The following is a 57,671-nucleotide window of genomic DNA, read 5'->3' on the forward strand; positions in this document are numbered from 1 at the left end:
ATGATCAAACTCTTCAATTAAAGTTTTGTTGTTACCGAAGTAACGGCTCAATGAATACTGATTGTTCTAACTAAGTTAGAACGAATTGACTGTGCCAAATAATAAGTAAACTTAGTATTTGTATTGGTCACCCAGTTCATTGATATAATCTTTTTTGACTATTCATTTCACGAGTGCCCACACAGATTGCATGGTCAAATTGTTAAAGAACAAACTGACTGGTTAGCGGCTTAAGTTGCCGTGTTCCGTGTCAGTGGGGTCGCATTATAGAGACTTCGATCACATTGGCAAGGGGCTTTTTGAAAAAAAACAGCACTAATTGACAGTTCGAACAAAAAACACCCGAAAGCATCAAAAAAGCCACTTAAAACTGGCTAAAACGGCCTGCAAACTCTTCCACTTTATGCCAATCCGTGTATTCAACCTCTTTTGAGGTATCCGTTTCACCCCCGGTGATACGCATAATGAACTGGATCATAACGCGGTCAAACCAGCCATAACGGGGATAACGCAATGCGCCAGCAAATACAGCCTGTAATTTCGGCTGCCAAGGTGACTTTTTCAGGAATGTCTTCATATAGGCGCTGGTCTCTGGTGTGTTCTTACCTTCCTTCCTCGCGGTCAGGTTTACACAGAAAAAACCAACCTTATACTTCTCCAGTGCAGCCTGATTGGCTGCAATAAAGCGATAGAGCTGCTTATTTAAATGGCCGTAACGAATAGATGCACCGATCAACACCCTATTATAAGAAGAGAAATCAACCGTCGGCAGTCCATTCAAGTCCATTAGCTCACACTGGTACCCTTCGCCTAAAGCAGATTCAATATGACGAAGGATCTTAATCGTCTGTCCATCACTGCTCGAGTGAAGCAATAATACCTTTTCCACGTTTTCTCCTTTTATATAGAGATTAATTCCGCCAGAACGTCGGGGTGAACAGTACTAACAAAGTGAACACTTCCAGACGACCAAATAACATAGAGATCACCAGTACCCATTTTGCCGGGTCGTTGATTTCACCGAAGTGTACGGCCACCTCACCCAGCCCCGGGCCAAGGTTGTTCAATGTCGCCGCTACCGCAGAAAAAGCCGTTAATTCATCAAGCCCAGTTGCAATTAGCCCCAACATACAAATCACAAAAACAAGCGCATAGGCCGAGAAAAAGCCCCATACCGCATCAACAACCCGCTGCGGCAATGCCTTGTTACCCACTTTAATGGTGTAAACTGCTCTCGGGTGGACTAGACGCTTGAGTTCACGCACACCTTGTAACAATAGAAGCAGCATCCGGATCACTTTTATCCCACCGCCTGTCGAGCCAGCACAACCACCGACAAAGGAAGAGAAAAGTAATAACACTGGCAGAAATAACGGCCATTCCGAGAAACTGGTAGTCGTAAAGCCAGCAGTCGTTGAGATAGAGACGGTCTGGAACAACGCCTGATCAAAAGCATCATACAGTGAGTCATACGAATGGTGCTTAAGCAGCAGACCAAAACAGATAAGCAGCAGGATAAACTGTGTCGCCAGAAACGCTCTAAATTCAGGGTCTCTCCAATAGGTACGCAGGTGAATGCCGCCATTGGCAAAGGCTGCAAAGTGAAGCGAGAAATTACAGGCTGATATCAACAGGAAGACAACCGTGATCATATTGATTGTCGGGCTATCAAAATACCCCATGCTGGCATCATGGGTAGAGAAACCACCAATCGCAACCGTCGAGAAGCTATGGGATATGGCGTCAAAAACGCTCATTCCTGCCATCCAGAACGCGACTGCACAGCTAATCGTCAGAGCCAGATAGATATACCATAACGTTTTGGCTGTCTCGGCTATCCGAGGGGTCATTTTGCTATCTTTCACCGGGCCGGGAATTTCTGCCCGGTATAGCTGCATACCACCGATCCCCAGGACAGGAAGAATGGCGACGGCCAAGACAATGATCCCCATACCGCCAAACCACTGCAGTAGCTGGCGATAAAAAAGAATCGCCTTTGGCAACTCGTCCAAGCCGACAATAACTGTCGCACCGGTTGTTGTGAGCGCCGAGAAAGCCTCAAAAAAGGAATCGGTTACGGATAAGTCAGGGTTTTCGGCCAATATAAAAGGCACCGCACCGGCACTGCCGATAACAGTCCAGAACAAGACCACAATCAAGAAACCATCTCTGGCTTTAAGTTCACGGCGATAATGGCGGTTCGGCAGCCACAGCATGGCACCGCCCGCAAAAAGAAGAAAGAAGGTGACCACAAAGGGAAGCCCTGCACCGTCACGGTAAATAAACGCAACCAGTGCGGGTGCCAGCATCGTGACACTAAATAGCGCGAGCAAAAGCCCGACAATTCTGATGATGGAACGAAATTGCATGCCTTAGCCGGCTCTCATCCTGTAGTTATGATTATTCGTGCGATTAGTTGGAATCAGATAATGGGACAATACGACCTCCACTGCGGTTGGTGAGCTTGGCAACAAACTCATCCACCACTCGGCTGTCAATCTCCACGGTCATTTGAACCTGGTTTCCATAATCAGCATGAAGCTGAATCCCTGCATATTCGGCAAGCAACGACTCGACTAGTGACACCTGATTATACTCACAGCGCAGTCTAAGTTCCGAAGTTATTACTTTTTCTTTGGTTTGCAACACAGTTAATGCCTGCTGAACACCTCCACCGTATGCTTTAACCAGACCACCAGTACCTAGCTTGATACCACCGGAGTAACGGGTAACCACTGCGGTGATTTCTCCCACCCCCGAGCCAGTCAATTGCGCCAGTATTGGTTTGCCTGCGGTACCTGAAGGCTCTCCGTCATCACTGAAGCCCCACTTCATTGAATCTGAAGGGCGACCCGCAACAAAAGCCCAGCAGTTATGGCGAGCGTCGCTGTGCTTGCTCTTTATATGCTGAACAAACGCTTTTGCCGCCTCGATACTCGGCGTATGGGCAAGATAAGTAATGAAGCGACTCTTTTTTATCTCTTCTTCAAAGCAGGCTTCATTTGCTGGCACAAAATAGGGTTCTGTTGCTGTCATCAAAAAGCCACAAACAAAATCAGGAAAATAAGAGCGAAGGATACCACAACAGGCGCGATAACGAGTTGTTATCTATAACCTGTTACGATTTCGGAGCTAGAGACCATCGACGATGCGATCACAAACAAACTTACCGACTGGTGCCACACTTTCCCTTTCGGCTTAGTTCAAACCTCGGTCAAAGACAACAAAATAGCAACAAAAACCTTTTTTCTCCCGCAACACCCCATAAACCACAAACAATTGTTTGATATAGGAAAACCTCACATAACTGGAAAAAACCTCAATCAACACGCAGCAAAAAGTTAAACATTTGTTTAAAATAGGTGTTGTAATCGTTGCATAACAGGTTCAGACTAGATTTAACCTGGCAACAGGTCAAACCAGTTAAATCAAATTCGGCAAAGAACCGGAATTCACGGAGATAGAACATGATTTACCAAGGTGAAACCCTATCCGTCAGCTATCTGGACGATGGCATTGCGGAGCTTAACCTCAACGCCCCAGGCCCAATCAACAAGTTTGATTTGAAAACCCTGGAAAGCTTCAATGAAGCCCTGAATGCCCTTTATCAGCAAAGCGACCTCAAAGGCCTGGTGCTGACATCGGATAAAGATGCATTTGTTGTCGGTGCTGATATCAAAGAGTTTCTTGGCCTATTCGCCAAACCTGCCGAAGAGCTGTCACAATGGCTTGCCCATGCCAATGACATCTTCAATAAATTAGAAGATCTACCCGTACCTACGCTTTCCGCTATTAACGGCCACGCCCTGGGCGGCGGCTGTGAATGTGTTCTCGCCACAGACTTCCGTCTTGCAGACAGTACTGCCCGCATCGGTTTACCAGAAACCAAACTGGGGATCATGCCCGGTTTTGGCGGCACAGTTCGCCTTCCCCGCCTTATCGGTGCCGACTCAGCAATGGAAATCATTACTGCCGGCAAAGACAAAAAAGCCAAAGATGCACTGAAACTTGGCCTGGTCGATGCAGTTGTTGCCCCAGAAAGTCTCAAACAAGCAGCCGTGACCATGCTCAAGGATGCTATTGCCGGCAAGCTTGATTGGCAGAGCCGTCGCGCACAGAAAAAAGCCCCACTAGCACTCAACAAGATTGAAGCCACCATGAGCTTCACGATGGCCAAAGGCATGGTTAGCCAAGTTGCCGGCCCGCACTACCCGGCTCCGATAACATCAGTAATTGCCATCGAAGAGGCAGCCCGCTTATCGAGAGACGAAGCGCTCACCATCGAGAACAAACATTTTATCAAATTGGCCAAAACAGATGTTGCCCAGGCACTAGTCGGTATCTTCCTCAATGATCAGCTGATCAAAGGAAAAGCCAAGCAAGCGGCCAAGGAAGGAAAAGCCACCAGCAAAGGTGCCGTCCTGGGTGCCGGAATCATGGGTGGTGGGATCGCCTACCAGTCAGCCCTGAAAGGGGTGCCTGTTATGATGAAAGATATTGCCGAGCCGTCATTAGAGCTCGGAATGTCAGAAGCCGCCAAGCTGCTTAACAAGCAACTGGAGCGCGGCCGCATCGACGGCCTGAAAATGGCCAAGGTGCTATCGGCTATTCAGCCAAGCCTGCACTATACCGGTATCGAAGACAGCGACGTTATCGTCGAGGCCGTAGTCGAGAATCCGAAAATCAAATCAGCGGTTTTGGCCGAGGTTGAAAACAAAGTGAATGACGAGACGGTCATCACGTCGAATACCTCCACCATCCCAATCAACCAGCTGGCCAAGTCGCTCAAGCGCCCCGAAAACTTCTGTGGTATGCACTTCTTTAATCCTGTGCACCGTATGCCGCTGGTAGAGATCATCCGCGGCGAAAAGACATCGGAAGAGACCATTTCCCGCGTCGTTGCCTACGCAGCCAAGATGGGCAAATCACCCATCGTCGTCAACGACTGCCCGGGCTTTTTCGTCAACCGTGTTCTTTTCCCATACTTTGCCGGCTTTAGCATGCTGCTGCGCGACGGTGCCGATTTCACCAAGGTCGACAAGATAATGGAGAAACAGTTCGGCTGGCCAATGGGACCTGCCTATCTGCTGGATGTTGTCGGTATTGATACCGCCCACCATGCCCAAGCCGTCATGGCAGAAGGCTTCCCTGAGCGCATGGGCAAAGACTACAAGGATGCCGTCGACGCCATGTTCGAGGCCAAGCGCTTCGGCCAGAAAAACGGCAAGGGGTTCTTCGCCTACTCGATCGACCGCAAAGGCAAGCCGAAGAAGACCCTGGATCCAGAGGTTGCCGAACTGCTAGCACCTGTTGCAGGTAAAGCCACCGAGTACAGCAGCGAAGAAGTCATCGCCCGTATCATGATTCCGATGATTAACGAAGTCGTCCGCTGTCTGGAAGAAGGCATCATTGCCAGCCCGGCAGAAGCCGATATGGCATTGGTATATGGCCTTGGCTTCCCACCATTCCGTGGCGGTGTTTTCCGTTACCTTGATACGCTTGGTCTGGCTGAATATGTAGCGATGGCTGATCACTATGCTCACCTTGGCGCGGTTTATCAGGTGCCGGAAGGTCTACGTGAAAAAGCTAGCCAGGGCGAAACCTACTACAACGCACAGCAAGATGCTTAAGACGGCTTAAGGATGAGGAACAGAAAATGAATAATGTCGTAATTGTTGATTGTATCCGTACCCCGATGGGGCGATCTAAAGGCGGTGCGTTCAGAAATGTCAGGGCGGAAGATCTCTCCGCCCACCTGATGCAAGGTCTACTGGCCCGTAACCCGCAGGTCGATCCGGCATCGATTGAGGATATCTACTGGGGCTGTGTTCAGCAAACCCTTGAACAGGGTTTTAACGTCGCCCGCAATGCGGCTCTGCTGGCTGGTATCCCGCACACCGTGGGGGCAACCACGGTCAACCGCCTATGCGGCTCATCAATGCAGGCCTTGCACGATGCCGCACGCACTATCATGGTAGGTGATGCCGATACCTGTCTGATTGGCGGTGTCGAACATATGGGTCATGTGCCGATGAACCACGGCGTTGATTTCCACCCAGGGCTATCAAAATCAGTCGCCAAGGCGGCTGGCATGATGGGGCTGACCGCTGAAATGCTGGGCCGGATGCATGGTATCAGCCGAGAGATGCAAGATGAGTTTGCCGCCCGCTCCCACCAGCGAGCCCAGGCCGCCACCGTGGAAGGTCGCTTCAACAATGAAATTCTGGCTACCGAGGGCCATGACGAAGCAGGCGCATTGAAGCTTTTTGACTACGATGAAGTTATTCGCCCGGAAACAACAGTCGAGACACTGGCTGGTCTGCGCCCGGTCTTTGACCCGGCCAACGGCACGGTCACTGCCGGTACCTCATCAGCCCTGTCTGACGGTGCCTCTGCCATGCTGGTGATGAGCGAGGGTAAAGCCAAAGCACTCGGTCTGACAATTCGTGCCCGAGTTAAATCCATGGCCATTGCAGGCTGCGATCCGTCCATCATGGGTTACGGCCCGGTACCGGCTACCCAGAAAGCGCTCAAGCGTGCCGGGTTGACCATGGATGATATCGGTATGGTTGAACTTAATGAAGCCTTTGCCGCCCAGTCACTGCCGTGTGCCAAAGACCTCGGTCTTCTGGACAAAGTCGACGAGAAAGTGAACCTTAACGGCGGTGCTATCGCACTGGGGCACCCGCTGGGCTGCTCAGGCTCTCGCATTTCTACTACGTTAATCAACCTGATGGAACATCAGGATGTCCAGTTTGGCCTGGCGACCATGTGTATCGGCCTCGGTCAGGGTATTGCGACTGTCTTTGAGCGTGTCGAGTAACCACCACTCAACCAGAGCCCGCTCCTGCGGGCTCTTCATTCTTTCAGCCCCGCCTCTGAACAGCCCTCACAAATGAATGCACAACAAGCATAGATTAAATGACAAAGTTTCATTTTATTCATAACACCAACCGGACTACACTCGTAATCCAGCAACGCCCCTTTCATAAACTCGGAGCATACCTATGTTTAAGGCACTGGTTCTAAACCAAGAAGAGAAAAAAACAATCGCTGGTATTCAGCAAGTCGACGAATCACAACTCCCGGAAGGTGATGTGCTTATCGATGTAGATTACTCTTCCCTGAACTATAAAGATGGCTTGGCCATCACAGGTAAAGGCAAAATTGTCCGCCAGTTTCCAATGGTTCCTGGCATTGATCTGACCGGTACCGTGTCTGAGTCAAGCGACAGCCGCTATCAGACAGGCGATAAAGTGGTTTTGACTGGCTGGGGCGTTGGCGAAGGCCACTGGGGCGGCATGGCAGAAAAAGCGCGCCTGAAAGCCGACTGGCTGGTTCCGCTACCATCCGGCCTCAATGGCAAGCAGGCCATGATGGTCGGTACCGCCGGCCTGACTGCCATGCTTTGTGTCCAGGCTCTGGTTGATGCCGGTGTGAAACCAGAAGCGGGAGAAATTCTGGTAACAGGCGCTAGCGGCGGTGTTGGCTCTGTTGCCGTCACGCTTCTGGCACAAATGGGTTACCAAGTAGCCGCTGTTACTGGCCGAGTTGAAGAAAATGGCGAGCTGCTAAAACAGCTTGGCGCAGCACGCGTTATTGAACGCCGTGTATTTGAAGAGCCGGCTCGTCCTTTGGAAAAACAGGTATGGGCAGGTGCCGTAGATACCGTCGGTAGCAAGGTCCTAGCAAAAGTATTGGCACAAATGGATTACAACAGCGCCGTTGCTGCTTGCGGCCTGGCCGGTGGCTTTGATCTGCCGACCACTGTTATGCCTTTCATCCTGCGCAATGTCAGACTGCAAGGTGTTGACTCTGTTGCCTGTCCGTTTGAGAAACGCCAGCAGGCATGGCAACGTCTGACTGAACTGCTTCCTGCTAGTTACTACGAGCAGGCATGCCGTGAAGTGAACCTTGAAGGCGTCGCGGAATGTGCAGAAGCTATCACCAACGGCCAGATCACTGGTCGCGTCGTGATTAAGCTATAAGCTCGAGAACATAACAATAGAAACAGATGACTACCTTGGCCAGCCTAGTGCTGGCCTTTTTTATTTCACTTTCATTCCATCCGGTAAGCAACTCGAACTACAGCAATCCCATATCGTAAATCCGCTTATCTATAAGCTTGCCACATTCTTCCTGAAGCAGATTTCGCAACCAAATCTGAGATGCCGAGTGTTCACAGCGGGGGTGCCAGATCAGGGAATAGTCAAACGGTTTGAACTCAAACGGTAACGACTTGATCACCAGATTATGCTTATCTGCCACCAGGTAGGCCAAGTCTGCAGGAACTGTTATCAGCAAGGGCATCTTGTCGACAATGGCAAGGGCCGCCTCGAGGTGATAGGCCCTCAGTACCATCTTGCGCTGACGATATCCGCGTAGCGCTTCATCAATCAAGGATTTCACCCCGTCACTGATCGCAATAATGGCATGGGGGAAATTCAGGTAGTCCTCTAACGTGAGCTCCTTATCTGCCAAGGGGTGGTTCTTTGACAGCATGCAGAACACACTCACCAGCCCCAAATGATCGCGGCATAAGGGCTCGATTGGACCTATTGGCCGGCAGATTGCCATGTCACAGCCGTCCGTTGTTAGCTGCTCCAGCAAGTGATCATGCTGCAGCGGGGGAAACTCCAATGAAATATTCGGCGCTTCTTCGTAGATACGCGGCAAGGCAAACGGCAAAATCGTCTGCATAGCATAGTCGGTCGTTGCGATAACAAAGTGCTGTTCGCACTGCGCTGGCTTGAAGTCACTCGGCGTGAGCAGAATGCGCATCGCCTCCAAAGGCTCATTTAGCGAGTCATTGAGCTCCAGCGCTCTCTGGGTTGGCAATAGGCGCTGCCCCTGGCGGGTAAAAAGCGGATCGCCCAGCAACTCCCGCAAACGTCCCAACACCCGGCTCATTGCAGACTGGCTCAGGTTCAACCTTACCGCCGCCCGGCTGACACTGCCTTCTTCCAGCAGCACTTTCAGTGCCACCAGTAAATTTAAATCACGGCGATAGACTTCTTCCAGCTCCATAACAGGCCTTATTATTAGGTAATCACGCTATAGGGAGAGACATTATGGAACGACAGACAAAAAAAATCCCGCTATAAAAGCGGGGAAGCCCAAGAAAACTGGGGGAGTGTAGTAGATGTGCAATGTTAGTGTTCTTCCTCTTCGAGCTCTGGCGAGTTGGTGAGTTCAAACCAGAGGCCGAGCGCGGCGGCAATTAAACCACCAAGCGCGAAAATACTTGTATTGTCAGGGCTGCGCAGAACCAGAGAGCAAAAGGTAATAAAGCACAGCACACAGTAAATGGTTAAGCGATCCATCTGAGTCAACATAGTTCCTCCTAATCCTTCAGAAGATAAACGTTAATGACTTGTTAAATACGTTACACGTTTTATTTTGATTTGCCAAGCCTTATTGATTAATTCTTACTCATAAGTATGATCAGAGTCTTCGAAACCACACGTACATGTTATGACAGCGATTTTTGAAAACCCGACTCACAGCCTGGAAGCCCAGGGACTGCGCTGCCCTGAGCCGGTAATGATGGTACGCAAAACCGTCCGCAAAATGGCCGAGGGAGACACGCTTCTGGTCACGGCCGATGATCCGTCAACCACCCGGGATATTCCCAGCTTTTGCCGCTTTATGGACCATACCCTGCTGGCCGCCGACACCGAGCAGCTTCCCTATCGGTATCTAATCCAAAAAGGCACCAATTAAAAAAGGCAGCTCACCGAGCTGCCTTTTGCTTATTCTGTTATTGCGGGCTGTCTGCTGTTACGCACAAGCCTATTGGTAATTATCACGCATTGTCTTTTGCGCTTTTTCTAACTCGTGTCGTAGCTCCCGGATCTCCTTTTTCATCGGGATCACATAGCGTAGACGTACCAAGGCGTCGACGGACAAGTAGGTAGTTACGATGGCACCGACCACCATTGGCAGCCACATATCCGTGAGAACCATTCCCAGAATATTAAGGGCTAACGCCACGTTGAACAGCCAAAACTGGCTTTGCGGAGAAATAGCAACAAAACGGTTCATACTCCCTCCTGCTTACAGCTTATCGTCACTGGTTTCACCTTAGCATGGCATCCAGTTGCACACTGTAAACAAAGTCACAGTTCATCAAGCTGTCATCGCTTTGTCATCTAGATGGTCCGGCTAAATGTTCCATGTGAAACATGGCGTTCATTATTCTTACAGCCCGAATACTGCAGCAACGGCCAGACCGGCGAACATCGCAGCGGTCACCTTTCGGATGATCCCCAGTGGCATACGCTCCGCCGACAACTTACCAATCAATACAACAGGAACATTGGCCAGTAGCATCCCGATAGTCGTGCCCAGCACCACCAAAATTAGCGCATCGTGATACTTTGCCCCAAGCATGGTTGTAGCGACCTGTGTTTTATCGCCAATCTCCGCCACAAAGAAAGCAATAAAACTTGCCACGAACGGGCCACGGTTAGAGATCTTTTCGTCATCTTCAAGCTTGTCGGGGATCAGGATCCACCCTGCCATCAGCACAAAACTGATAACCAGCACCCACTTCAACACATCCGGCGTCAGATAATCAGCCACAACGACACCGAGCCAGGCTGCCAGGGCATGGTTGGCAATGGTAGCCAGAAAGATAGCCAAGATGATAGGTAAAGGCTTGCGATATCGGCTCGCCAGCAACAGCGATAGTAATTGAGTTTTATCACCAATTTCGGCTAGGGCAACAGTAGTAATTGAAACAGCTAAAACACTCACGGCATGCTCATTGGGGCGAGGATTATAGTTAGCAACCACGGACAAACGCACATGCCCCACCCCGGTTCATGCTGGTTTGCCAATGGTCTCGCCAAACTCACTAGTAGGATTAGTGTGAGTCATAACCGCCATGAAGATTTTGCTTCAATTATGTTGACGATTATCTCGATAGATCGAGAGGCTACTCCCCAAAGGAGCGGGAATAATAACCACTAAAATAGGTCGGATCAAGTGTTGTCGGAAGAAGTGCGGGAAGAACAAGAATGCTGCTGGCGAGTATGCGCCAGCAACATGGAGGTAGGCGAAATTACGATGCCGGTGTCAGCACAATTTCAACACGGCGGTTTTCTGCACGGCCTTGCTTGGTGCTGTTAGACGCAATCGGATGGGACTCACCCATCCCCTTGGTCACCACTCGGTTAGCCACAACACCCTCGCGGATCAGGTAATTGCTCACTTCACTGGCGCGTACCTGCGACAAACGCAAGTTATACGACTCTTTACCGCTGCTGTCGGTGAACCCGTATACGTTAAGGATGGTCTTGTCGTATTCCTTGGCAACCAGCGCTACATTATATAGGGCTTTCTTGGCCCGGGAGCTGAGATCTGTCTGATCAACACCGAACGTAACCTCGTTCGGCATATTCAGAACAATGTTGTCACCGTCACGCGTCACGCTGATACCGGTAGATTGCAGCTGCTGGCGAAGCTCAGCTTCCTGAACATCCATATAGTAACCAATACCACCACCCAGTGCGGCACCGGACGCGGCACCAATCAGGGCACCTTTCCCACGGTCACTTTTACCGGAAGAAGCCACACCAATTGCCGCACCGGCAACGGCACCGATCAGCGCACCACTCGTCGCCTTGGCTGTCTGCTCTTCCCCTGTGTAAGGGTTCACTGTCGAACAACCGGAAGCAACCATAGCTGTCGCAGTGGCAAAAATTACATGTCGCATCCATTTACCGGATGCTAGCGAAAAATTGAAGTCCATTGTTTTGTCCATTTATTCTCGATTTCGTATCGATGTGATTGTATCGGCCATAAACTGTAACTGTATAGCATACGGCACAGACAGGAGCCTGAATATTGTATAGAGAGAAAAAACCAGTACATCAGGACAATGTCAAATTCATCATCCCGCAACGACCTTACCGGATTTCCCAACTATTTTAAGCAAATTAATCAAAGATGAGCAAAAAGCATGCAATGGCCCTACTCGGCAAATGCCATGCGAGGTATACTGGATTGTTACTCAAATGACTTTTTAATCCACTAATCTCGCGAAGCTGACAATGCAGAAATACGATATTAAAACCTTTCAGGGCATGATCCTCGCGCTGCAGGATTACTGGGGCCAGCAAGGTTGTACCATTGTGCAACCTTTAGACATGGAAGTTGGTGCAGGTACCTCTCACCCAATGACATGTCTACGAGCTCTGGGTCCAGAACCTATTGCAGCAGCGTATGTACAACCATCTCGCCGCCCGACAGACGGCCGTTACGGTGAAAACCCGAACCGCCTGCAGCACTACTATCAGTTCCAGGTGATCATCAAACCATCACCGGATAACATCCAGGAACTGTACCTAGGCTCACTAGAAGTACTCGGTGTCGACACCAAAGTACATGACATCCGTTTTGTTGAAGACAACTGGGAAAACCCGACATTGGGTGCCTGGGGTCTTGGTTGGGAAGTCTGGCTAAATGGTATGGAAGTGACCCAGTTCACTTACTTCCAGCAGGTTGGTGGCCTTGAATGTAAGCCGGTTACCGGTGAAATCACTTACGGTATCGAGCGTCTGGCAATGTATATCCAGGGCGTCGATTCTGTTTACGATCTTGTATGGACCGATGGTCCACTGGGTAAAGTCACTTACGGTGACATTTTCCACCAGAACGAAGTCGAGCAGTCAACCTACAACTTTGAACACGCAGACGTAGATTTCCTATTCACCTTCTTCGACCAGTGCGAAAAAGAGTGTCAGGATCTTCTGGCACTGGAGCAGCCGCTGCCATTGCCTGCCTACGAGCGAATTCTGAAAGCAGGTCATGCCTTTAACCTACTCGATGCACGCAAAGCTATCTCGGTGACCGAGCGTCAGCGCTATATCCTGCGTATCCGTAACCTGACCAAACAGGTTGCCGAAGCTTACTATGCATCTCGCGAAGCCCTTGGCTTCCCTATGTGCAAAAAAAACAAATAAGGGTATCGCATGACCGACAAGAATTTCCTTATTGAGCTAGGTACCGAAGAGCTACCACCAAAAGCACTGCGTACCCTTGCCGAAGCATTTGCGGCAAACTTTGAAGCCGAACTAAAAGGCGCCGATCTGGCGCATCAAGGCATTGAGTGGTTTGCCGCCCCTCGCCGTCTGGCATTGAAAGTGACAGCACTGGCTGCAGGTCAGGCCGATAAAATCGTTGAGAAACGAGGCCCGGCTATTAGCTCTGCGTTTGATGCCGAAGGCAACCCGACCAAAGCGGCACAAGGCTGGGCACGTGGCAATGGCATCAGCGTCGATCAGGCAGAGCGCCTGAAAACAGACAAAGGCGAATGGCTGCTGTACAAGCAGGAAGTCAAAGGCCAGCCAGCTCAGGCATTGCTATGTGGCCTTGCGGCTGCGGCACTTGCCAAACTACCTATCCCTAAGCCAATGCGCTGGGGTGACAACGACACCCAGTTTATCCGTCCGGTAAAAACTCTGACGATGCTGCTAGGCGAAGAGCTGATTGAAGGTACGATCCTGGGTGCTCAGTCTGCCCGTGTGATCCGCGGTCACCGCTTTATGGGCGAAGCTGAGTTTACCATCGACAACGCCGATCAATACCCTGCGATTCTCGAAGAGCGCGGAAAGGTCATGGCAGATTACGAAGCGCGTAAAGCCATTATCCTTGCCGATGCCAAGAAAGCGGCTGAGGAAGTTGGCGGAATTGCCGACCTTGAAGACGAGCTGGTTGAAGAAGTGACTTCATTGGTCGAGTGGCCGGTTGTACTGACAGCCTCTTTCGAGGAAGACTTCCTTAACGTTCCTTCTGAAGCCCTGGTTTACACCATGAAAGGCGATCAGAAGTACTTCCCAGTCTATGATGCCGAAGGCAACCTGGTTCCTAAGTTTATCTTTGTTTCTAACATTGAGTCGAAAGACCCACGTCAGATCATCGAAGGTAACGAGAAGGTTGTACGCCCTCGCCTGGCAGATGCCGAGTTCTTCTTCAACACTGACCGCAAGCGTCCGCTGATTGAACGCCTGCCAGAGTTAGAAACCGTACTGTTCCAGAAACAGCTGGGTACCCTGCGCGACAAAACTGATCGCATCACGGCCATGGCCGGCTTCATCGCCAACCTGATTGGTGCAGATGTCGAGCACGCAGAACGTGCAGGCCTGCTGTCCAAGTGCGACCTGATGACCTCTATGGTATTCGAATTTACCGATACGCAGGGTGTGATGGGCATGCACTATGCGCGCCTTGACGGTGAGCATGAAGATGTTGCTGTGGCACTGAACGAGCAGTACATGCCTCGTTTCGCCGGTGACGAACTTCCGCAGTCTGCTGTTGCTGCTGCAGTAGCCCTGGCAGACAAGATGGATACCCTGGTTGGTATCTTCGGTATCGGTCAGCACCCGAAAGGTGCCAACGACCCGTTTGCACTTCGCCGTGCTGCGCTTGGTGCACTACGCATCATGGTAGAGAAAGGCTACAACCTTGATCTGGTAGCGCTGATCACTAAGGCCAAAGAGCTGTTCGGTGCCAAGATCACCAACCACAACGTTGAAGCTGATGTTATCGACTTCATGCTAGGTCGTTTCCGTGCATGGTACCAAGATGAAGGCCATAGTGTGGATGCGATTCAGGCCGTTTTGGCTCGTCGCCCTACTCAACCATCTGACTTCGACAAGCGTGTCAAAGCGGTTACCCACTTCCGTTCACTGGAAGCTGCCGAGTCACTTGCTGCAGCTAACAAGCGTGTAGGTAATATCCTTGCGAAATTCGATGGTGAACTACCAGCCGCGATTGATAGCAGCCTGTTGGTTGAAGACGCCGAAAAAGCACTGGCGGAAAAAGTCGAGGCCAAGCTAACAGCGCTTGCGCCAGTCTTTGCCGAAGGCAACTACCAGCAAGCTCTGTCTGAGTTGGCAACGCTGCGTGAAGCCGTCGATGCCTTCTTCGATAACGTAATGGTAATGGCAGATGACGAGAAGCTAAAAGTGAACCGTCTGACTATGCTAAGCCTGCTGCGTAACGAATTCCTGAAGGTTGCGGATATTTCTCTTCTGCAGAAATAGCCTGGTTCGAAATACGCAAACCCCATGCACATGCGTGGGGTTTTTTTATACCTGTTATTCGCCCCTACTTTGTCATTCCCAGCCCATTTCGTTTCACGTGAAACACCGTCTGAACGGCACTAACCCTCACCTATTCGTTCTACGACACTAAAGCTAGCCCATAAGACATAAAGCAATTGGCTTAGTCTTTCCCTTATCAGCACAATGAGGTATGTTGAAAACTGTACATAAGCTATACAGTAGCAATATCACCAAAGATAAGAACAATAGACTGAGGTCGGAAGTAAACATGGAGTTTTCTACATTCGGAGACAAGTTTGCCCGTTATTCTGGGATCACCCAGCTAATGGATGATTTAAACGACGGCTTGCGTAACCCTGACGCCATCATGCTCGGTGGCGGTAACCCAGCTCAAATCCCAGAAATGGTCGAGTACTTTAACCAGCTGAGCGGAGAGATGGTCACAACCGGCGAGCTGGCAGCGGCACTGACCAACTATGATGGCCCGCAAGGCAAGAATACCTTTATCAGTGCTCTCGCCGACCTGCTGCGTGACACCTATGGCTGGGATATCAGTGCCAAAAACATCTCGCTGACCAATGGCAGCCAAAGTGCTTTCTTTAACTTATTCAATTTACTCGCCGGTGAATTTGGTGACGGTAGCCGGAAGAAAATACTGCTTCCTTTAGCCCCGGAATATATTGGCTATGGTGACTCAGGGCTCAGTGAAGACATGTTCGTCTCCTATCACCCGGAAATCACCCTGCTCGAGAACGGTTTGTTCAAATACCACATCGACTTCAAAGAGCTGAAAGTCGACAACAGCATCGGTGCTATTTGCGCCTCTCGTCCTACCAACCCAACCGGGAATGTACTGACGGATGAAGAGATCAAGCACCTTGATGAGCTAGCGCGTGAACATAACATTCCGCTGATCATTGATAACGCCTACGGCATGCCGTTCCCCGACATCATTTTCGAGGACGTCACACCATTTTGGAATGACAACACCATTCTCTGTATGAGCCTGTCCAAGCTTGGCCTGCCCGGCGTACGTTGCGGTATTGTGGTTGCCAGCGAGGAAATCACCACGGCTATTACCAATATGAATGGTGTACTCAGCCTGGCACCTGGCAGCGTCGGTCCGGCCATTGTTAATAAGATGATAGAAAAGCATGACCTTCTCCGCCTCAGTGAACAGGTTATCAAGCCGTTCTATCTTCGCAAATCGCAGCATGCCGTCGAACTGTTGCAGTCAGCCATTACAGACAAGCGCTTCAGGATCCATAAACCCGAAGGGGCAATGTTTCTCTGGCTGTGGTTCAAAGACCTCCCTATCACAACCATGGAGCTTTACCGCCGTCTGAAAGCCCGCGGCATACTCATTGTGCCGGGCGAGTATTTCTTTATCGGGCTCGACGATGACTGGAGCCATGGTCATGAATGCCTGAGAATGAACTATGTCCAAAACGACGAGGACATGGAGAGAGGTATTGCCGTCATCGCCGAAGAAGTGACCAAAGCCTACCAAGGTCAATAAGCCAGCTTAAGTATACTTTGCACCTAGCGCCCGACCTACTCTAGCTGGCAAGAAAACAGAATAACATTAGGAGATTTAGCGCTGCCACCTGGCAGCGCTTATCATTTCATGCTCACTCCGCCGGATAGGTCGTTATACTCAAGGTACCGTTCAGCCTGGCAATACGTTCAAGGTGTTTAGCGGAGACTCTCATGTTGTGGCCGTGACAGTCTCCTGTTTCGACGCCGATATTGAAATCGACTTCGCTTGCCGATCGCCAAAGAGCGCTTAGTTCACCGGGCAACTGCTCAACAGCCGATAACAGGCTTTCCAAATCTTCCCCGAGTTTATTCTCGCTATCGGAATTAGGCTCAAGACATAAATGAAAGACATCATCACTACGCCATCCGCAATGAAGGATGCAGGTTACGTCCTGAAAGAATGCTGCTAGCTCAGACAAATCCCGGTTCGAAAAAATATCCAAATCCGTGGTGATATAACGCGTCTTTCCGACCATAGCGATCTCGACTGAACAAATAGGAATATGAAAGCGTTTCACGTGAAACAACTCTTGTAATCATAGCGCGTAAAGCCAGCAAACAGGATCCCCATACAGGTCAGCAGAACGAATCCCCACACACCAACCCGTAGTAAAATAATAAATTGCAGTTGATTACAGCGCGCAAACAATAATGGTGTAAAGGTGAGAGGCAAACATCAAAAAGGCCAGCACTTGGCTGACCTTCACTCCTGTTGCGCCACTATGTCCGTGACAAGATGGACATAGGAACGATATTACTCGTTTTCTAGCAAACGATGACCGTTGATCGCGATCTTGCGCGGCTTCTGCTCTTCCGGGATCTCGCGCTCGAGATCAATGTGCAGTAAACCGTTTTCCATTCCGGCACCAATTACTTTGACGTAGTCAGCCAGCTGGAATTTACGTTCGAAATCGCGTTCGGCAATACCCTGATACAAGTATTGACGCTCATCCTTTTCGGCTTCACGGGTACCACGAACAATCAGCTTGTTCTGTTGCTGGGTGATATCCAACTGCTCTTCGGCGAAGCCGGCCACAGCCATGGTGATACGGTAGTGATTCTCATCCTGCTGCTCGATATTGTACGGAGGATAACCCGTATTGGCATTACTGACATTCTTCTCCATCTGGTTAAACAGACGATCGAAACCAATAGCAGAACGGTATAGAGGAGTGAAATCTAGATTACGCATATTAACTATCCTTCTTTAGAAGCAATAAAATAACGATATGTTGTCGTTGAAGTAGCTTTCCCTCTGAGGGACAAACCGGTTGCAGGCCCAATCTTTGGCACCATGCGCTTCATTATTAGATATAGGGATAGCTAATTTACTTTCCAAGTGTTCAATCCAATTATTTTGAATATATTTTTCAGCACCCTCAACCGAGGAAGATAACTGCCCTGTTCAACCCATGGTTGCCGAGAACAAAACAGACCTCACCGTGAACAAGAAGGAAGTGGGCGGTATCGCGGCATATTCTCCAGCCTCCTATACCAAACTACAGGTATAAAAAAACGCCGCATTGCGCGGCGTTTTTAACAAAGCTAACAACAACTCAGACTACACATCCAAGTTCGCGTTCAGTGCATTCTCTTCGATGAAGTGGCGACGAGGCTCAACCTGATCACCCATCAACGTCGTGAACAGCTCGTCAGCCGCAACAGCATCGTTGATAGTCACCTGCATCATACGGCGAGATTCAGGATCCATGGTGGTTTCCCATAGCTGCTCTGGGTTCATCTCACCCAGACCTTTGTATCGCTGTAATGACAGACCACGGCGTGACTCTTTAATCAGCCAGTCCAGTGCTTCCTTGAAGCTGCTCACTGGCTGCTTACGCTCACCACGTTGAACATATGCCGTATCATCTAGCAGATTGTGCAGAGCCTCGGACAGATCTGCCAGCTTGCTATACTCTTTTGAGTTCAGCAAATCAAAACTCAATACATATTCATGATCAACACCGTGGGTACGAACAACCACTTTAGGTAACCACACATTGTTCTCTTCGTCGCGAATCACTTCGAAGTTGTACTTGCTTTCACCAGACTGCTTGTCGTTCAGCGCTGCAACTAACGGCTGAGTCCAGGCTTCAACATCAGCTTGCTCGCTCAAGGCATCGACGCTCAAGCGAGGCTGGTAGATAAACTCGTTCAGCAACAATGTCGGGTAGCGGCGGCTCATGCGATCCACCAGTTTGTTGGCACTGTTAAACTGCTTCACCAACTCTTCAAGTGCCAGACCAGAAACCGCTGGCGCACCTTCGGCGGCAAACAGCGCGGCATTATCCAGTGCCAGGGCAACCTGATACTGGTTCATGTCTTCATCGTCTTTGATGTACTGCTCTTGCTTGCCCTTCTTCACTTTATACAGTGGTGGCTGAGCAATGTAGATGTGGCCGCGCTCGATCAGCTCCGGCATCTGACGGTAGAAGAAGGTCAATAGCAGGGTACGGATGTGCGAGCCATCGACATCGGCATCGGTCATGATAATAATGTTGTGGTAACGCAGTTTGTCCGGGTTGTACTCATCGCGACCGATACCACAGCCCATGGCGGTGATCAGCGTGGCGACTTCCTGCGAAGACAGCATCTTGTCAAAGCGTGCCTTCTCAACGTTAAGAATTTTACCTTTAAGGGGCAATATTGCCTGGTTCTTACGGTTACGGCCCTGCTTGGCGGAACCGCCCGCAGAGTCACCCTCCACTATGTAGAGTTCAGAAAGCGCGGGATCTTTCTCCTGGCAATCTGCCAGTTTACCCGGCAGACCCGCTAGGTCCAACGCACCTTTGCGGCGTGTCATCTCACGTGCTTTACGGGCGGCTTCACGGGCACGGGAGGCATCGATAATCTTGGTACAAACCGTCTTTGCATCACTTGGATTTTCCAACAAAAACTCGCCAAGCTTCTCACCCATCGCCGATTCGACAGCAGGCTTCACTTCGCTCGATACCAGCTTGTCTTTGGTCTGGCTTGAGAATTTTGGATCCGGCACTTTAACCGATACCACAGCCGTCAAACCTTCACGGGCATCATCACCAGACGTCGCCGTCTTGGCTTTCTTCGAATAGCCTTCCTTGTCCATGAAGTTATTCAACGTACGCGTCAGTGCGCCACGGAAACCTGCAAGGTGAGTACCGCCATCACGCTGCGGGATATTATTGGTAAAGCAGTAGATATTTTCCTGGAAACCATCGTTCCACTGCATCGCTACTTCTACCGAAATGCCGTCTTCACGCTCGAAGTCGAAATGGAAAACCTTCGGATGGATTGGCGTTTTATTACGGTTCAGGTGCTCGACAAACGCCTGGATACCACCTTCATACATAAAGTGGTCTTGTTTGCCTTCCTCGCGCTCGTCACTAAGCTTGATGGATACGCCTGAGTTCAGGAAAGACAGTTCGCGCAGGCGCTTAGCCAGGATCTCATATTGAAATTCAATATTAGTAAACGTCTCATCGCTTGGCCAGAAACGGATGCGGGTACCGGTTTTCTCGGTATCACCGATAACAGCCAACGGCGCTTCCGGTTCACCATGGCGGTAAACCTGCTGGTGAATAGAGCCCTTACGGTGGATAGTCAGTTCAACTTTCTCAGACAGTGCATTCACCACCGAGACACCTACCCCGTGCAGACCGCCCGAGACTTTATAAGAGTTGTCATCAAACTTACCGCCTGCGTGCAGGACGGTCATGATAACTTCTGCTGCTGAAACCCCTTCCTCGGGGTGCATGTCTGTCGGAATACCACGACCATCATCACTCACTGAAACAGAGCCGTCTTCATGGATGGTGACAATGATATCTTCACAGTGGCCAGCAAGAGCTTCATCGATTGAGTTATCGACGACCTCAAACACCATATGGTGCAAGCCAGTACCGTCATCGGTATCGCCAATGTACATCCCTGGGCGCTTACGTACCGCATCAAGGCCTTTAAGTACCTTAATACTTGATGAATCGTAGTTGTTGGACATTGAGTTACTCTCGCTTAAATTATCCTGCGGTTATTTTACCGTGTTCCACATGAAACATCTTGCCATTTTCATCATGCATTTCCGCAATTTGGTCGCGACTAATTGCACTAATGAAAACCTGGGCGTTGGTTTCCTTTAACCGTTGCGCAAGAAGCGCACGCCTATGGCTATCCAGCTCGGAAGCAAAATCATCAATTAAATATATACACTGCTTGCCGGTTGCTTCAGCGAGGTGCAGCCCCTGCGCCAGGCGCAAGGCACATACCATCAGCTTCAGCTGCCCGCGGGACAGAACATCCTCGACGGGAGTACCGGCAACTTTGATCCGCAAGTCAGCCTTGTGCGGTCCGCTTGCGGTATAGCCCAGCTGGCAATCACGCTCAAAATTACGTGTTAGCAGCTCGGCATACGGGGTGTCTTTTTCCCAGCCGCGGTAATACCCCAGCTGGATATCAAATTCGGGCAAAAAGCCCTGACATATCTCAGCGGCCTTTCGCTTCACCGCCTTGAGATACTGGCTGCGCCACTCGCTGATCTCTTCAGCCAGTACCGCCAGTTCCTGATCCCAGTAGCTCAGTTCGCGATAGCTACGAGCTGTCTTTAGCAGCGCATTGCGCTGCTTGGTCAATCGCTTGACCCGGCTCCAGGCATGATAAAACTGGGGCTCGACATGAAAAACGCCCCAGTCGATAAATGAGCGGCGGTATTTGGGGCCACCAATCAGCAATTCAAACCCTTCTGGCGTGATCAGCTGCAGCGGCAGCACCTGCGCCAGCTGCGCCAGTTTCTGTCCACCTTCGCCACCGATCTTGACCTCGGTAGTGCCGTCGCGCTTTTTATTGATCCCGAGCGGCAGCTCCAGCTCACCATCGGTTTGCAAACGTCCATGGACAAACAGCTCCTGCTGTTCATGGCGGATCACCCTCCCCGTCAGGTGGCTGCGAAACGAGCGACCGTGTCCGAGGTAATGTAACGCTTCTAGCACACTAGTTTTGCCACTGCCGTTGGCACCGACCAGAAAATTAAAGCTTGCCGACAAGGATAAGTCGCAAGCTTCAATATTGCGGAAGTCTTTTACAATAAGACGAGTAAGTGCCATGCCTTAGAGTCTGATTGGCATCACGACATACATGGCTTCATCACTGGCGCTGTCTTCAACCAGCGCACTGGCATTGGCATCGGTCAGCGACCAACGCACCTGCTCGCACTTAAGGGTATTAAGCACGTCGAGTACATAGCTGACGTTGAAGCCGATCTCCAGATCCTCGCCCTGGTAGTCGACATCAAGGAACTCTTCGGCTTCTTCCTGCTCAGGGTTATTGGCGGTAATACGCATCTCGCCGTTGGACAGGTTAACGCGAACCCCGCGGAATTTTTCGTTCGACAAGATAGCCGCACGGGAGAACGCTTTTTTCAGCTCGTCACAGCTCGCCTCGACAAACTTGGTACTGTTTTGCGGCATGACGCGGCGATAGTCAGGAAAACGTCCGTCGACCAGCTTGGAGGTAAAGACAAAGTTATTCACCACCGCGCGCAGGTTCGAGTTGCCAATCTGGATATCGACCATGGCATCCGGTGTATCCAGCAGGCGAACCAGCTCCAGTACCCCTTTGCGCGGCACAATGATCTGCTTGGCTGGCTGCTCCTGATCCAGTTCAATGGCACATACCGCCATACGGTGGCCATCGGTCGCGACCGAACGCAGGTTCTTGCCCTCGGTTTCAAACAGCATGCCGTTAAGGTAATAACGAACATCCTGATGCGCCATTGAGAACTGGGTGCTGTCGATCAGCTGGCGCATCCGCCCTTGCGGTAGCGTCAGCTCAACCTCGCTCTGCCAGTCATCAATATTCGGGAAATCCGCGGCAGGCAGCGTCGACAGGGAATAACGGCTGCGGCCGGAGCGAATGATCACCCGATCGCCTTCCAGGGCAACAACGATATTGGCGCTATCAGGCAGGCCGCGACAAATGTCGAGAAACTTACGCGACGGGACAGTTACCGCCCCAGGCTCAAAATCAGCTTCCAGTGCCAGCTTGGCAACCAGCTCGACTTCCAAATCGGTGCCTGTCATCGACAGGCAGCCTTCTTCGACCTGAAGCAGAATATTGCCCAGGATCGGTAATGAAGGACGGCCGCCAAGTGCACCAGACACCTGCTGCAACGGCTTTAATAAATGTTCGCGTTCGACGGTAAATTTCATATCAAGACGACAATGTTCTAATTAGGTTTGAATAATCTTCTTTTATATCGTGGCTTTCTTCACGCAGCTGCTCGATTTTGCGGCAGGCATGGAGCACCGTAGTATGGTCACGACCACCAAAGGCATCGCCGATTTCCGGCAGGCTATGGTTGGTCAGCTCCTTGGCCAGTGCCATCGCCATCTGGCGCGGACGGGCCACAGAGCGGGAACGGCGCTTAGACAGCATATCAGCCATCTTTATTTTATAGTATTCGGCCACGGTCTTCTGGATATTATCGATCGTTACCAGTTTTTCCTGCAGCGCCAGCAAATCGCGCAGCGCCTCACGGACAAAGTCAATGGTAATGGCACGGCCGGTAAAGTTGGCGTTGGCTATCACCCGGTTCAGGGCCCCTTCCAGCTCACGGACATTGGAGCGCAGACGCTTGGCAATAAAGAAGGCCACTTCGTCGGCCAGGCGAATATGGTGATCCTCGGCCTTTTTCATCAAAATGGCCACGCGCGTTTCCAGCTCCGGCGGCTCAATCGCTACCGTCAGTCCCCAGCCAAAGCGGGACTTCAGACGATCCTCAACACCGTTGATCTCGCGCGGATAGCGGTCAGAGGTTAGGATGATCTGCTGGTTGCCTTCAAGCAGGGCATTAAAGGTATGGAAAAACTCCTCCTGCGATCGCTCTTTGTTAGCAAAGAACTGAATATCATCGATCAGCAGGGCATCGACGCTACGGTAATAGCGCTTGAACTCTTCAATCGCATTGTTCTGCAGGGCCTTGACCATATCCTGGACAAAACGCTCGGAATGCATATAGACAACCCGGGCATTGGGTTTGCGATCCGCAATGGCATTGCCAACCGCATGTAAAAGGTGCGTTTTACCCAGACCGGTTCCGCCATATAAAAACAGCGGATTATAGGCGGCGCCCGGGTTATCCGCCACCTGGCGGCAGGCGGCCAAACCCAGCTGGTTCGATTTACCCTCAACAAAGTTGTTGAAGTTATGCTTGGGGTTCACGTTCGACCGGTAACCGGACTGAGACTCGGGCTGGACCGGTGACGGTGCAGGCTCCCAAGTACGCGGCGGCGTATCATCCACCATCTGCGGGGCTGCCGGCTCGACAACCGGCACCGAGGCCACAGGCTGTGGTGGTGGCACAGTAACCGGACGGCTACCGACCTCGAATCGCAGGATCGGTACATCGTTGCCGCAAAATTCATTCAGCAGCCGGTTAATATTGTTGAGGTACTTATCCCGTACCCAATCAAGCACAAAACGGTTAGGCGCAAACAAAGTCAGCGTATTATCGTTCAACTCGGCCTGAAGCGGTCGAACCCACATACTGAATTCTGTTGCAGGGAGTTCTTCCTGAAGGCGTTGAAGGCACTGCAACCAAAGCGAAGATGACAAGCTCGACTCCACACTGAATAACAAAACACGAAAAGGGATGCAATTTTATACCTGCTGGCTCAGGATCGCCAGCAAAGAGATCGCAGATCCGGTGAATAAGATCAGACTTATTCACATAGATCGCACAATAAAACCCGAGATCAGCACAATTTTACCAGCCCTTACCCACAAAGCTATTAACAGCATGTAACCGTTACCTACGAACAATTGGTTATTTGAAATAACTCCAAGTTATTTAAATAAAGCAGATATCAGCATATAGGATGTGAAAAACAGAGCATCATCACAGCCATCTGAGGAGTAAACAGGATGAAAAGCTGGATAAAAACAACATTCACAGCTGTCGCACTGACTTTGACAGCAAGCCAGGCTGCCATGGCCGCCACAGACGTGAAAGTCGGCATGTCAGGACGCTACTTCCCGTTTACCTTTGTAAAACAAGATCAGCTTCAGGGCTTTGAGGTCGACCTGTGGAACGAAATCGGTAAACGCAACGACTATAACGTTGAATTTGTGACCGCCAGTTTCTCGGGCCTGTTCGGTCTGCTGGAAACCGGCCGTATCGATACCATCTCCAACCAAATCACCATGACCGACGAGCGCAAGGCCAAGTACCTGTTTGCCGATCCGTATGTGGTCGATGGTGCCCAGCTGGTCGTGCGCAAGGGTAACGACAGCATAAAAAGCACCGATGATCTCAACGGCAAGACTGTCGGGGTCAACCTGGGTTCCAACTACGAGCAGCTGCTGCGCGAGCTGGATAAAGACGGCAAGATCAATATCAAGACCTACGATACCGGTATCGAGCACGATGTTGCCCTTGGCCGTACCGATGCCTTTGTGATGGACCGCCTGTCATCTGTCGAGCTGATCAAAAAGGCCAACCTGCCGCTGCAGCTGGCCGGCGAACCGTTCGAGCGTATCGAGAATGCCTGGCCGTTCATTAAGGGCGAAAAAGGCGAAAAGCTACGTGGCGAAGTGAACAAGGCCCTCAAGGCCATGCGCGAAGACGGTACCCTGGCAGAAATTTCAGTGAAATGGTTTGATGCCGATATCACCCAGTAATATCGCTGACGGCGTTTCCCTCTAAATATCCATATACTTAAAGGCTCACCGCAAGGTGGGTCTTTGTCGCTTATTCACCCCTCAATAACGGAACTCTTATCCACATGGGCTTTGATTTTGACTACATGTTATCGCTGCTGCCTATTCTCCTGAAGTACCTGGGTACGACGTTGAATATGGCTGTCTGGGGTTTGCTTTTTGCCTTGGTCATTGCTGTGACGCTGGCGCTGGTCAGAGTGTACAAGCTGCCGGTACTGGATCAGCTCAGCCAGCTCTACATCAGCTTCTTCCGCGGCACCCCGCTGCTGGTTCAGCTTTTTTTGCTCTACTATGGCCTGCCGCAGGTGTTCCCTGTTTTTGTCGGCCTTGACGCCTTCAGCGCCGCAGTCATCGGCCTGAGCCTGCATTTTGCCGCGTACAAGGCGGAGAGTATCCGTGCAGCCATCATCGGGATTGACCGCAGCCAGATGGAGGCAAGCCTGTCGATCGGGATGACCGGCCTGCAGGCCATGAGACGGATCATTCTGCCGCAGGCAACCCGGGTCGCCCTGCCCTCGCTGATGAACTACTTCATCGACATGATTAAATCAACGTCACTGGCCTTTACACTGGGTGTGGCGGAAATTATGGCCAAGGCCCAGATGGAAGCCTCCTCAAGCTTCAAGTTCTTCGAGGCTTTTCTGGCCGTCGCCCTCATTTACTGGGGGATGGTACTGGTACTGACCCGGATCCAGAACTGGGCGGAAGCAAAACTCAACAAGGCATACACACGATGATCAAGCTTAACAATCTCACCAAGCGCTTTGGCGACGCCACCATCTTTTCCGGCATTGACCTGACCATAGAGAAAGGCGAAATCGTCGTAGTGATCGGCCCGTCGGGTACGGGAAAATCCACCCTGCTGCGCTGTATCAACTTTCTTGAAACAGCCAACCGCGGCCACATTACTATCGGGGATGTCACCATTGACAGCCAGCAGGCAGCCAAGAGCGATATCATTGCCCTGCGCCGCAAAACAGGGTTTGTGTTCCAGAACTATGCCTTGTTTGCGCACCTGACGGCGAAGCAGAATATCGCCGAAGGGTTGATCACGGTAAAAGGCTGGAAAAAAGACGACGCCTTTCAGCGCGCGCAGCAGATTCTTGATGATATAGGCCTCGGCGACAAGGGAGAGCACTATCCCGCCGCCCTGTCCGGCGGCCAGCAGCAACGGGTCGGCATCGGTCGTGCCATGGCCCTGGAGGCCGATTTGCTGCTGTTTGACGAGCCGACATCGGCGCTGGATCCGGAATGGGTCGGTGAAGTACTGACCTTGATGCAGAAACTGGCGACCCGCCACCAGACCATGCTGGTGGTCACTCACGAGATGCAATTTGCCCGCGAAGTCGCTGATCGGGTGATCTTTATGGCCGACGGAGGGTTCGTCGAGCAGGGAACGCCAGAGCAGATCTTCACCAACCCGCAGGATCCTCGACTACAAAAGTTCCTGAATAAGGTTGGGATCCGCGAAGGATCCTTGCACTCGGCGCCACAAGAAGTATAATTCAGCGCCCGTTGCTAACAACGGGTATAATTATTGACTATTTAGAGGTCAGTGATTACAATTCCGCCTCTTTGTTTAGAGGTACCGGTTGTTCGCAGTCGGAAACTCAGTAACAAACTTAAAAACTGATCAGTTAATTTAAGGTAAAACCATGAAACGCACTTTTCAACCTTCAGTTCTAAAGCGCAAGCGTAGCCACGGTTTCCGTGCACGCATGGCTACTAAGAACGGTCGCGCTGTAATCAACGCACGTCGCGCTAAAGGCCGTAAGCGTCTTTCTAAGTAATCTTTGATTATTTTGAATAAGCTCGCTTTCGCTCGGGAGTTACGTTTGTTAACTCCCGAACATTATAAAAAAGTCTTCCAGCAAGCTCACCGTGCTGGCTCTCCCCACTTAACTATTCTTGCCCGTAACAACGACCTTAATCATCCCCGTCTCGGCTTGGCTGTTCCCAAAAAACAGATCAAAACTGCTGTTGGCAGAAATAAGTTCAAGCGCATCGTGCGTGAAAGCTTCCGCCTCAAGCAAGCCGATCTGCCAGCCAAAGATTTTGTCGTTATCGCCAGGAAAAGCGCCAGTGAGCTGAGCAACGAAGAGCTCTTTAAATTGCTAGATAAACTATGGCATCGCCTGTCTCGCCCTTCGCGTGGCTAGTCGTTGGACTAGTCCGCTTTTACCAACTGGCAATAAGTCCGCTTATTGGACCACGCTGTCGCTATACCCCAACATGTTCCCAATACGCAATTGAAGCAATAAAAGCGCATGGAGCGATAAAAGGTTGTTGGTTCGCAGCGAAACGTCTATTAAGATGTCATCCTTTAACCGACGGTGGTTATGACCCCGTTCCGCCAACCAAGCATAACGACAGAGATAAGTAACGATGGATTCCCAACGCAATATTCTGTTAATTGCCCTACTGTTCGTCTCGTTCCTGCTGTATCAGCAGTGGAACATGGACAACACCCCTCAACCACAAGGACAGGGTGTAGCGCAACAAGTCAACACAAGTGGTGATGTTCCTTCACATTCAACTGACGGCCAGCCGATCACTGAACAAAGCACATCCGACAATCTAATCACCATCAATACAGATGTACTGGCGCTTACTGTCGATACGCTTGGTGGCGATGTGATCGAAGCCCAATTGCTGGCTTACGACAACGAACTCAATTCAGAAGACCCGTTTGTTCTTCTGAAAAACGAGCAGGGCCACAGCTATACCGCACAGTCAGGCCTTATCGGTGCCAACGGTATCGATACCACCGCCGGCCGTGCCCAGCTAGTGGTTGATGCCGACAGCTTTACCCTTGCCGACGACCAGGACGAGCTGCGCGTACCAATGACGTATGAAAAAGACGGCATCCAGTACACCAAGACTTTCGTACTTAAACGCGGCAGCTATGCGGTCGATGTTGAATACAGCATCAACAACCAGTCAGCAGCACCGGCAAGCGTTCAGATGTATGCCCAGCTGAAGCAGAACCTGATGGATGACGGCGGCAGCCTGACGATGCCGACCTACCGCGGTGGTGCTTACTCGGCTGACGATACCAAATACAAGAAGTACAGCTTTGAAGATATGCAGGACAAGAACCTGAACCTGACTATCGCCAACCAGGGCTGGGCGGCAATGATGCAGCACTACTTCGTTTCGGCGTGGATCCCGCGTACCGACGAAGCCACTAACCTGTACACCCGTACCGGCAACGGCCAGGGTTACATTGGTGTACGTATGCCTGCAACCACGGTTCCTGCAGGTAGCGAGCAGACACTAACTGCCACCCTGTGGGTCGGTCCTAAACTGCAGGATCAGATGGAAGCCACCGCGCCTAACCTGAACCTGACCGTCGACTACGGCTGGCTATGGTTTATCGCCAGCCCGCTTCACATGCTACTGTCGTTCATCCAGGGCATCGTTGTGAACTGGGGTGTGGCGATCATGATGCTGACCTTTATTGTCCGTGGTGCGATGTACCCACTGACCAAGGCTCAGTACACCTCAATGGCCAAAATGCGTATGCTGCAGCCTAAACTGCAAGCAATGCGCGAGCGCCTGGGCGACGATCGCCAGCGTATGAGCCAGGAAATGATGGAACTGTACAAGAAAGAGAAAGTGAACCCACTGGGTGGCTGTCTGCCAATCTTGCTACAGATGCCTATCTTCATTGCCCTGTACTGGTCACTGATGGAATCTGTCGAACTGCGTCATTCACCTTTCTTTGGCTGGATCCACGACCTGTCTGCACAGGACCCGTACTACATCCTGCCGATCCTGATGGGTGCGTCGATGTTTATGATCCAGAAGATGAGCCCGACCACGGTGACCGATCCGATGCAGCAGAAGATCATGACCTTCATGCCGGTAATGTTCACGTTCTTCTTCCTGTTCTTCCCGTCAGGTCTGGTCCTTTACTGGCTGGTATCTAACGTCGTGACCCTGATCCAGCAGACGCTGATCTACCGTTCACTCGAGAAGAAAGGGCTGCATTCGAAGTAATGTAACCCCATGAACTCCCCAAAGGCGGCCAATGGCCGCCTTTTTCCGTTATGGCACGGGTGTCGCAGCAAAGGAAATCTGCCTCACAGCCAACCATCTAAGCTATTACTAGGTTTTCCCACCTACTCTGTTTACAATTGCAGCGAATTTACAAAGCAAAGCCAAAATTATGATCGAACATACTGATACCATTGTTGCGCAAGCTACCCCTCCGGGCCGTGGCGGCGTCGGCATTATTCGCGTCTCGGGCCCAAAAGCCAACGAGGTCGCACTCGCGGTAGCCGGCCGTGAACTCAAAACCCGTTATGCCGAATACCTACCGTTCAAAAACGAGGACGGTAACGCACTGGATCAGGGCATCGCTTTATTCTTCAAGGGACCGAACTCCTTTACCGGTGAGGATGTGCTGGAGCTACAGGGCCACGGCGGCCCGGTACTGATGGATATGATGATCAAGCGTATCCTGAAAATTGACGGTATCCGCCCGGCGCGTCCGGGGGAATTTTCCGAACGGGCTTTTATGAACGACAAGCTCGACCTGGCGCAGGCAGAGGCGATTGCCGATCTGATTGACGCCAGCTCGGAGGAAGCCGCCAAAAGTGCCTTCCAGTCGCTCCAGGGCGCCTTTTCGGGCCGGGTCAACGAGCTGGTGGAGGCACTCATCCACCTGAGAATCTATGTCGAAGCCGCTATCGACTTTCCGGAAGAAGAAATCGACTTCCTGTCTGACGGCAAGGTCAGCGGCGATCTCAACGGTATCATCGAACGCCTCGATGCCGTGCGCCGCGAAGCCAATCAGGGAGCGATAATGCGCGAAGGGATGAAGGTTGTTATCGCCGGGCGCCCTAACGCCGGCAAATCCAGCCTGCTCAACGCCCTGTCCGGCAAAGATTCTGCCATTGTCACCGATATCGCCGGCACCACCCGTGACGTACTTCGCGAGCATATCCATATTGATGGCATGCCACTGCATATCATTGATACCGCCGGCCTGCGCGAAGCCACCGACGAAGTCGAGCGTATCGGTATCGAGCGCGCGTGGGAGGAAATCCAGCAGGCCGACCGCGTACTGTTCATGGTTGACGGCACCACCACCGATGCCACCGATCCCAAAGAGATTTGGCCGGATTTCATCGAACGCCTGCCAGACAGCATGGGCCTGACGGTGATCCGCAACAAAGTCGAGCTGACGCACGAGGAAGCCGGGATCTGCCATGTCAACAACCCGACCCTAGTCCGCCTGTCGGCACGCACCGGCGCCGGGGTCGACAGCCTGCGCGAGCACCTGAAGGAATGTATGGGCTTTGCCGGCACCACCGAAGGCGGCTTCATGGCCCGGCGTCGCCACCTGGAGGCCCTGGAGCGCGCGGCAGAACACCTCGAGACCGGCAGAGACCAACTAGAGGGCTTCATGGCCGGAGAGATACTGGCCGAGGAGTTGCGCCTCGCCCAGCAGCACCTGAGCGAGATCACCGGCGAATTCACCTCTGACGATCTTCTCGGCCGGATCTTTACCTCGTTCTGTATCGGTAAATAACAGATCCCGCAACGCGATCACACCCGTAGCCTGTTCCGGATCTCCGGAACAGGCTGTGCATAACCCTTCTATAAAGATCCCCACTCCAGTAAGATCATGCTTTCCTCCCTGCTCTGAAGCAGTACAATGCTGTGTATAGATTTGTTGTGAATATCTAAACGGACAGAGAGACCATGCGCTATATCACCTTGATCACCGGCAGTACCCTCGGCGGTGCTGAATATGTTGCCGACCATCTCAGCGAATTGCTGGAACAACACGGCCACAGCACAGAAATCATCAATCAAGCCGACTTCGAACAGCTTTCCACCGACCATATCTGGCTACTCGTCTGCTCGACCCATGGTGCCGGTGAGTTTCCGGACAACATCCAGCCGTTTATTAAGCAGCTCACCAGCCAGAAACCCGATTTGTCGACATTGCAGTACGGGATCGTCGGGCTTGGCGACAGCAGCTATGACACTTTCTGCGCCGCGGCCAAAAATCTCGATCAGCAGCTAGCATCGCTCGGTGCAACCCGCCTCGGAGAGCGGCTTGATATCGATGTTTCCCAGGATCCCGTCCCTGAAGATCCTGCCGAACTGTGGCTGGAAACCTGGAAAAACACCCTCTGTGAATAAAATTCCAGCGAAAATTACTCAATATTTTCGCCTTTTTTAAACTTTTTTCTGTGGATAACTATAGATCTAAACGGTGATCAACCCATAGTTATCCATTGAATAAGTTTATACTCCTCACAGCCCTGTTGATAAGTAGCCATTTTGATCCCAGCTAATCCTTGTAGAGATCCAAGCTGCTCCACAGCAAATGATCCTTCCTAACACTATGATCATTAGGATCATTTATCGGTTATCCACATGATCGGGGGATCTATATAATAGATCTAACAGAAGATCTCTTTAAAAGATCTTATATATATTTAAAGAAGCCTTTCTTCTTGATCAAATGATCTTCACTAAAGATTCTCTCTTCCTCGGAAAAAGGATAGAATGATCCACCTTTGCTCGCAGATACGTACTGGCAATTTCGAATACCTGAGGTAGTTTCATGTTTTACCAGGAAAATTTTGATGTCATCGTGGTTGGTGGCGGCCATGCCGGCACTGAGGCCGCGTTGGCAGCAGCCCGAATGGGACAAAAAACCTTACTTTTGACGCATAACATCGATACGTTGGGACAGATGTCTTGCAACCCAGCCATTGGCGGGATCGGGAAAGGACACCTGGTTAAAGAAGTTGATGCCCTCGGCGGCCTGATGGCTCAGGCGATTGACAAGGGCGGGATCCAGTTCAGAACCCTGAACTCCTCCAAAGGGCCGGCAGTCCGGGCGACGCGTGCCCAGGCAGACCGTGCCCTGTACAAGGCTGCCGTACGTGAAAAACTGGAAAACCAGCCGAACCTGATGCTGTTCCAGCAGTCCGTAGATGATCTGATCGTTGAAAACGATCGTGTTGTCGGTGTGATCACCGAAATGGGACTGAAATTCCGCGGCAAGGCGGTGGTGCTGACTGTCGGCACTTTCCTGGGCGGCAAGATCCACATCGGGCTGGAAAACTACAGCGGTGGCCGTGCCGGGGATCCTCCGTCGATCGCCCTCGCATCTCGCCTGCGTGAGCTACCGTTCCGTGTTGACCGCCTGAAAACCGGTACACCACCCCGGATTGACGCCCGCACCGTTGATTTTGGCCAGCTACAGGCCCAGCACGGTGACAACCCGACGCCGTTGTTCTCGTTCATGGGCAAGGCATCGGATCATCCGCGCCAGATCCCGTGTTACATCACCCATACCAACGAGCAGACCCATGAGGTGATCCGCAATAACCTCGATCGCAGCCCGATGTATTCAGGGGTGATTGAAGGTATCGGCCCGCGCTACTGTCCGTCGATTGAAGACAAGGTAATGCGGTTTGCCGACAAGAATAGCCACCAGATTTTTATCGAGCCGGAAGGCCTGACAACACACGAGCTGTACCCGAACGGCATCTCGACCAGCCTGCCGTTTGATGTCCAGATGCAAATCGTCCGCTCGATGAAGGGCTTCGAGAATGCGGCGATTGTCCGCCCGGGCTATGCGATTGAATATGATTTCTTCGATCCGCGTGATTTGAAACAGACATTTGAAACCAAGTTTATCCAGGGCCTGTTCTTTGCCGGACAAATCAACGGTACAACAGGCTATGAAGAAGCCGCCGCGCAGGGCTTGCTGGCCGGTATGAATGCCGCATTGCTGGCACAGGACAAAGAAGGTTGGAGCCCGCGTCGTGATCAGGCCTATATGGGCGTCCTGATCGATGATCTCTCGACCATGGGTACCAAAGAGCCGTACCGCATGTTTACCTCACGTGCCGAATACCGTCTGCTGTTGCGCGAAGACAATGCCGACTTGCGCCTGACCGAAATTGGCCGTGAGTTTGGTCTGGTCGACGACGAGCGCTGGGCTCGCTTCAACCAGAAGATCGAGAATATGGCGCAGGAGCGCCAGCGTCTGAAAGATATCTGGATCAACCCGGCATCGGAACATGCCGAGGCGCTGAACATGATCCTCAAGACTCCGATCGCCCGCGAGGCCAGCGGTGAGGATCTGCTGCGCCGTCCCGAGGTGACCTATGAGCAGCTGACGGCCATCGAGGCCTTTGCCCCGGCTCATGATGATGCACAGGCGAGCGAGCAAGTTGAAATCCAGGTGAAATACCAGGGTTATATCGATCGCCAGAAAGACGAGGTCGAAAAATCCCTGCGCCATGAAAACACCAAGCTACCGTTTGAGCTGGATTACAGCGTGGTGAAGGGCCTGTCTAACGAGGTCATTGCAAAACTCAATGATGCCAAGCCGGAAACCATCGGCCAGGCGTCACGGATCTCGGGCGTTACGCCAGCGGCAATTTCCCTGCTGTTGGTTTACCTGAAAAAACAAGGCATGCTTAAGAAAGGCGAATAGGAGTCACCGGTGAAACAACGTTTGGCGCAACTGATCGCGCAAACTGACCTCGAGGTCACAGATCAGCAAGTGGAGCAACTGGTCGGTTATGTTGCCCTGCTGCATAAGTGGAACAAAGCGTATAATCTGACCTCTGTTCGCGATCCCCAGGATATGTTGGTGAAACATATTATGGATAGTATTGTGGTAAGCACTCACCTTGACGGTGAGCGCTTTATCGATGTCGGTACGGGACCGGGCTTGCCGGGGATCCCGCTGGCGATTATGAATCCGGACAAGGACTTTACCCTGCTCGATAGCCTGGGCAAGCGAATTCGCTTTATTCGCCAGGTGATCCATGAGCTGGGCATCGAGAATGTGACGCCGGTGCAGAGCCGGGTTGAGGAGTTTCAGCCCGAAGTCGGTTTTGATGCCGTCTTGAGCCGTGCATTTGCGTCGATGAATGATATGGTGTCCTGGTGCCATCACCTGCCGAACCCGAATGGGTGCTTTATGGCGCTGAAAGGACAGTTTAATCAACAAGAGGTCGTAGAGCTGCCGGAGTGGTGTTCTGTGACTGAGGTCAAATCTTTGCAAGTCCCTGAGCTAGAAGGTGAGCGCCATCTAGTAATCTTGACGGCAAAGGATTAATTGATGAGGTTTTTTCGTGGGAAGAGTCATAGCGGTTGCCAACCAGAAGGGAGGCGTGGGTAAAACCACCACTTGCGTTAATCTAGCGGCGTCACTGGCCGCAACACAGCGTAAAGTTCTAGTCATTGATCTGGATCCGCAGGGAAATGCCACCATGGCAAGCGGTGTCGATAAATATCAGGTTGATGCAACAGCCTATGATCTTCTGGTCGAAGAAACCCCGTTTAGCGAAGTGGCGATCACTGACACGACCGGCGGCTATCACCTGATTGCCGCCAACGGCGATGTGACGGCCGCCGAAATCAAGCTGATGGAAGTGTTTGCCCGCGAAGTTCGCCTGCGTAACGCTTTGGAGGTAGTTCGTGATAACTATGATTTCATCTTTATCGATTGTCCTCCGGCATTAAACCTTCTTACAATCAACGCTATGACAGCAGCTGATTCTGTGCTTGTCCCTATGCAGTGTGAGTATTTTGCGCTGGAAGGCCTGACCGCATTGATGGATACCATCAGCAAATTGACCGCCGTGGTAAATGCCGACCTGAAGATTGAAGGGTTGCTTCGTACCATGTATGACCCGCGTAACCGGTTGGCAAATGAAGTCTCCCAACAGCTGAAAAAGCACTTTGGCGAGAAAGTCTACCGTACCGTGATCCCACGAAATGTCCGTTTGGCAGAAGCGCCTAGCCACGGGCGTCCGGCAATGTACTACGATAAGTATTCCAGCGGCGCCAAGGCATATCTGGCCCTGGCCGGTGAAATTATTCGTCGTGACGAAGTCGAGCGCAATGCCGGCGCTGTGGATGCATAAGGGTAAACAATGAACATGAATAAGCGAGGTCTTGGAAAAGGCCTTGATGCGCTACTGGCTACCAGCTCGGTCGCCCAGGCGAAACAAAAAAGTGCCGAGCAGGCACAATCGCTCTCTGAGGAAGGAACGCTGAAAGATCTTCCGGTCCAGGCGCTGCAGGCCGGTAAGTTTCAGCCTCGTAAAGATATGTCGGATGAGGCGCTGGCTGAACTGTCAGACTCGATTCGGGCCCAGGGGGTGATTCAACCGATTGTGGTGCGCGAAGTCGCGCCGCAGCAGTTTGAGATTATTGCCGGTGAGCGACGCTGGCGCGCGGCCCGTCAAGCTGGGCTTCAGAAAGTCCCTTGTATTATTAAGGATGTTAATGATCGGGCGACGGTCGCCATTGCGCTAATAGAGAATATCCAGCGGGAAGATCTCAATGCGATGGAAGAGGCGCAGGCGCTGGAACGGCTGCAGAATGAATTTTCGCTGACCCACCAGCAGGTTGCCGAAGCCGTGGGTAAATCGCGCGCTGCCGTATCAAACCTGTTGCGTTTGAATCAGCTCTCGGAGCCGGTTAAGCGGATGGTCGAGCAGAGACTGCTCGAAATGGGCCATGCCCGTGCCCTGCTCGCGCTTGAGTCCGAGCAACAGTTGGAAGCGGCCCAAATGGTTGTTGCTAAGCTGTTAACGGTTCGTGACACCGAGAAGCTGGTGAAGAAACTTTTACAACCTGTTGCCGAGCCAAAAGTGAAAGCTGTGAATGCCCAGCTCGAAGCGGCAGAAAATCACCTAAGTGAACACTTTGGCACCCAGGTGGCGATTAATCAGCAGAAAAACGGTAAAGGAAAAATCGTTTTCAGCTTTGATGAAGCCCACAAACTGAAGCAATTCATTGCAATGTTTGGTCACGAAATGTGACATAAAACGTGCATATTTTGTTGCAAAATTTACAACGACGTGATCAGGTTATTGTGTTGTAAAATCTAACACTTTTTTTTGCTGCGATTAGATTGCATTCAATCTAATGAGCCGTATAATTTTCGCAGTTTTCCCAGCACGACGTTTGTGTAGTGGAATGGACTCGAGGAACGAATACATGGTATCGGCGCTAGTTAGACCGGGCCGCCAACTGGCGAAACGGTTGCTCTTGCTACAATCTGGCGTCGTTTTGACAACGGCATTACTGGCAGTATTTGCTGTCAGTGTTGACTGGGGAATCTCCGCATTAATTGGTGGCGGCATTTTTGTAATTGCCAATGCTGTCTTTGCTAAATGCGCCTTTCTGTTCAGCGGTGCCCGCCGGGCCCGGTTGATCATGGCGTCATTTTACGGTGGAGAAGTGCTGAAAATCCTCATCACGGTCATCCTGTTTGCCATTGTTTACCTGTATGTCGAGGTGGAACTTGTTCCCCTCAAACTGACCTATTTGCTGGCTCTTGGTATTAATATCTTTGGGCCGGTTTTATTCATTAACAACAACAAATAGGATGAGTTATGGCTGCGCCAGGTGAAGCGCTAACGCCGTCAGGCTACATTACTCACCACTTGACTAACTTGTCGGTGGGTGAGGGTTTCTGGACGGTTCATATAGATAGCCTGTTTTTCTCCGCTTTCACAGGACTGCTCTTTCTAGGGCTATTCTACAAGGCAGCGAAAACAGCGACATCAGGAGTTCCAGGAAAACTACAGTGTTTTGTGGAGATAATGGTCGAATTCGTTGATAGCAGCGTTAAAGAGACCTTCCATGGCCGCAATAAACTGATAGCTCCTTTGGCTCTGACCATATTCTGTTGGATCATGCTGATGAACATCATGGACTTAGTGCCAATTGATTTTCTTCCGTATCCGGCGGAGCATTGGTTAGGTATTCCTTATCTTAAGGTAGTACCGAGTGCTGATGTCAACATCACCATGGCAATGGCGTTGGGTGTGTTTGCTTTGATGCTCTACTACAGCATCAAAATCAAAGGCCTTGGCGGTTTTGCAAAAGAACTGGCACTTCACCCGTTCAATCACCCGGTAATGATCCCGTTCAACTTGCTGCTTGAAGTAGTGTCGTTGCTAGCGAAGCCTATTTCGCTTGGTATGCGTCTGTTCGGTAACATGTTTGCCGGTGAGGTGGTGTTTATCCTAATTGCGGCATTAATGCCGTGGTGGGCACAATGGCTGGGCTCGGTCCCGTGGGCAATTTTCCACATCCTGGTCATTACAATTCAATCATTCGTGTTTATGATGTTGACTATTGTGTACCTGTCTCAGGCGCATGAAGACAATCATTAACGATTATTTGTAAATTTTTAATTTTTTACTGGCACTTTAGCCGACAACTATAAACTGGAGATAGTGATGGAAACTTTACTAAGCTTTTCTGCAATTGCCGTGGGCATCATTGTAGGTCTTGCTGCACTGGGTACAGCGATCGGCTTCGCACTTCTAGGTGGTAAATTCCTTGAAGGTGCAGCTCGTCAACCTGAAATGGCACCTATGCTGCAAGTTAAGATGTTCATCATTGCAGGTCTGCTTGATGCGGTTCCAATGATCGGTATCGTAATCGCTCTACTATTCACATTCGCAAACCCATTCGTTGGCCAACTAGCTGGTTAATAAATAAAAACGAACGGACCCATAGCAACCCTTTTTAAGGAGATGCGTTGTGAATATGAATGCAACTTTGCTGGGTCAGGCAATCGCCTTCTTCCTATTCGTGGTTTTCTGCATGAAATATGTATGGCCACCAATTATGGAAGCGATTGAAGATCGTCAGAAGAAAATTGCTGACGGTTTGGCAGCCGCTGATCGTGCTGCCAAAGACCTGAACCTAGCGCAGGCAAATGCTTCTGAGCAATTAAAGGAAGCAAAACACACTGCAACTGAACTTGTTGAGCAAGCGAATAAACGCAAAGCTCAAATCATCGACGAAGCGAAGGCTGAAGCCCTTGCTGAGCGTGACAAAATTCTGGCTCAAGGTCTTGCTGAGATCGAAGCAGAACGTAACCGCGCGCGCGATGATCTGCGCAAACAAGTTGCAACTCTAGCTGTGATTGGTGCTGAGAAAATCATTGAGCGTTCTATCGATAAGGATGCCCATGCTGATCTTCTTAACAAAGTCACTGCAGAACTGTAATTAAAGGGGCAAGCACATGTCTGATATGACTACTATCGCACGCCCCTACGCTAAAGCAGCCTTTGATTTTGCGGTTGAGAAAGGTGAGCTGGCCCAATGGGCTGAAATGCTCACCTTTACTGCTGAGGTGGCAACGAATGACACTATTCAGGATGTCCTGGATAGTGGTTATGCTGCCGAGAAGCTGACTGAAATCTTTATTTCGGTTTGCGGCGAGCAACTCAACGAATTCGGTCAGAACTTGATTAAAGTGATGGCCGAGAACGGACGCCTGAAAGCGCTACCTGATGTCTGCGACGAGTTCCTGTTCCTGAAAAATGAACATGAAAAGACTATCGATGCGGAAGTAACCTCGGCGGTTACCCTCGACGATAGCCAACTTGCCGCGATCAGCGCGAAACTGGAAGAGCGTCTGGAACGTAAGGTTAAGCTGAATTGCAGTGTAGACGAGACCCTGATTGCCGGGGTTGTGATTAGAGCTGGAGACTTAGTCATCGATAACTCAGTACGCGGAAAACTAAACCGCCTGAGCGATACTTTGCAGTCTTGATTTGGGGAATTGGAGCATGCAACTTAATTCCACGGAAATTAGCGCACTGATCAAGCAGCGTATTGAAAAATTCAACGTTGTAAGTGAAGCGCGTAACGAAGGTACTATCATTTCCGTAAGTGACGGTATCATTCGTATCCATGGCCTTGCTGACGTAATGCAAGGTGAAATGATTGAATTACCTGGTGGCCGTTTTGCACTGGCACTTAACCTTGAGCGTGACTCGGTTGGTGCGGTTGTAATGGGCCCATATGCCGACCTACAGGAAGGCATGAAAGTAACGGGTACTGGTCGTATTCTTGAAGTACCAGTAGGCCCGGCGCTACTTGGCCGTGTTGTTAACACGCTGGGTGAGCCTATCGATGGTAAAGGTCCAATTGAAACCGAGACATTCTCTCCGGTTGAAGTAATTGCACCAGGTGTTATCGACCGTAAATCAGTCGACCAGCCAGTTCAGACTGGTTATAAAGCGGTTGACTCAATGATCCCAATCGGCCGTGGCCAGCGTGAGCTAGTTATCGGTGACCGCCAGACTGGTAAAACAGCGATGGCGATCGATGCGATCATCAACCAGAAAAACTCTGGTATTTACTCTGTTTATGTTGCTATCGGCCAGAAAGCGTCAACTATCGCTAACGTAGTGCGCAAACTGGAAGAGCACGGTGCACTGGCAAACACTATTGTGGTTGTGGCATCGGCGTCTGAAGCAGCTGCATTGCAGTACCTTGCGCCATACGCAGGTTGTGCAATGGGTGAATACTTCCGTGACCGCGGTGAAGATGCGCTGATCGTATATGATGACCTGTCTAAGCAGGCTGTTGCGTACCGTCAGATTTCACTTCTTCTTCGTCGTCCACCAGGTCGTGAAGCATTCCCTGGTGACGTTTTCTACTTACACTCTCGTCTACTAGAGCGTGCTGCTCGTGTAAACGAAAACTACGTAGAAAAATTCACTAACGGTGAAGTGAAAGGTCAAACTGGTTCCCTAACTGCGCTGCCGATCATCGAAACGCAGGCAGGTGACGTATCAGCATTCGTACCGACCAACGTTATCTCGATCACTGATGGTCAGATCTTCCTACAGACAGAGCTGTTCAACGCCGGTATTCGCCCAGCGGTTGACCCAGGTATCTCTGTATCGCGTGTAGGTGGTTCTGCTCAGACCAAGATCATCAAGAAGCTATCTGGCGGTATCCGTACTGCACTGGCACAGTACCGTGAACTAGCGGCGTTTGCCCAGTTCTCGTCTGATCTTGATGAAGCAACCAAGAAGCAGCTTGACCACGGTCAGAAAGTAACAGAGCTGATGAAGCAGAAGCAGTACGCGCCAATGTCTGTCTTCGAGCAAGCGCTTGTTATCTTTGCTGCGGAAAAAGGCTATCTGAACGATGTTGAGCTGACTAAGCTTGCTGACTTCGAAGCTGCGTTGCTTTCATATGCCAAAGCTCACTATGTAGAGCTTGTATCTCAGGTAGATGAAACGGGTGCTTGGAACGGCGAAATCGAAGAGCAGTTTGTAAAACTGGTTGAAGATTTCAAAGCGACCCAGACTTGGTAATTGGTTGGTGATCGCTTGCGATCACCTACTAACGGAGAGTAACGATGGCCAGCGCAAAAGAGATTCGTAACAAGATCGGCAGTGTGCAAAACACACAGAAGATCACAAAAGCGATGGAAATGGTGGCCGCGTCTAAAATGCGTAAAACGCAAGACGCGATGGAATCATCACGTCCATACGCACAAACTATGCGCAAAGTGATCGGTCATATCGCCCTTGGTAGCCTCGAGTATAAGCACCCTTATCTCGAAGAGCGTGAAGCCAAGCGCGTGGGTTACATCATTGTTTCTACTGACCGCGGTCTGTGTGGCGGTTTGAACATTAACCTGTTCAAACAAGTCATGACAGACGTTCAAGGCTGGTCAGAAAAAGGTGCAGACGTTGACTTGGCGCTTGTTGGTGCAAAGGCAACTGCATTCTTTAACAGCTACGGCGGTAACGTGGTCGCTCAGGTGTCAGGTCTGGGAGATTCCCCGACGGTTGACGAGCTGATCGGTACCGTTGGCGTAATGCTGAAGAAATATGATGAAGGCCAATTGGATCGCCTGTACCTGGTTTACAACAAATTTGTAAACACCATGGTTCAGGAACCAGTGATTGATCAATTGCTACCTTTGCCTAAGTCAGAAGACGAAGAAATGCAGCGCAACCACTCTTGGGATTATATCTATGAGCCCGAGCCGAAAGCCCTGCTGGATACCCTACTGATTCGCTATGCCGAATCACAGGTATACCAGGGCGTGGTCGAGAACCTTGCCAGTGAGCAAGCGGCTCGAATGGTTGCGATGAAAGCAGCGACAGACAATGCTGGAAACTTGATTGACGAACTACAGCTTGTGTACAACAAAGCCCGTCAGGCGGCGATTACACAAGAACTGTCAGAAATCGTTTCTGGTGCATCGGCTGTTTAAGGCAAAGAATTAATAAGTTTAGAGGATTAACGATGGCTACAGGTAAGATCGTACAGATCATCGGTGCGGTAGTCGACGTAGAGTTTCCGCAGGACTCTGTACCACAGGTATATGACGCCCTTCACGTTGATGCAAAAGAGAACGGTACGCTAGTTCTTGAAGTTCAGCAGCAGCTTGGTGGCGGTGTTGTACGTGGTATCGCAATGGGTACTTCTGATGGCTTACGTCGTGGTTTGTCTGTTGAAAACACAGGCCGCCCAATTGAAGTTCCAGTTGGTACAGCTACTCTAGGACGTATCATGAACGTTCTGGGTCAGCCAATCGACGAGTGTGGTGATATCGGTGAAGAAGAGCGTTACGCGATTCACCGTGAAGCACCAAGCTACGAAGAGCAGTCAAACGCAACTGAGTTGCTTGAGACTGGTGTGAAAGTTATCGACCTGATTTGCCCATTCGCCAAGGGTGGTAAAATCGGTCTATTCGGTGGTGCCGGTGTAGGTAAAACCGTAAACATGATGGAACTTATCAACAACATCGCCCTGCAGCACTCAGGTCTGTCGGTATTTGCTGGTGTTGGTGAGCGTACTCGTGAAGGTAACGATTTCTACTACGAGATGCAGGAAGCGGGCGTTGTTAACGTCGAGAATCCTGAAGAGTCTAAAGTAGCAATGGTTTACGGCCAGATGAACGAGCCACCGGGTAACCGTCTACGTGTTGCACTGACTGGTCTGACAATGGCTGAACGTTTCCGTGACGAAGGTCGTGACGTACTGCTGTTCATCGATAACATCTACCGTTATACCCTTGCGGGTACAGAGGTATCGGCACTTCTGGGTCGTATGCCATCTGCGGTAGGTTACCAGCCAACTCTTGCAGAAGAGATGGGTGTACTTCAGGAGCGTATCACGTCAACGAAGACTGGTTCTATCACATCGGTTCAGGCGGTATACGTACCTGCGGATGACTTGACGGATCCATCGCCGGCAACAACGTTTGCCCACTTGGATGCAACAGTTGTACTTTCTCGTCAGATCGCTTCTCTGGGTCTATACCCAGCGATTGACCCACTAGATTCAACATCTCGTATGCTTGATCCGCTAGTGGTTGGTCAGGAGCACTACGAGATCGCTCGTGGCGTGCAGAGCCTTCTGCAGCGTTATAAAGAGCTGAAAGACATCATTGCAATCCTAGGTATGGACGAGCTATCTGAAGAAGACAAGCAAGCCGTATCTCGTGCACGTAAGATTGAGCGTTTCCTAACTCAGCCTTACCACGTTGCTGAAGTCTTCACAGGTGACCCAGGTATCTACGTAGCGCTGAAAGACACGCTGCGTAGCTTTAAAGGTCTTCTTGGTGGCGAATACGATGACATCCCAGAGCAGGCATTCATGTACTGCGGCGCGATCGAAGACGTATTGGAAAACGCGAAGAAGCTTTAAGCTGAGTAGGAGGCGACATGGCAGCGATAACCTTCCATCTAGACGTAGTCAGCGCAGAGAAGAAACTGTTTTCTGGCCGTGCTGAAAATGTTCAGGTGACCGGTAGCGAAGGTGAACTGGGTATTCACGCAGGACACACACCGCTGCTGACCGCTATCACGCCGGGCATGGTTCGAATCACTAAACAGCACGGCGAGGAAGAGATCATCTACCTTTCCGGCGGTATGCTGGAAGTCCAGCCGAGCTCCGTTACGGTGCTGGCTGACACTGCAATCCGTGGTGAAGATTTGGATGCTGCGAAGGCGGAAGAAGCGAAACGTCAGGCTGAGGAGCATATCCACAACCAGCATGGCGATATCGACTTTGCTCAAGCGGCCAGTGACCTGGCTAAAGCAATCGCTCAGCTACGAGTTATCGAGCTGACGCGAAAAGCGCGTTAATCAGGCGCATGACGCAAAAAAGCGACCCTAGGGTCGCTTTTTTTATGCCTGCTGCCTGGCGGTGCTGGTCGTTTATGAATACCTGATAGTATTGTCATTGTTTGCTGCACGCCGTGTGTTTTGTTGCATTTGCAGGCGATATCCGGTTATTACTCGCAAAAAAAAATCTATTTTTCTTAAACCTTCCTGGGTGAACCGATACAATGCGGGAAGTTTAAAATTGAATATGCATCAAGAAGGATTATCTATCATGAGCTTCAGTGCTGTGATCCTGGCGGCGGGTAAAGGAACCCGCATGTACTCGAATTTACCTAAGGTGCTGCATAAGTTGGCCGGCAAGCCGATGGCCAAGCATGTTATCGATACCTGTGGCGGCCTGGGGGCAGAGAATATTCACCTGGTCTATGGTCACGGCGGTGAGCAAATGCAGGAAGCCCTGGCTGAAGAGCCGGTGAACTGGGTACTCCAGGCAGAGCAGCTGGGGACGGGCCATGCGGTTAACCAGGCCTGCCCGGATCTTGCCGACGACGAGAAAGTGCTGATCCTGTACGGTGATGTGCCGCTGATCAGTGGCCAGACATTGGAAAACCTTCTTGATGCCCAGCCTGAGGGCGGTATTGCCCTGCTGACGGTGGTACTTGACGATCCGACTGGCTATGGCCGCATCGTCCGTCGTAATGGCCCGGTGGTGGCGATTGTCGAGCAGAAAGATGCTTCTGAAGAGCAGAAGCTGATCAAAGAGATCAATACCGGGGTGATGGTCGCCAACGGTGGCGATCTTAAGCGCTGGCTGGCCGCACTTAAAAACGATAACGCCCAGGGCGAGTACTACCTGACTGATATTATTGCGACGGCCCACAATGAAGGCCGTGCCGTTGAAGCTGTCCACCCGGTAAAGGCGATTGAAGTTGAAGGGGTGAACAACCGTATTCAGCTGGCAAGACTGGAGCGGGCTTATCAGGCGATGCAGGCAGAGCGCTTGCTTGAACAAGGTGTGATGCTGCTCGATCCGGCTCGTTTTGACTTACGCGGTGAGCTGCAGTGCGGCACGGACGTTGAGATCGACGTCAATGTTATTATCGAGGGCTCCGTGTCCCTGGGGGATAACGTGGTGATCGGCGCAGGCTGTGTGCTGAAAGACTGTGAGATTGATGACAACACGATTGTACGGCCGTATAGCGTGATTGAAGGTGCGACGGTCGGTGAAGACTGTACGGTTGGGCCGTTTACTCGCTTGCGCCCGGGGGCCGAGCTGGTGGGTGACTCGCACGTCGGTAACTTTGTCGAAATGAAGAAGGCGCGTCTGGGCAAGGGCTCGAAAGCTAACCACCTGACCTATCTGGGCGATGCCGAGATCGGCGATCGGGTTAATATCGGTGCCGGTACGATTACCTGTAACTACGACGGTGCCAACAAGTTCAAGACCGAAATAGAAGATGATGTCTTTATTGGTTCTGATACCCAGCTGATCGCCCCGGTAAAAGTGGCCAAGGGTGCGACCATTGGTGCCGGCGCGACAATCAACCGTGATATCGGTGAAGGTGAGTTAGTCATTACTCGCGCCCCAGCCCGTACCATCAAAGGCTGGAAACGCCCGGTGAAACAAAAGTAATAACCGCTTTTGGGTAATAAAAGGCAAGGGCTCTCCTTGCCTTTTTTGTATCCGAGCGACCACATTGATTCTCTTTCCTTCCCTCTCCTTTCTTCACTATATCTTCTTTTTTATGAAAAATTAATTGCATAATCTTGATCGAGAAAGTTTTGATCTGCTACCATTTCTTTCAAATCGAAACTTTAAACTATCAGTTCGTAATTTATGTCGAAGCGAAATACCCAGCAGCGCCGTCATGCCATTGTCTCCAAGGTCAATGAAGCCGGTGAAGTCAGCGTTGATCAGCTGGCGAAGTTTTTTGCCACCTCGGAAGTCACCATTCGAAAAGACCTTGCTGCTCTGGAAAAGAACGGTTTATTGCTGCGCCGTTATGGCGGTGCGATTGCGATGCCGACCGAAATGGTCAGTGAGGTAGAAGAAAATGTTTCGGTTCGTAAGTTAGCGATTGCCAAGGCGGCGGCTGAGCGGATCCGTGACCATAACCGGGTCATCATCGACAGCGGCAGTACCACGGCGGGCCTGATTGGCTTGCTGGGTGGCAAGCAGGGGCTGATAGTGATGACTAACTCACTGAGCGTTGCCAATGCTTTAAATGAGCTGGAGGACGAGCCTACTTTGCTGATGACCGGCGGTACCTGGGATCCGCATTCGGAAGCGTTTCAGGGCCAGGTAGCAGAGTCTGTGCTGCGCTCCTATGACTTTGACCAGCTGTTTATCGGGGCTGACGGCATTGATATTGCACGCGGTACCACGACGTTTAATGAACTGATCGGGCTGAGCCGGGTGATGGCCGAGGTGTCTCGTGAGGTGGTGGTGATGGTCGAATCGAGCAAGGTTGGACGCAAGATCCCCAACCTTGAACTTCCCTGGTCGAATATCAGTACCCTGATCACCGACGATGGCTTGAGTGACGAAGCGAAACAACAGATTGAACAGCATGGTGTACAGGTGATCTGTACGGCATCGGAATAAACTTTGAGAGAGAAACGATTATGTGTGGGATTGTTGGTGCAGTAGCACAGCGTGATGTAGCTGAAATTCTTGTCGAAGGCCTGCGCCGTCTGGAATATCGTGGCTATGACTCTGCCGGTGTGGCGGTGGTTGATAGCGAGAGTAACCTAAGCCGCGTCCGCCGCCTTGGTAAAGTGCAGGAGCTGGCCGATGCTGTCGAGCAGTCACCGCTTGTCGGTGGAACCGGTATTGCCCATACGCGCTGGGCGACGCATGGCGAGCCGTCTGAGGCTAATGCCCATCCGCATATGTCCGGTGACAACATTGCGCTGGTCCATAACGGGATCATTGAGAATCATGAAGAACTGCGCGAGTTGCTGACAGAGCGCGGCTACGCATTTGTCTCGCAGACTGACACCGAAGTGATTGCTCACTTGGTTGAGTGGGAGCTGCGCACAGCTGCTACTTTGCTTGAGGCGGTACAGAAAACTGCGGCTCAGCTTGAAGGTGCCTACGGGACGGTTGTAATGGATCGCCGCGACCCTGAGCGTGTTGTGGTTGCGCGTTCCGGCAGTCCGCTGGTGATTGGTCTGGGTGTTGGTGAGAACTTCCTGGCCTCGGATCAGCTGGCACTGCTGAATGTGACCCGTCGCTTTATGTTCCTTGAAGAAGGCGATGTGGCTGAAATCACCCGCCGCGAAGTGAATATCTTTGATGCTGACGGTCAGCCGGCTACTCGCGAGGTGCACGAATCTAACCTGCAGCAGGATGCCGCTGACAAGGGTCAGTACCGTCACTACATGCAGAAAGAAATCTACGAGCAGCCTAGTGCGCTGATTAACACCATGGAAGGCCGTATCGGCAGTGATTCTGTGATTGTTGAAAGCATCGGCAACGGTGCGACCGATATTCTGGAGAATGTCGAGCATGTGCAGATTGTCGCCTGTGGTACTTCCTACAATGCGGGTATGGTTGCCCGCTACTGGTTCGAGGCAATGGCCGGTGTTAGCTGTGATGTCGAGATCGCCTCGGAGTTCCGCTACCGCAAGTTTGTTACCCGTCCAAATAGCCTGCTGATCACCCTGTCCCAGTCGGGCGAGACTGCCGATACACTTGCAGCCCTCCGTTTGGCCAAAGAAAAAGGCTATATGGCTGCAATGACCATCTGTAACGTTGCTGGCTCATCATTGGTTCGTGAATCCGATCTGGCCTTCATGACCCGCGCCGGTACCGAAATTGGTGTGGCATCCACCAAGGCATTTACCACCCAGCTGGTAACGCTGCTGATGTTTGTGACCGCTCTGGGTAAAGAGAAAGGCCTGATTGATACGGCCAAAGAGAAAGCGATCGTCGATTCTCTGCATTCGCTACCGACTCAGGTTGAGAAAGCTCTGGCATTCGACAAGCCAATCGAGCAGCTGGCCGAAGATTTTGCCGACAAGCACCATGCCCTGTTCCTTGGTCGCGGTGAGTTTTACCCGATTGCCATGGAAGCGTCACTGAAGCTGAAAGAGATCTCTTACATTCACGCCGAGGCCTATGCGGCAGGTGAGCTAAAACATGGCCCGTTGGCACTGATTGATGCTGACATGCCGGTTATCGTCGTGGCACCAACCAATGACTTGCTTGAGAAACTGAAGTCGAATATCGAGGAAGTACGTGCCCGCGGCGGCTTGCTGTATGTCTTCGCTGACAGCGAGGCAGGCTTCGAAGAGGTTGACGGGATGAAGATCATTACTATGCCTCGTGTTGATGAAGTGATTGCCCCTATTTTCTACACAGTACCAATGCAGCTGCTGTCGTACCATGTCGCGCTGATCAAGGGAACCGATGTGGATCAGCCTCGTAACCTGGCGAAAGCTGTGACGGTTGAATAACTGACTTTTTGAGAGTCTCAATAATGAGAAAAGGTGCCAACTTTGGCGCCTTTTCTCGTTTTTGAGCATGGGAGAAGCTACTCTCTAGACAAGATTGACTAGTTTTATTGCGAAATAGGAAAAAAGATCTGCATTGTGACGAACTGCAACTCATAATAAGAATCTCATCAATAATAATATTTTTAAGTTATTGATTTTTAGTCTTTTTATTTCTTTCTGTAAAGTTGGCTTATGTTATGCACCCCTAGGATTGAAAGCTGGGCAGTATTCATTTAATTCTGTATTGGAGGTTAGACATGACAGATCCCAAAGCGAAAATCGCGGCGCGAATTAAGGAAGCGCGTGAGTGGAAAGGGCTTACCCAGGTCCATATGGCGCAGCAGTTGCGTGTCGCTCGCCAGACCTATCTCGATTTGGAAACCGGAAAAACCGAACCCAAAGTCAGGCTGCTGTCTGAGATTTCGGAAATCACCGAGCGTCCCCTGACCTGGTTTGTCTACGGTGACGAAGGGATAGAAATCTTGGAAAGTGAGTACAAAGAGGAAATTGATCGTCTATTGCAATACTTTAGCCGCCTCCCCCACTCGGCCAGAAATGTTATTTTGCAGCAGAGTATTAACCTGGCCGGCTTTATGGCGGAATACACCCGGGCACTGACCCAGAAAGACAAATAAATCTCATATCAATACGCATTTAATTACTATGCTTTTTGTATGTATACAATGTTTTACATTAGTGATTTAAGTTGTCTGCTTTGCTCGACATTAAACGTATAGGCTCACAGTTTCGCTAGCTCTGTAGTGAACTTATGCAATTCTGTTAGATAATTTCCCGTTCTTTGACACTTTTTCCTGCAATTACAACTTGTTGTCTTTGTCTGAGAGAAAGGTTAGTTAGGGACATAATTAACAGATGGTGGCTAAATGCAAAGCTCAAAACCACACATTGCGGCGCGAGTTCGAGATGCCAGAGAGTGGAAAGAGATTTCGCAAGTTGCAATGGCAAAGCGCCTTGATATTGCAAGGCAAACATACCTTGACCTTGAGTCGGGGAAAACCGAGCCAAGGATAACAACCCTGATGAAGATTGCGGAGATCACCGGGCGACCATTGACCTGGTTTATTGATGAGGGGACGATCCCGCAGTCTGTACACCAGCATGCTCAGAGCCAACAGCTGATCGAATTGTTAGATAAGGTGCCGGAGCCGCTGAAAACCAAGCTCATTGCCCACCAGATAGGCATGATAAGCAGCTATATAGAGCACTTGGATTCTGTGAAATAGCTCATCAGTACCGAGTAAAAAGCAGCCCGGAGGCTGCTATTTTAGTGGGTCATACATGGCGTTACTGCGCCAGGAAGAACTTATAGGCAGGGTTATCTGTTTCATCCTTCCACTGGTACCCCAGCTCACGGAGATGGCTGGTGAATGACAGCAAATCATGGTCTTCCAGTTCGAACCCGCATAACACCCGGCCGTAGTCGGCACCATGGTTGCGGTAGTTGAACAAACTGATGTTCCAGTGTGTGCCAAGAGTATTTAAAAATTTCAGCAACGCCCCCGGGTATTCCGGAAACTCAAAGCTGTATAGCCGCTCTTTTAGTGGTTTCGACGGTCGGCCGCCGATCATGTAGCGGACGTGGACCTTGGCCATTTCATCGTCAGACAAATCAACCACCGGATAGCCGCCTTTGCGAAGGTCGTGGATGATGCTGTCCAGCTCTTCCTGCCCCTGCAGCAAGCGAACGCCGACAAAGACATTGGCCAGAGCATCGTCGTTGTAGCGGTAGTTAAATTCCGTCACTGCCCGCCCGCCGATAATATGGCAGAAATCCAGAAACGCCCCCGGTCGCTCGGGGATCGTGACGGCCAGCAATCCCTCGCGTTTCTCACCCAGTTCGCAACGTTCCGACACATAGCGCAGGCCATGAAAGTTCAGGTTGGCCCCCGACAGAATGGCGGCCAGTTGCTGATCTTGCAGCTGGTGCACTTCGGCATACTTTTTCAGCCCGGCCAGAGACAGGGCTCCGGATGGCTCGGCAATGGCACGGGTATCTTCGAAGATGTCTTTGACGGCCGAGCAGATCTCGTCACTGGTCACCGTGATCACATCATCGATATATTGCTGACAAAGCCGGAAGGTTTCTTCCCCGATCCGTTTTACCGCGACACCGTCGGCAAACATACCGACCTGATCCAGCGTCACCGGCTCACCGGCATCGAGTGCCGCCTTGAGGCAGGCCGAGTCTTCCGCCTCGACCCCGATAACCTTGATTTCCGGCATCAATTGCTTGAGTAGCACTGACACCCCTGCGGCCAGACCACCACCACCTACCGGAACGAAGACATAGTTGAGATGGCCGTTTTGCTGGACCAGTTCAATGCCTATCGTGCCCTGTCCTGCAATGACGGACGGGTGATCGAACGGCGGAATGAAGGTATAGCTATGCTGGGCTGCCAGCGTCTCGGCATGGGCCTTGGCCTCGTCGAAGTTGCCGCCGTGAAGGACGACCTTACCGCCGAAGCTTCTGACCGCATCCACCTTGATATCCGGTGTGGTACGCGGCATGACAATGGTGGTGCTGACCCCGAGCTGCTTGCCTGACAGCGCCAGCCCCTGGGCGTGGTTGCCTGCCGAGGCGGCAATCACCCCGGCCTGACGTTGTGCCTCGGTGAGCTGGGCCATCATGGTATAGGCACCGCGCAGCTTGAACGAATGGACCGGCTGGCGGTCCTCCCGTTTAAGCTGAACGCTGTTGCCCAGCCTTGCGGCCAGGCGGTTCATGGTCTGCAACGGAGTGACCTGAGCCACCTCGTAAACCGGTGCCCGAAGAATATCGCGAAGGTAGTCGGCTCCGCTTGGTAGCGCTACATCCCCGGCCTGTTTCACTTCGCTCATCATTCTATCCTTCCAGCTTGGTTTTATCTCGGACAGCCCCTTTGTCGGCGCTGGTGGCAAGTAGTGCATAGGCACGTAACGCGTAAGACACCTCGCGCTGGCGGTCGGCTGGCTGCCAGCCCTGCTGGTTGTTCACCTCGCGGCGCTGAGCCAGCTCCTGCTCGTCGATCTGCAGTTCAATGCTGCGGTTCGGAATGTCGATATCGATGATATCGCCGTCTTTTATCAGGCCAATGGTCCCGCCGGCAGCAGCTTCGGGAGAGACGTGACCGATTGACAGGCCACTGGTACCACCGGAAAAGCGGCCGTCAGTGATCAGTGCGCACTCTTTGCCCAGTCCCATGGATTTGAGGTATGTGGTCGGATATAGCATTTCCTGCATGCCCGGCCCGCCTTTAGGCCCCTCGTAGCGGATAACTACCACATCGCCTGCTTTCACCTTGCCGCCGAGGATCCCCTCAACGGCGGTATCCTGGCTTTCGAACACTACGGCCGGTCCGCGGAAGGTCAGGCAGCTTTCGTCGACACCGGCGGTTTTGACGATACAGCCGTCAACAGCCATGTTGCCGGAAAGCACCGCCAATCCGCCGTCCTGGCTGAAGGCGTGTTCTTTGCTGCGGATACAACCGTTTTCACGGTCGTCATCGACACTGTCCCAGCGGCAGTCTTGCGAGAAGGCCTTGGTGGTGCGGATACCGGCAGGGCCGGCGCGATAGAAATCTTTGACTTCCTGCGATTCTGTTACCGAAATATCATAATGGGCCAGCGAGTCGGCGAAGGTCTGCCCTAGTACGTTATAGCAGTCGCTGTGCAGTAGGCCTGCTCGGTTGAGTTCACCCAGAATGCCGTAGACGCCGCCGGCACGGTGAACGTCTTCCATATGGTATTGCTGGGTAGACGGTGCGACTTTGCACAGGTGCGGTACCAGGCGTGACATCCGGTCGATGTCTTCCATGGTAAAGTCGATCTCGCCTTCCTGCGCGGCTGCCAGCAGGTGCAATACCGTATTGGTCGAGCCGCCCATGGCGATATCCAGTGCCATGGCATTCTCGAACGCTTTCTTAGAGGCAATGCTACGCGGCAGGGCGCTGGTATCATCCTGTTCGTAATAGCGACGGGTCAGATCGACGATGCGCTTGCCGGCATTGACGAACAGCTGCTCGCGGTCGGCATGGGTGGCCAGCATCGAACCATTGCCCGGCTGGCTTAAACCAAGTGCCTCGGTGAGGCAGTTCATCGAGTTGGCGGTGAACATGCCCGAGCAGGAGCCACAGGTCGGACAGGCCGAGCGTTCGATTTGCTCGCTCTGCTCGTCGGACACCGTCGGATCGGCACCCTGGATCATCGCATCCACCAGATCGAGTTTGAGGATCTGATCAGATAGCTTGGTCTTGCCCGCTTCCATCGGCCCGCCCGACACAAAGATCACCGGAATATTGATCCGCAGCGCGGCCATCAGCATTCCCGGAGTGATTTTGTCGCAGTTGGAAATACACACCATCGCATCGGCGCAGTGGGCGTTGACCATGTATTCGACAGAGTCGGCGATCAGCTCGCGTGACGGCAGGGAGTACAGCATGCCGCCGTGACCCATCGCGATACCGTCATCGACGGCGATGGTGTTAAATTCTTTGGCGATCCCGCCGGCTTTTTCAATCTCGCCGGCCACCAGCTGCCCCATATCTTTCAGGTGAACGTGGCCCGGTACGAACTGGGTAAACGAGTTCACCACCGCGATAATGGGTTTACCAAAATCCTCGTCTTTTACACCGGTTGCACGCCATAGGGCGCGGGCGCCGGCCATATTGCGGCCGTGGGTCGTGGTGGCTGAACGGTACTTAGGCATAACTGCAAATTCCTTTTTCTAGCCGCCCGGAGGAAGGACCGGGCGGCTATGTGAGTTAACTTATTTATCGGCTGATGCTGGGTAAACCGGATCCAACCAGCCCCATTTGTCTTCGGTCTGGCCGTTGAACAGGCCAAAGAAGGTCGACTGGATCTTTTCGGTCACCGGACCGCGTCGTCCTTCACCGACGGTGATCTGGTCAACGCTGCGAACCGGTACGATTTCAGCAGCGGTACCAGTCATAAACACCTCGTCGGCCAGATACAGCGCTTCGCGGGCAATGTTCTCTTCGCGGATTTCGTAGCCGAGCTCTTTGGCCAGCGTCATGATCGAGTCACGGGTGATACCCGGCAAAATGGCACTGGTGGCTGGTGGCGTAGAAATTACCCCGTTGCGAACAACAAAGATATTCTCGCCGGCCCCTTCGGACAGGTAACCGTCAACGCTCAGGGCGATACCTTCGGCATAGCCGTGGCGTCGTGCCTCGCCGCCGACCAGCAGTGAGGACAGGTAGTTACCACCGGCTTTGGCTGCGGTCGGAATGGTATTTGGTGCGGCACGGTTCCAGCTGGAAATCATGGCATCGACACCGTTGGCCAGGGCATCTTCACCCAGATAGGTGCCCCAGGAGAATGCGGCGATGATCAAGTCCATTTCGGTTTCCGGCGGCGGGCAGACACCAAGGCCGACATTCGGCACGTAGCCGAGCGGGCGAATATAGGCCGACGTCAGCTTGTTTTCGCTTAGGGTCTGGCGGCAGGCAGCCATCAGTTCGTCGACTGAGTAGGGAATTGGAAAGCGGTAGATTTTCGCCGAATCCTTCAGGCGTTGCATGTGCTCCTTGTGACGGAATACGACCGGGCCGTTGGGGGTGTCGTAGCAGCGAATCCCTTCAAAAACAGAGGTCCCGTAGTGCATTGCGTGGGTCAGTACGTGTACTTTGGCATCTTGCCATGGAACGAGCTCACCATTGAACCAAATATAATCTGCTGTGTTTGCCATGTTGTGTCCTTCCTTATGCGCTAATCACGCTGTTCCAATATTGTTGTTTTGACAGTGCGGATATCCCATAGCTTTTCTATTTGATTGATAAGCGTGCTGATGGGGCGGTCACTGTCTACGATTATTTCTACACTGGCTATCTTACTTTCATGGTTTTGTGTTGCCGTGACTTGCTTGATGATAAAACCACGGTGACGAATGACGCGTAGTACGCGCTCTAATAATACTGGCTTATCATCCGCTTTGATGTCGAGTAAATATCTATCCATTAAGTATTCTCCAGCATATCTTGGTTTGCTGCGCCGGGCGGAACGAGAGGCCACACATTTTCTTCTTCGGAGATCAGAACGTGAAGCAGGTATGACGTTTCGCTCTCCAGCATTTCTTTCAAAGCCGGTTCGACCTCGGCCTTGGTGGTGATGGTTTTTCCCGGAATGCCGAATGCACTGGCCAGAGTAACGAAGTCCGGGTTGTCATCAAGGATGGTTTCGCTATGGCGGCCATCAAAGAACAGTGACTGCCACTGCCGTACCATGCCCAGCCGCTGGTTGTTGATCAGGACCATTTTGACGGGAATTTGTCGGCGCTTGAGGGTGCCGAGTTCCTGGACGTTCATCATGAAGGAACCGTCGCCCGATACCAGGATTGACTCATCGTCCGGTCTGGCTACCTTGGCACCCATGGCGGCCGGCAGGCCGAAGCCCATGGTGCCCAGTCCGGCCGAGGTTATGTAGTTTTGCGGTTCGCGGGGCTGGACATGCTGGGCGGCCCACATCTGGTGCTGGCCGACATCGGTCGAGACCATCGCACTGTCGGGCATCATGTCCGACAGCTGTTTCAGCAACAGCGGTGCGTAGATGAGATCGCCAGGATGGTTATAGCGCCACTTGAACTCGGATCGCAGGCTCTCGCTGCGTTCTACCCACGGCGTAATATCCTGGGAAAGCTCAAGCTGCGGCAGAATGGTATTGATATCACCGCGCAGCGGGGCATGGGCATGGCGTAGCTTGCTAAACTCGGCAGCATCGATATCCAGGTGGATCACCTTGGCGTGGGGGGCAAAGGTATCCAGCTTGCCTGTCACCCGGTCATCAAAGCGGGCGCCGACAACGATCAGCAGATCGGACTCCTGTACCACCAGGTTGGCGGCTTTGGTGCCGTGCATGCCGAGCATGCCCAGGTAGTGAGGGTCGTGGCGCTCGATGGTACCGAGCCCTTTTAGCGTACTCACCGAAGGCATTGGATTCATGGTCAGGAAATGGCGTACGGTCTGGGTTGCCTTGGCCAGCTGTACCCCACCGCCGACATAGAGCACCGGGCGCTGGCTTTGCGACAAAATGTGCTGGGCGTTGGCGATGCATTCATCGGAGGCGACCGGGATGGCCGGCGGCGCAACAAACGGTAGTGTCTCGACCGGCGCCTGGGCGAGCTGGACATCTTTGGCGATATCGACAATGACCGGGCCGGGACGGCCGCTCTTGGCGACTTCGAAGGCCTCGGCCAGCGTCGGGGCAAGCTCATGGATATCGGTAACCAGGTAGCTGTGCTTGGTACAGGACAGCGACATACCGATGACATCCATTTCCTGGAACGCATCGGTCCCTATGTGCGAGCTGGCAACCTGTCCTGTGATGGCCACCAGCGGGATGGAGTCAAGAAAGGCATCCGCCAGGCCGGTAACCAGGTTGGTTGCTCCCGGACCGGAGGTGGCCATGCAGACGGCGACATCCTGGGTGGCTCTGGCCATGCCGATAGCTGCCATGGCGGCACCTTGCTCGTGGCGGCAGAGGATGTGCTCGACCCCGCCGTCATAGAGCGCGTCATAGATGGGCATGATAGCCCCGCCCGGATAACCGAAGATCGTGGATATCCCCTGCTGTTGCAGCGCTTTAACAACTAACTCTGCTCCCGTCATCGCTGCTCCCCTTTTCCTTGCTCGTGTGTTGCTGAAAGCTGTATTGGTGGTATTTCCAGCATAATTACATCCAATGTCTAAAAAAAAGCCCCCGGACCGTTCGGTGCGGGGGCTTTCTGCGTTTGTTGTGTTTGTTGCTACTTTACGCCTGCCAGCCCCTCTCGCGGTGAAATAATCACCACGATGACGATGAGAATGAGTGCGATAGCGTTGGCGTTAAATGGCATCTACTGTCTGTCCAGTTTTATTGTTTATTTGTTGCTCTTCCTAAGTGGTAACACAGACATCTGTCGCATGACAAGTAAAAAGTGAAAATTAATTAGCAATCTTTGTGCATAAATAGGCTATTTGTGAAACGGAATTTCTTATTTTTATTAACTTAAATGGGTGATATTTCACCGGGGAAAGAGATCATGACTCTTGCGATTGTCCATAGCCGTGCCTGCGTCGGTGTTGATGCACCGCCAGTAACGGTTGAAGTGCATATCAGTAACGGGATGCCGGCGCTGACGTTGGTCGGGTTGCCGGAAACGACGGTCAAGGAAGCTCGGGATCGGGTACGCAGTGCGATTGTTAATGCCAATTTCGAGTTTCCCTCCCGGCGTATTACGGTGAATCTGGCACCGGCCGATCTGCCCAAGGAAGGCGGGCGTTTTGACTTGCCGATAGCCTTGGGGATCCTGGCTGCTTCTGAACAAATACCGGCAGATAGCCTGCAAAGTTATGAATTTTTAGGCGAGTTGGCGCTTTCTGGCGAGCTACGTCATGTCAAGGGAACCTTGCCTGCTGCTCTGGCGGCGAAGCAGGCTGGCCGTTGCCTGGTGGTGCCCGACAGTAACGGGGATCAGGTAGCTCTGGTGGGTAGACATATTCATAAATCGGCGCCGGATTTGCTGGCCGTCTGCGGGCAGTTATGTGGGCAGCACCAGCTGGAACTGCGCGTTCGCAGCGAGGCGAAAAATGCGCCAGCGCCAATCTCTTCTGGCCGTGACATGCAAGATATCATTGGCCAGCAACAGGGCAAGCGGGCGCTGGAGATTGCTGCTGCCGGAGGCCATAACTTGTTGTTTCTAGGCCCTCCCGGTACCGGTAAAACGATGCTGGCTTCGCGGTTGTGTGACTTGCTGCCGGAGATGACTGTCGATGAGGCGCTGGAAACTGCGGCGGTGGCATCGCTGACCCAGCAGGCATTGCATGAGGGTAACTGGCGCACCCGGCCGTTTCGGACTCCGCACCATTCCAGCTCGATGGCTGCGCTGGTCGGTGGCGGCTCGGTGCCGAGGCCGGGTGAAATCTCTCTGGCCCATAACGGGATCTTGTTCTTGGATGAGATGCCGGAGTTCGAGCGCAAGGTGCTGGACTCACTGCGCGAGCCGCTAGAATCGGGGGAAATCGTGATATCGCGTGCGACCAGCAAGACCTGCTTTCCGGCACGCTTTCAGTTGATTGGGGCGCTGAATCCGAGTCCGACCGGGTATTACGAGGGAAACCAGGCCCGAACCAATCCGCAGGCCATCCTGCGCTATCTCGGGCGTCTCTCCGGCCCGTTGCTCGACCGTTTTGATATGTCGATTGAAATCCCGGCCCTGCCGCGCGGCACATTGGCCGAAGGTGGCGATCGGGGTGAACCGACGGCAGACGTCAAAAAGCGGGTTTGGCAGGCCAGAGAAGAGATGCTGGTACGCTCCGGCAAGGTCAATGCACTGCTGTCGACCCGGGAGCTGGACCGACACTGCGTACTTGCCAAAGCCGATGCCGAGTTTCTCGAGACGGCCCTACATCAGCTTGGGCTGTCTATTCGTGCCTATCACAGGATCATCAAGGTTGCTCGGACCATTGCCGATCTGGCTGGCTGCGTGCAGATAGAGCGGGGACATCTGGCCGAGGCGCTGGGCTACCGGGCGATGGATCGGCTGTTGAAGCAACTGACGGCGCAGGTTGTCTAGTGGCTGAGGCTTGCTCGGCTTTAGGCTTTATCTTCGAGGCTGTTGAGGGCGCACTCTAGCTCGTCAAGCTGATATTCGCTAAATACTTTGATGCCGTGTGCGGTGAGGGCCGCCGCTGCCAGCCCCTGTCCGGTGATCCTGGTGCCGTCAAACTGGCCGTTATAGATAAAGTGACTGCCGCAGGAAGGGCTGTTTTCCTTCAGCAGCGCAAGGTGGATATTGTGTTGCTGGCAAAGTGCAACGGCTGCCTGGGCGCCGGCCTGAAACGCGGCTGTCGCATCATCGCCTGTGATGGTGGCGACGTTGCCGTCGGTCTGGATTTCGGCTGGCGGTCGTGGTGTTGGCAGCCCGCCGCTGATCTCGGGGCAGAGGACGACTAGCCGCCCCTGTTTTCTCCACTTA

At 51.9% G+C, this 57,671-nt stretch carries 55 protein-coding genes and 1 riboswitch (1 of these 56 running past the window's edge); of the genes, 35 read left to right on the top strand and 20 right to left on the bottom strand.

What is annotated here, in order from left to right; all coding sequences use genetic code 11:
* Positions 1-364: 364 nt before the first annotated feature.
* From hemG to L4D19_RS26100, 3 genes are read right to left on the bottom strand one after another with little or no spacing between them, the layout of a single operon-like run.
* Entirely contained in the window at positions 365-889 is a 525-nt protein-coding gene (gene hemG, locus L4D19_RS26090) for a menaquinone-dependent protoporphyrinogen IX dehydrogenase (RefSeq protein ID WP_428454848.1), read from the bottom strand.
* Between the two features lie 22 nt (positions 890-911).
* Positions 912-2,369 (bottom strand): TrkH family potassium uptake protein, encoded by a 1,458-nt coding sequence (locus L4D19_RS26095; RefSeq protein ID WP_428454849.1) that lies wholly within the window; start codon positions 2,367-2,369, stop codon positions 912-914.
* Positions 2,370-2,412: 43 nt separating this feature from the next.
* A complete protein-coding gene (locus tag L4D19_RS26100) occupies positions 2,413-3,036 on the bottom strand; it encodes a YigZ family protein (RefSeq protein WP_428454850.1) in 624 nt (207 codons plus the stop codon).
* 431 nt (positions 3,037-3,467) lie between these two features.
* Between L4D19_RS26100 and fadB the strand changes: the two genes are divergently transcribed.
* From fadB to acuI, 3 genes are all read left to right on the top strand, one after another.
* Positions 3,468-5,630 (top strand): fatty acid oxidation complex subunit alpha FadB, encoded by a 2,163-nt coding sequence (gene fadB, locus L4D19_RS26105; RefSeq protein WP_428454851.1) that lies wholly within the window; start codon positions 3,468-3,470, stop codon positions 5,628-5,630.
* Positions 5,631-5,656: 26 nt separating this feature from the next.
* Positions 5,657-6,823, top strand: coding sequence for an acetyl-CoA C-acyltransferase FadA (gene fadA, locus L4D19_RS26110; protein ID WP_428454852.1), 1,167 nt, complete (start codon positions 5,657-5,659; stop codon positions 6,821-6,823).
* A 184-nt stretch (positions 6,824-7,007) separates the two neighbouring features.
* Positions 7,008-7,988 (top strand): acrylyl-CoA reductase (NADPH), encoded by a 981-nt coding sequence (gene acuI / locus L4D19_RS26115; protein WP_428454853.1) that lies wholly within the window; start codon positions 7,008-7,010, stop codon positions 7,986-7,988.
* Between the two features lie 97 nt (positions 7,989-8,085).
* On the opposite strand, the gene L4D19_RS26120 is transcribed toward acuI, so the two are convergent.
* Both L4D19_RS26120 and L4D19_RS26125 read right to left on the bottom strand, forming a co-directional pair.
* On the bottom strand, positions 8,086-9,027 hold the full coding sequence (locus L4D19_RS26120; protein ID WP_428454854.1) for a LysR family transcriptional regulator: 942 nt from the start codon (positions 9,025-9,027) through the stop codon (positions 8,086-8,088).
* A gap of 125 nt (positions 9,028-9,152) precedes the next feature.
* The gene (locus L4D19_RS26125) at positions 9,153-9,335 is read right to left on the bottom strand and encodes a hypothetical protein (protein WP_075762041.1); all 183 of its coding nucleotides are present in this window, start codon (positions 9,333-9,335) and stop codon (positions 9,153-9,155) included.
* A gap of 139 nt (positions 9,336-9,474) precedes the next feature.
* On the opposite strand from L4D19_RS26125, the gene tusA reads away from it, so the two are divergent.
* Complete coding sequence (gene tusA, locus L4D19_RS26130; RefSeq protein ID WP_075762040.1) at positions 9,475-9,723, top strand: sulfurtransferase TusA; 249 nt, start codon at positions 9,475-9,477, stop codon at positions 9,721-9,723.
* A gap of 69 nt (positions 9,724-9,792) precedes the next feature.
* Here the strand turns inward: tusA and L4D19_RS26135 are convergent, their stop codons facing one another.
* The 3 genes from L4D19_RS26135 to L4D19_RS26145 form a co-directional block, all read right to left on the bottom strand.
* Positions 9,793-10,044: a hypothetical protein gene (locus L4D19_RS26135; protein WP_160656696.1), complete on the bottom strand. Its 252-nt coding sequence runs from the start codon at positions 10,042-10,044 to the stop codon at positions 9,793-9,795.
* A 156-nt stretch (positions 10,045-10,200) separates the two neighbouring features.
* Complete coding sequence (locus tag L4D19_RS26140) at positions 10,201-10,758, bottom strand: TMEM165/GDT1 family protein (RefSeq protein ID WP_428454855.1); 558 nt, start codon at positions 10,756-10,758, stop codon at positions 10,201-10,203.
* A gap of 93 nt (positions 10,759-10,851) precedes the next feature.
* Positions 10,852-10,953, bottom strand: a riboswitch (yybP-ykoY riboswitch).
* A gap of 112 nt (positions 10,954-11,065) precedes the next feature.
* Positions 11,066-11,719 (bottom strand): YiaD family glycine zipper/OmpA-like lipoprotein, encoded by a 654-nt coding sequence (locus L4D19_RS26145; RefSeq protein WP_489685923.1) that lies wholly within the window; start codon positions 11,717-11,719, stop codon positions 11,066-11,068.
* Positions 11,720-12,056: 337 nt separating this feature from the next.
* On the opposite strand from L4D19_RS26145, the gene glyQ reads away from it, so the two are divergent.
* The 3 genes from glyQ (at position 12,057) to L4D19_RS26160 (ending at position 16,590) form a co-directional block, all read left to right on the top strand.
* Positions 12,057-12,968 carry a glycine--tRNA ligase subunit alpha gene (gene glyQ / locus L4D19_RS26150; RefSeq protein ID WP_428454857.1) on the top strand — a complete coding sequence of 304 codons (912 nt, stop codon included), beginning with the start codon at positions 12,057-12,059 and terminating at the stop codon, positions 12,966-12,968.
* Between the two features lie 9 nt (positions 12,969-12,977).
* Complete coding sequence (glyS, locus tag L4D19_RS26155; RefSeq protein WP_428454858.1) at positions 12,978-15,050, top strand: glycine--tRNA ligase subunit beta; 2,073 nt, start codon at positions 12,978-12,980, stop codon at positions 15,048-15,050.
* 289 nt (positions 15,051-15,339) lie between these two features.
* A complete protein-coding gene (locus L4D19_RS26160) occupies positions 15,340-16,590 on the top strand; it encodes a valine--pyruvate transaminase (protein ID WP_428454859.1) in 1,251 nt (416 codons plus the stop codon).
* 112 nt (positions 16,591-16,702) lie between these two features.
* Here the strand turns inward: L4D19_RS26160 and L4D19_RS26165 are convergent, their stop codons facing one another.
* The 6 genes from L4D19_RS26165 to dnaA form a co-directional block, all read right to left on the bottom strand.
* Positions 16,703-17,128 carry a hypothetical protein gene (locus tag L4D19_RS26165; RefSeq protein ID WP_428454860.1) on the bottom strand — a complete coding sequence of 142 codons (426 nt, stop codon included), beginning with the start codon at positions 17,126-17,128 and terminating at the stop codon, positions 16,703-16,705.
* Between the two features lie 236 nt (positions 17,129-17,364).
* Entirely contained in the window at positions 17,365-17,802 is a 438-nt protein-coding gene (ibpA, locus tag L4D19_RS26170) for a small heat shock chaperone IbpA (protein WP_075762033.1), read from the bottom strand.
* 369 nt (positions 17,803-18,171) lie between these two features.
* Entirely contained in the window at positions 18,172-20,586 is a 2,415-nt protein-coding gene (gene gyrB / locus L4D19_RS26175) for a DNA topoisomerase (ATP-hydrolyzing) subunit B (protein WP_428454861.1), read from the bottom strand.
* A 19-nt stretch (positions 20,587-20,605) separates the two neighbouring features.
* Entirely contained in the window at positions 20,606-21,685 is a 1,080-nt protein-coding gene (recF, locus tag L4D19_RS26180) for a DNA replication/repair protein RecF (protein ID WP_428454862.1), read from the bottom strand.
* A gap of 3 nt (positions 21,686-21,688) precedes the next feature.
* A complete protein-coding gene (dnaN, locus tag L4D19_RS26185; RefSeq protein WP_428454863.1) occupies positions 21,689-22,789 on the bottom strand; it encodes a DNA polymerase III subunit beta in 1,101 nt (366 codons plus the stop codon).
* A 1-nt stretch (position 22,790) separates the two neighbouring features.
* A complete protein-coding gene (dnaA, locus tag L4D19_RS26190; protein ID WP_428454864.1) occupies positions 22,791-24,194 on the bottom strand; it encodes a chromosomal replication initiator protein DnaA in 1,404 nt (467 codons plus the stop codon).
* A gap of 309 nt (positions 24,195-24,503) precedes the next feature.
* On the opposite strand from dnaA, the gene L4D19_RS26195 reads away from it, so the two are divergent.
* From L4D19_RS26195 to L4D19_RS26325, 27 genes are all read left to right on the top strand, one after another.
* A complete protein-coding gene (locus tag L4D19_RS26195; RefSeq protein WP_160656671.1) occupies positions 24,504-25,259 on the top strand; it encodes an amino acid ABC transporter substrate-binding protein in 756 nt (251 codons plus the stop codon).
* Positions 25,260-25,363: 104 nt separating this feature from the next.
* Positions 25,364-26,035: an amino acid ABC transporter permease gene (locus L4D19_RS26200; RefSeq protein ID WP_075762027.1), complete on the top strand. Its 672-nt coding sequence runs from the start codon at positions 25,364-25,366 to the stop codon at positions 26,033-26,035.
* Complete coding sequence (locus tag L4D19_RS26205) at positions 26,032-26,802, top strand: amino acid ABC transporter ATP-binding protein (RefSeq protein ID WP_428454865.1); 771 nt, start codon at positions 26,032-26,034, stop codon at positions 26,800-26,802. Before L4D19_RS26200 ends, L4D19_RS26205 begins: the two co-directional genes overlap by 4 nt.
* Positions 26,803-26,953: 151 nt before the next feature.
* Complete coding sequence (rpmH, locus tag L4D19_RS26210; RefSeq protein ID WP_075762025.1) at positions 26,954-27,088, top strand: 50S ribosomal protein L34; 135 nt, start codon at positions 26,954-26,956, stop codon at positions 27,086-27,088.
* Positions 27,089-27,100: 12 nt separating this feature from the next.
* A complete protein-coding gene (gene rnpA, locus L4D19_RS26215; protein ID WP_075762051.1) occupies positions 27,101-27,457 on the top strand; it encodes a ribonuclease P protein component in 357 nt (118 codons plus the stop codon).
* A complete protein-coding gene (yidD, locus tag L4D19_RS26220; RefSeq protein ID WP_075762024.1) occupies positions 27,424-27,681 on the top strand; it encodes a membrane protein insertion efficiency factor YidD in 258 nt (85 codons plus the stop codon). Before rnpA ends, yidD begins: the two co-directional genes overlap by 34 nt.
* Positions 27,682-27,683: 2 nt before the next feature.
* Positions 27,684-29,300, top strand: a complete 1,617-nt coding sequence (gene yidC, locus L4D19_RS26225; protein ID WP_428454866.1) for a membrane protein insertase YidC — start codon at positions 27,684-27,686, stop codon at positions 29,298-29,300.
* Between the two features lie 169 nt (positions 29,301-29,469).
* Entirely contained in the window at positions 29,470-30,837 is a 1,368-nt protein-coding gene (mnmE, locus tag L4D19_RS26230; RefSeq protein ID WP_428454867.1) for a tRNA uridine-5-carboxymethylaminomethyl(34) synthesis GTPase MnmE, read from the top strand.
* A 173-nt stretch (positions 30,838-31,010) separates the two neighbouring features.
* Complete coding sequence (gene mioC, locus L4D19_RS26235) at positions 31,011-31,457, top strand: FMN-binding protein MioC (protein ID WP_428454868.1); 447 nt, start codon at positions 31,011-31,013, stop codon at positions 31,455-31,457.
* A 427-nt stretch (positions 31,458-31,884) separates the two neighbouring features.
* A complete protein-coding gene (gene mnmG, locus L4D19_RS26240; RefSeq protein WP_428454869.1) occupies positions 31,885-33,774 on the top strand; it encodes a tRNA uridine-5-carboxymethylaminomethyl(34) synthesis enzyme MnmG in 1,890 nt (629 codons plus the stop codon).
* Positions 33,775-33,783: 9 nt separating this feature from the next.
* The gene (gene rsmG / locus L4D19_RS26245; protein ID WP_428454870.1) at positions 33,784-34,404 is read left to right on the top strand and encodes a 16S rRNA (guanine(527)-N(7))-methyltransferase RsmG; all 621 of its coding nucleotides are present in this window, start codon (positions 33,784-33,786) and stop codon (positions 34,402-34,404) included.
* Between the two features lie 16 nt (positions 34,405-34,420).
* On the top strand, positions 34,421-35,215 hold the full coding sequence (locus tag L4D19_RS26250) for a ParA family protein (protein WP_428454871.1): 795 nt from the start codon (positions 34,421-34,423) through the stop codon (positions 35,213-35,215).
* A gap of 9 nt (positions 35,216-35,224) precedes the next feature.
* Positions 35,225-36,118 carry a ParB/RepB/Spo0J family partition protein gene (locus L4D19_RS26255; RefSeq protein ID WP_428454872.1) on the top strand — a complete coding sequence of 298 codons (894 nt, stop codon included), beginning with the start codon at positions 35,225-35,227 and terminating at the stop codon, positions 36,116-36,118.
* A gap of 178 nt (positions 36,119-36,296) precedes the next feature.
* On the top strand, positions 36,297-36,686 hold the full coding sequence (locus tag L4D19_RS26260) for a F0F1 ATP synthase subunit I (protein WP_075762016.1): 390 nt from the start codon (positions 36,297-36,299) through the stop codon (positions 36,684-36,686).
* A gap of 8 nt (positions 36,687-36,694) precedes the next feature.
* On the top strand, positions 36,695-37,480 hold the full coding sequence (gene atpB, locus L4D19_RS26265) for a F0F1 ATP synthase subunit A (RefSeq protein ID WP_160656649.1): 786 nt from the start codon (positions 36,695-36,697) through the stop codon (positions 37,478-37,480).
* 66 nt (positions 37,481-37,546) lie between these two features.
* Entirely contained in the window at positions 37,547-37,804 is a 258-nt protein-coding gene (gene atpE, locus L4D19_RS26270) for a F0F1 ATP synthase subunit C (RefSeq protein ID WP_005302247.1), read from the top strand.
* 49 nt (positions 37,805-37,853) lie between these two features.
* Positions 37,854-38,324 carry a F0F1 ATP synthase subunit B gene (gene atpF / locus L4D19_RS26275; protein ID WP_075762014.1) on the top strand — a complete coding sequence of 157 codons (471 nt, stop codon included), beginning with the start codon at positions 37,854-37,856 and terminating at the stop codon, positions 38,322-38,324.
* Between the two features lie 16 nt (positions 38,325-38,340).
* Positions 38,341-38,874: a F0F1 ATP synthase subunit delta gene (gene atpH / locus L4D19_RS26280; protein WP_075762013.1), complete on the top strand. Its 534-nt coding sequence runs from the start codon at positions 38,341-38,343 to the stop codon at positions 38,872-38,874.
* A gap of 16 nt (positions 38,875-38,890) precedes the next feature.
* Complete coding sequence (atpA, locus tag L4D19_RS26285; RefSeq protein WP_075762012.1) at positions 38,891-40,432, top strand: F0F1 ATP synthase subunit alpha; 1,542 nt, start codon at positions 38,891-38,893, stop codon at positions 40,430-40,432.
* A 44-nt stretch (positions 40,433-40,476) separates the two neighbouring features.
* Positions 40,477-41,343, top strand: coding sequence for a F0F1 ATP synthase subunit gamma (gene atpG / locus L4D19_RS26290; protein ID WP_160656643.1), 867 nt, complete (start codon positions 40,477-40,479; stop codon positions 41,341-41,343).
* A 32-nt stretch (positions 41,344-41,375) separates the two neighbouring features.
* Entirely contained in the window at positions 41,376-42,782 is a 1,407-nt protein-coding gene (gene atpD / locus L4D19_RS26295) for a F0F1 ATP synthase subunit beta (RefSeq protein WP_428454873.1), read from the top strand.
* Positions 42,783-42,799: 17 nt separating this feature from the next.
* Entirely contained in the window at positions 42,800-43,222 is a 423-nt protein-coding gene (locus L4D19_RS26300; protein ID WP_075762009.1) for a F0F1 ATP synthase subunit epsilon, read from the top strand.
* 250 nt (positions 43,223-43,472) lie between these two features.
* Complete coding sequence (gene glmU, locus L4D19_RS26305) at positions 43,473-44,834, top strand: bifunctional UDP-N-acetylglucosamine diphosphorylase/glucosamine-1-phosphate N-acetyltransferase GlmU (protein ID WP_428454874.1); 1,362 nt, start codon at positions 43,473-43,475, stop codon at positions 44,832-44,834.
* Positions 44,835-45,038: 204 nt separating this feature from the next.
* Entirely contained in the window at positions 45,039-45,806 is a 768-nt protein-coding gene (locus tag L4D19_RS26310) for a DeoR/GlpR family DNA-binding transcription regulator (RefSeq protein ID WP_428454875.1), read from the top strand.
* A 20-nt stretch (positions 45,807-45,826) separates the two neighbouring features.
* Positions 45,827-47,662 carry a glutamine--fructose-6-phosphate transaminase (isomerizing) gene (gene glmS, locus L4D19_RS26315; RefSeq protein WP_428454876.1) on the top strand — a complete coding sequence of 612 codons (1,836 nt, stop codon included), beginning with the start codon at positions 45,827-45,829 and terminating at the stop codon, positions 47,660-47,662.
* A 296-nt stretch (positions 47,663-47,958) separates the two neighbouring features.
* Positions 47,959-48,336: a helix-turn-helix transcriptional regulator gene (locus L4D19_RS26320; RefSeq protein ID WP_075762005.1), complete on the top strand. Its 378-nt coding sequence runs from the start codon at positions 47,959-47,961 to the stop codon at positions 48,334-48,336.
* Between the two features lie 249 nt (positions 48,337-48,585).
* The gene (locus tag L4D19_RS26325; RefSeq protein ID WP_428454877.1) at positions 48,586-48,945 is read left to right on the top strand and encodes a helix-turn-helix transcriptional regulator; all 360 of its coding nucleotides are present in this window, start codon (positions 48,586-48,588) and stop codon (positions 48,943-48,945) included.
* 61 nt (positions 48,946-49,006) lie between these two features.
* Here the strand turns inward: L4D19_RS26325 and ilvA are convergent, their stop codons facing one another.
* The 5 genes from ilvA to ilvG are packed head-to-tail and all read right to left on the bottom strand — an operon-like array spanning position 49,007 to position 55,323.
* Positions 49,007-50,560, bottom strand: a complete 1,554-nt coding sequence (gene ilvA, locus L4D19_RS26330) for a threonine ammonia-lyase, biosynthetic (RefSeq protein ID WP_428454900.1) — start codon at positions 50,558-50,560, stop codon at positions 49,007-49,009.
* Positions 50,561-50,564: 4 nt separating this feature from the next.
* Positions 50,565-52,406 carry a dihydroxy-acid dehydratase gene (ilvD, locus tag L4D19_RS26335; protein ID WP_428454878.1) on the bottom strand — a complete coding sequence of 614 codons (1,842 nt, stop codon included), beginning with the start codon at positions 52,404-52,406 and terminating at the stop codon, positions 50,565-50,567.
* 60 nt (positions 52,407-52,466) lie between these two features.
* Positions 52,467-53,408, bottom strand: a complete 942-nt coding sequence (locus L4D19_RS26340; RefSeq protein ID WP_428454879.1) for a branched-chain amino acid transaminase — start codon at positions 53,406-53,408, stop codon at positions 52,467-52,469.
* A 20-nt stretch (positions 53,409-53,428) separates the two neighbouring features.
* A complete protein-coding gene (ilvM, locus tag L4D19_RS26345; RefSeq protein WP_075762001.1) occupies positions 53,429-53,677 on the bottom strand; it encodes an acetolactate synthase 2 small subunit in 249 nt (82 codons plus the stop codon).
* Complete coding sequence (ilvG, locus tag L4D19_RS26350) at positions 53,677-55,323, bottom strand: acetolactate synthase 2 catalytic subunit (RefSeq protein WP_428454880.1); 1,647 nt, start codon at positions 55,321-55,323, stop codon at positions 53,677-53,679. Before ilvG ends, ilvM begins: the two co-directional genes overlap by 1 nt.
* 413 nt (positions 55,324-55,736) lie before the next feature.
* On the opposite strand from ilvG, the gene L4D19_RS26355 reads away from it, so the two are divergent.
* Entirely contained in the window at positions 55,737-57,269 is a 1,533-nt protein-coding gene (locus L4D19_RS26355; protein WP_428454881.1) for a YifB family Mg chelatase-like AAA ATPase, read from the top strand.
* A gap of 20 nt (positions 57,270-57,289) precedes the next feature.
* Here L4D19_RS26355 and L4D19_RS26360 read toward each other — a convergent pair whose 3' ends face one another.
* On the bottom strand, positions 57,290-57,671 hold the 3' portion of the coding sequence (locus L4D19_RS26360) for a 2-thiouracil desulfurase family protein (protein ID WP_428454882.1). 89 nt of this gene lie beyond the right edge of the window; 382 of the gene's 471 nt are visible here — the last part of the coding sequence; its start codon lies beyond the right edge, outside the window — the gene reads right to left on this strand; the stop codon is at positions 57,290-57,292.

This window comes from Photobacterium kasasachensis (assembly GCF_050336885.1).
GTDB lineage: Bacteria > Pseudomonadota > Gammaproteobacteria > Enterobacterales > Vibrionaceae > Photobacterium > Photobacterium kasasachensis.

Bases quoted from the DNA above. Each gene is read 5' to 3' on its own strand.
- L4D19_RS26195 (WP_160656671.1), top strand. From the start codon at position 24,504: ATGAAAAGCTGGATAAAAACAACATTCACAGCTGTCGCACTGACTTTG.
- L4D19_RS26260 (WP_075762016.1), top strand. From the start codon at position 36,297: ATGGTATCGGCGCTAGTTAGACCGGGCCGCCAACTGGCGAAACGGTTG.
- glmS (WP_428454876.1), top strand. From the start codon at position 45,827: ATGTGTGGGATTGTTGGTGCAGTAGCACAGCGTGATGTAGCTGAAATT.
- L4D19_RS26205 (WP_428454865.1), top strand. From the start codon at position 26,032: ATGATCAAGCTTAACAATCTCACCAAGCGCTTTGGCGACGCCACCATC.
- L4D19_RS26300 (WP_075762009.1), top strand. From the start codon at position 42,800: ATGGCAGCGATAACCTTCCATCTAGACGTAGTCAGCGCAGAGAAGAAA.
- fadB (WP_428454851.1), top strand. From the start codon at position 3,468: ATGATTTACCAAGGTGAAACCCTATCCGTCAGCTATCTGGACGATGGC.
- L4D19_RS26120 (WP_428454854.1), bottom strand. From the start codon at position 9,027: ATGGAGCTGGAAGAAGTCTATCGCCGTGATTTAAATTTACTGGTGGCA.
- atpB (WP_160656649.1), top strand. From the start codon at position 36,695: ATGGCTGCGCCAGGTGAAGCGCTAACGCCGTCAGGCTACATTACTCAC.
- rpmH (WP_075762025.1), top strand. From the start codon at position 26,954: ATGAAACGCACTTTTCAACCTTCAGTTCTAAAGCGCAAGCGTAGCCAC.
- gyrB (WP_428454861.1), bottom strand. From the start codon at position 20,586: ATGTCCAACAACTACGATTCATCAAGTATTAAGGTACTTAAAGGCCTT.
- recF (WP_428454862.1), bottom strand. From the start codon at position 21,685: ATGGCACTTACTCGTCTTATTGTAAAAGACTTCCGCAATATTGAAGCT.
- acuI (WP_428454853.1), top strand. From the start codon at position 7,008: ATGTTTAAGGCACTGGTTCTAAACCAAGAAGAGAAAAAAACAATCGCT.
- L4D19_RS26200 (WP_075762027.1), top strand. From the start codon at position 25,364: ATGGGCTTTGATTTTGACTACATGTTATCGCTGCTGCCTATTCTCCTG.
- ilvG (WP_428454880.1), bottom strand. From the start codon at position 55,323: ATGACGGGAGCAGAGTTAGTTGTTAAAGCGCTGCAACAGCAGGGGATA.
- tusA (WP_075762040.1), top strand. From the start codon at position 9,475: ATGACAGCGATTTTTGAAAACCCGACTCACAGCCTGGAAGCCCAGGGA.
- atpA (WP_075762012.1), top strand. From the start codon at position 38,891: ATGCAACTTAATTCCACGGAAATTAGCGCACTGATCAAGCAGCGTATT.
- glyQ (WP_428454857.1), top strand. From the start codon at position 12,057: ATGCAGAAATACGATATTAAAACCTTTCAGGGCATGATCCTCGCGCTG.
- fadA (WP_428454852.1), top strand. From the start codon at position 5,657: ATGAATAATGTCGTAATTGTTGATTGTATCCGTACCCCGATGGGGCGA.
- L4D19_RS26135 (WP_160656696.1), bottom strand. From the start codon at position 10,044: ATGAACCGTTTTGTTGCTATTTCTCCGCAAAGCCAGTTTTGGCTGTTC.
- L4D19_RS26095 (WP_428454849.1), bottom strand. From the start codon at position 2,369: ATGCAATTTCGTTCCATCATCAGAATTGTCGGGCTTTTGCTCGCGCTA.
- yidD (WP_075762024.1), top strand. From the start codon at position 27,424: ATGGCATCGCCTGTCTCGCCCTTCGCGTGGCTAGTCGTTGGACTAGTC.
- ilvM (WP_075762001.1), bottom strand. From the start codon at position 53,677: ATGGATAGATATTTACTCGACATCAAAGCGGATGATAAGCCAGTATTA.
- ilvD (WP_428454878.1), bottom strand. From the start codon at position 52,406: ATGCCTAAGTACCGTTCAGCCACCACGACCCACGGCCGCAATATGGCC.
- L4D19_RS26100 (WP_428454850.1), bottom strand. From the start codon at position 3,036: ATGACAGCAACAGAACCCTATTTTGTGCCAGCAAATGAAGCCTGCTTT.
- L4D19_RS26325 (WP_428454877.1), top strand. From the start codon at position 48,586: ATGCAAAGCTCAAAACCACACATTGCGGCGCGAGTTCGAGATGCCAGA.
- L4D19_RS26145 (WP_489685923.1), bottom strand. From the start codon at position 11,719: ATGCGACATGTAATTTTTGCCACTGCGACAGCTATGGTTGCTTCCGGT.
- ibpA (WP_075762033.1), bottom strand. From the start codon at position 17,802: ATGCGTAATCTAGATTTCACTCCTCTATACCGTTCTGCTATTGGTTTC.
- dnaN (WP_428454863.1), bottom strand. From the start codon at position 22,789: ATGAAATTTACCGTCGAACGCGAACATTTATTAAAGCCGTTGCAGCAG.
- glmU (WP_428454874.1), top strand. From the start codon at position 43,473: ATGAGCTTCAGTGCTGTGATCCTGGCGGCGGGTAAAGGAACCCGCATG.
- L4D19_RS26125 (WP_075762041.1), bottom strand. From the start codon at position 9,335: ATGTTGACTCAGATGGATCGCTTAACCATTTACTGTGTGCTGTGCTTT.
- atpD (WP_428454873.1), top strand. From the start codon at position 41,376: ATGGCTACAGGTAAGATCGTACAGATCATCGGTGCGGTAGTCGACGTA.
- L4D19_RS26320 (WP_075762005.1), top strand. From the start codon at position 47,959: ATGACAGATCCCAAAGCGAAAATCGCGGCGCGAATTAAGGAAGCGCGT.
- yidC (WP_428454866.1), top strand. From the start codon at position 27,684: ATGGATTCCCAACGCAATATTCTGTTAATTGCCCTACTGTTCGTCTCG.
- atpH (WP_075762013.1), top strand. From the start codon at position 38,341: ATGTCTGATATGACTACTATCGCACGCCCCTACGCTAAAGCAGCCTTT.
- L4D19_RS26310 (WP_428454875.1), top strand. From the start codon at position 45,039: ATGTCGAAGCGAAATACCCAGCAGCGCCGTCATGCCATTGTCTCCAAG.
- mioC (WP_428454868.1), top strand. From the start codon at position 31,011: ATGCGCTATATCACCTTGATCACCGGCAGTACCCTCGGCGGTGCTGAA.
- L4D19_RS26255 (WP_428454872.1), top strand. From the start codon at position 35,225: ATGAACATGAATAAGCGAGGTCTTGGAAAAGGCCTTGATGCGCTACTG.
- mnmG (WP_428454869.1), top strand. From the start codon at position 31,885: ATGTTTTACCAGGAAAATTTTGATGTCATCGTGGTTGGTGGCGGCCAT.
- mnmE (WP_428454867.1), top strand. From the start codon at position 29,470: ATGATCGAACATACTGATACCATTGTTGCGCAAGCTACCCCTCCGGGC.
- L4D19_RS26355 (WP_428454881.1), top strand. From the start codon at position 55,737: ATGACTCTTGCGATTGTCCATAGCCGTGCCTGCGTCGGTGTTGATGCA.
- ilvA (WP_428454900.1), bottom strand. From the start codon at position 50,560: ATGAGCGAAGTGAAACAGGCCGGGGATGTAGCGCTACCAAGCGGAGCC.
- glyS (WP_428454858.1), top strand. From the start codon at position 12,978: ATGACCGACAAGAATTTCCTTATTGAGCTAGGTACCGAAGAGCTACCA.
- atpG (WP_160656643.1), top strand. From the start codon at position 40,477: ATGGCCAGCGCAAAAGAGATTCGTAACAAGATCGGCAGTGTGCAAAAC.
- L4D19_RS26160 (WP_428454859.1), top strand. From the start codon at position 15,340: ATGGAGTTTTCTACATTCGGAGACAAGTTTGCCCGTTATTCTGGGATC.
- L4D19_RS26340 (WP_428454879.1), bottom strand. From the start codon at position 53,408: ATGGCAAACACAGCAGATTATATTTGGTTCAATGGTGAGCTCGTTCCA.
- atpE (WP_005302247.1), top strand. From the start codon at position 37,547: ATGGAAACTTTACTAAGCTTTTCTGCAATTGCCGTGGGCATCATTGTA.